Raw genomic sequence first — 56,726 nt, forward strand, 5'->3', positions numbered from 1 at the left:
GATCAAACTCTCCAAAAAAGGTCTGAACCCAACTAACAAAAAGGAATCCATCAACCGACAAACGTCGATCAACGGGGTTGTGCATCATGCACTGGCTTTTAACACACTGTTGAGTTCTCAAGAAACGGACGCGTGCTTCCTCGCCTTGATTCTCTCGAATCGAAACTCGGAGGCGTCTTTTTGCTTGCTTCACTTTATCAGGCGGCCTATTTCTCCGTCAAACCCGGAGGTTTGAAGAAAATCGGCCAACCTTCTTAGGATGGTGCACTCCGCTTCCGCGGAGACCCCCGCAACTTACCGTGCCATCCGAGGCGTGTCGAAACAACCGGTTTTTCGGCGATCGCGACGCACCCGCAGACGGCTCGGGCTTGAGCACGCCGAAGCGACTCCGCCGATTGGCTCGTCTCTATCAAGGGGCTTGCCCTGGGGCCCGTCCACCTGACCGGCGTCCGGCTCACACCCGGGGCGAACTGAAAGACTAGGTCGTGATCCGCAACACGTCAAATCGTCCCGCCCGACCGGCGTGGCGGCCGGTCACGATTCGGGCGTCACGCGGGCGATGGCCTCCACGCAGCGGGCCAGCAGGGCCCGCAACGCCGCGCGCTCCTCGGCGCTGAACTCGCCCGCGATCGCGCGTTCGATCAGCACCGCCCGCTCGTCCGCCGCCTCCAGCGCCGCGAGCCCGGCGGGCGTGAGCCGGGTCTCCAGGACGTTGCGGTGCCAGGGGTGCGGCGACCGTTCGACCAGTCCGCGTTCCTCCAGGTTCTTGAGCACCACGGTCATGGCCTGCGGAGTGACGAGACACGCTCTCGCCAGCGCCGCGCCCGAGATGCCGGGGTTGTCGGACAAGGCGAACAGCGCGGCGTACTGCGGGACGGTCAGCCCGGCCGGCCGAACGGCCGCCTGTTTCGCGGCGATCAGAGCCTGCTCGGCGCGCTTGATGTCCAGTCCGAGCCGTTCGTCAGCAGGCATGCCCATAGCGGGGAGCGTACAACCACATACGATCATTCCAGTCTTGATATACATCAAAGCTTTGATATTGTGCCCACGTCCGATGCCCTGAGAAGCGAGGAGAACGCGGATGATTCCCGCGAGCCACCTGGACCTGCTCAGCCGACCGCTGTTCGCCCACCTGGCGACACTCGGCCCCGACGGAGCCGTCAACGTCAACCCGGTATGGACGGTCTGGGACGGTGAGGTCCTGCGCTTCACCACCACGACGGACCGCAGGAAGTGCAGAAACGTCATGGAGAACCCGCAGGTGGCGGTCTCCGTCAACGACCCCGACGCGCCGTACCGTTATCTGGAGATCCGTGGGGTGGTCGAGCGGGTGGAGCCCGACCCGTCGGGCGACTTCTTCGACACTCTGGCCGAGCGCTACGGCCTGGAGTACGAGCGGCCGGTCGCCGATGCCGAGCGGCGGGTCGTGATCGTGATGAGGCCGACGCACACCACCCGGCAGTGAGGCGCTCAGGGGAGGATCGTGATCGTCTCGGCGAGGGCCCGCACCTGCCGCGGCGACTCGTACAGCTCCGCCGCCATGCCCGCCTCGCGCGCCGCGACGACGTTCACCAGGTTGTCGTCGAAGAACAGGATGTCCCGCGGCGTCGCCCCGATCCGCTCCGCACAGATCTCGTACGCCCGACGCTCCGGCTTGGCCGCCCCGATCCGGCACGAGAACGTCAGCGAGGCGAACCGTCCCAGCCAGTCACCATGACGCGATTCCCAGAAGGGCACCAGGTCCTCGATGATGTTCGACAGCAGGCCCAGCCGGTGCCCCTGGTCCGCGAGTTCGTGCACGACCTCCACCATCGACTCGTCCACGTCGCTCCAGCTGGCCAGGTCGGCTCCGATGAGCGCGGGCACGTCCGGGAAGCGGGTCCCCAGCCGGTCCGCCACCGCGTCCCAGTACGCGACACCGCTCTGGCCCTCGTCATAGAGCGGCCGGCAGGCCCAGTACGCCTCCCAGAACCGCTCCTCCGGTACACCCGCCAGCTCGACGAGCCGCCGCCGGCTCTCCGGACTCTGGGTCCGGGCAATCACGCCATAAAGGTCGAACACCATCACATTGGCCATACGCCCGACCCTACGGCGCGTATCCTGCCCCGGTGACCACTGCCGCCACGCTTGCTCCCCCTGCTCGTCCCGCCGCGCGTGTCCGCACGTCAGCGCCCTGGTGGATGGCGTCCCTCGCCGGAATCGCGGCGTTGTCCGGCACGGGCTCCGCCACCCTGAACGGCGACGAGCTGGCCACCGTCAGCGCCGCCTCCCGGTCGTTGTCCGGCCTGTGGGAGCTGGGCCAGCACATCGACGGCCATTTCCTGCCCTACTACCTGTTCATGCACTTCTGGGTGAAGGCGGGCACGGCGGAGCTGTGGCTGCGGTTCCCGTCGGCAGTGGCGATCGCCGTGGCGGCCTGGTTCCTGGCGGACCTGGGCCGGCGCCTGCACAGCGTCCGGGCCGGCGTGGCCGGTGCGGCCGTTTTCGCGATCCTGCCGACGGTCTCCTACTACGGGGCCTTCGCCAGGTCGTACGCCTTCGCCGCCGCCGCGGTGGTGCTCTCGTTCTGGGCGCTGCACCGGGCGCTCCGGCGGCCGGCCGCCCGGCGGTGGGTGCTCTACGGCGTGGCGGTCGCGCTCGTGTGCTCCACGCACCTGTTCGCGGTGCTGGTGCTGCCCGCTCAGCTGTGCCTGGCCCGCCGCGACGTGCCGGCGCGGATGGCCGCGGCGCTGGCCGCCGGGTGTGTTCCCGCCGTGGTGCTGGGGCTCATCGGGTACGGCGAGCGGCACGCCATCAGCTGGATCCCGCAGCGGGGGCCGGAGGTATGGCTGAAGTTCCCGAAGATGGCGGCGGGGACGACCGGGCTCGGCGTGATGTTGTTCGTGCTGGCCGTGGCCGGGGCGGTGCTGCTGTGGGCGGCGGCGCGCAGGCGGGTCCCGGGCGTGGCCGCAGGCCCGTGGGCGTTCGCGCTGGCGGGGTGGCTCGTGCTGCCGCCCGTGCTGCTGCTCGCGGTGTCCCACCTGGTGACGCCGGTCTACGTCGACCGCTACCTGTTCGTGACCGCTCCCGCACTGGCGCTGCTGGCCGGGATGGCCGTGGCCGCTCTCCCCCGGTTCCACGTGGTGGCCGCCGTGGCGGTCGTGCTCCTCGGGTGCGTGCTGTCGGTCCAGCAGCATGTGGACGTACGCGAAGAGAACGGGCGCTTCGAGAACATCCCGTGGGCGCTGCGCGTGATCAAGGCCGAGCCCGACGACGCCATCGTGTACGGGCAGAGCCAGTTGCGCGCGGGCTTCGACTACTACGCCGACTCCTTGATGCCGGTCGACGTGCTCAGGACGGGCGACGCCCCCGATCCCGGCGGGTTCGGCCATCCGGAGCGCTCCGATGTCTCGGCGGCCCTGGAGCGGCACGACCGGGTGTGGGTCGTCTGGCGCGGGACGAAGAAGTCAGGGCTGGAGGGCGACGGCATCGACCGGGTCGGGGAGGTGCGGGAGGCGGGCTTCGAGCTCGGCCTCGCCAAGCACTCCGGCGATCTGCCCGGGCTTACGGTGACGCTCTTCACCCGCCCGTGAACGCCGTACAAGGAGAAGGCGGGCCTGCCCGAACGGGAAGGGCCCGCCTCGCGCCCGGTCAGCCGACCTCGACGCCGCCGATCGACTTCTTGCCGCGACGCAGGACCAGGTAGCGCCCCGCCAGCAGGTCATCGGAGGTCGGCACGTAGGACTCGTCGGTGATCTTCACGTTGTTGAGGTACGCCCCGCCCTCCTTGACCGCCCGCCTGGCCGCCGACTTCGACTCCACCAGGCCGCTGTCGGACAGCAGGTCGACGAACGCCGCTCCGAGCGAGCCGACCTTGGCCTTCGGCACCTCGGCGAGCGCGGCCCCGAGCGTGGCGGCGGGCAGCTCCTCCAGCGTGCCCTGGCCGAACAGCGCCTTGGAGGCGGCCACGACCGCGTCGAGTTCGTGCTTGCCGTGGAGGAGCTCCGTGAGGTCCTCGGCCAGGGCGCGCTGGGCCTGGCGGGCGAAGGGGCGCTCGGCGACGGCCTTCTCCAGTTCCTCGATCTCCTCGCGGCTCTTGAAGGTGAACACCTTGAGGTAGTGGACGACGTCACGGTCGTCGGAGTTGAGGAAGTACTGGTAGAAGGCGTAGGGCGAGGTCATCTCGGGGTCGAGCCAGAGGGCGCCGCCCGCCGTCTTGCCGAACTTCGTGCCGTCGGCCTTGGTGATGAGCGGCAGGGTGAGCGCGTGCACGTGGGCGCCCTCGATGCGGCGGACCAGGTCGGCGCCGGCGGTGATGTTGCCCCACTGGTCGCTGCCGCCGATCTGCAGCGTGCAACCGTAGCGGCGGAACAGTTCCAGGTAGTCGTTGGACTGCAGGATCTGGTAGCTGAACTCGGTGTAGCTCAGGCCCTCACCCGACAGCCGCGCGGACACGGCCTCCCTGGCCAGCATGCGGTTGACCGGGAAGTGCTTGCCGATGTCGCGCAGGAAGTCGATCGCGGTCAGCTCGCCGGTCCAGTCGAGGTTGCTCACCATGAGCGCCGCGTTCGGCTGCGCGTCGAAGTCGAGGAACCGGCCGACCTGGCCGCGCAGACGTTCCACCCATTCGGCGACGATGTCGCTGGAATTGAGCGCGCGCTCGGTGTTGCGCCCGCTGGGGTCGCCGATGAGGCCGGTCGCGCCGCCGACCAGGCCGATCGGGCGGTGCCCCGCGAGCTGGAAGCGGCGCAACGTCAGCAGCGGCACGAAGTGGCCGACGTGCAGCGAAGGAGCGGTGGGGTCAAAACCGGAATAGACCGTGATCGGTCCCTTGGCCATGGACGCGCGCAGGGCGTCGAGGTCGGTGGACTGCGCGATCAGGCCTCGCCACGCGAGGTCATCGAGAATGTCGGTCACGGTGCCGGCTTTCCAGTAGACGGGTTGAGGTTGATTCGATACAAGCGTGCCTGATCGCTCGGGCAGGCCGCCACTTGGATACGCTTCGTGTCCATGTGGAGGGTCCGTCGCGAGCTGGCCGTTTTGAAGATCTTAGGGGCTCTGGCATGCGCCGGACTCGCCCTTTACTGGTGGGCGGGAGCCGACGTGGGCGGCGTGATCCTGGCCGTTCCCGCGGCCGTGCTGATCGGCGCGATGGGCCTGCGTGACCTGCTCGTTCCCGTACGGCTGGCGGCCGACGAGAGCGGGATCACCGTGGTGCACGGGTTCGCGGGCAGGCGGCACGTGCCGTGGGAGGCGATCAGCGACATCAAGGTCGACGTCCGCAGGCGGTGGGGTGTGCGCAGCGAGATGCTGGAGATCGACACCGGCGACTTCCTGCACATCTTCAGCCCTCACGAGCTGGGCGCCTCGCCCACGGAGGTGGCCGCGGCGTTGCGGCGCCGGGGCACGTGAGCGCGGTACGGCGAGACGGCCGGGTCGCCGTCGATCCAGAACCGCCACGGCGTCTCCTTGGCCGTCGAGACGCCCGTGCGAGGGCCCGACCTGATCGCGGACGGGTCCGCGGGGCGGCCCTCCAGCATGACCACCGCGCCGTGCGGGACACCGGTGAGCCGGTGATCCCGCGTTAACAGCGTCTCCGTCTCGCCGGGCGCGCCCGGCCAGATCGCGTCGATCCCGTTGTGCTCGCGGAGCAGGCCGAGGGCGACCGCCAGCCTGGCCGGCCCGCGGGCGAGATCACGATCGGCGACCCGCCGGCCGCCGCCACCGGAGGCCGCGCTGCCCGAACGGCGGGCGCGGGCGACGTCCGCGCCCGCCACCACCTCGCCCGCCCGCAGCAGCACGGCCGAGCCCGAGCCCTCCGGCAGGCACACGAGGTTCGCGCAGAAGTGCATGCCGTAGGTGAAGTACACGTAGACGTGGCCGGGCGGGCCGAACATCACGGCGTTGCGCGGTGTTCTGCCGCGATAGGTGTGGGCCGCCGGATCCTCTCCCGGGCCGCCGTACGCCTCGACCTCGGTCAGGCGCACGGCGACGGGACCGTGCACGAGGACGCGCCCGAGCAGGTCGGGCGCCACCTCGGGCGACGGCCGGTCGAAGAAGCTCCGCGGCAGCGGGGCGGAGCTCAGCTGCCCGCCGCCCATGCCGCCTGCGCGTCGACGGACTCGCGCAGGGCGACGAGCTGGTCGCGTACGCGGTCGGGTGCGGTGCCGCCGTGTGCCTTGCGCGCGGCCAGCGCGCCGGGCACGCTGAGCACGTCGCGGACGTCCGGAGTCAGGTGCGGCGACACCTTGACCAGCTCGTCGTCGGTCAGCTCGCCGAGGTCCTTGTCGTTGACCTGGCACCACACCACGAGATGGCCGACCGCCTCGTGCGCCTCGCGGAAGGCCACCCCGCGGCGCACGAGCAGCTCGGCCAGGTCGGTGGCCAGCGCGAAACCGTCGGGGGCCGAAGCCTCCATGCGGGCGGTGTTGACGCGCATCGTCGCCACCAGGCCGGCCATCGCGGGCAGGACCAGCAGCAGCGTGTCGACCGCGTCGAACACCGGCTCCTTGTCCTCCTGCAGGTCACGGTTGTAGGTCAGCGGCAGGCCCTTGAGGGTGGTCAGCAGCGCCGTCAGGTCGCCGATGAGCCGCCCCGACTTGCCGCGGGCCAGCTCGGCCACGTCGGGGTTCTTCTTCTGCGGCATGATCGACGAGCCGGTGGAGTAGGCGTCGTCCATCTCGATCCAGCGGAACTCCTGCGAGGCCCACAGGACGATCTCCTCGCCGAGCCGCGACAGGTGAATGCCGATCATGGCCGCGTCGAACAGGAACTCCGCCGCGAAGTCGCGGTCGGCGACGGCGTCCATCGAGTTGGGCGCGGCGGAGGAGAAGCCCAGCTCCTCGGCCACGGCCTGCGGGTCGAGCGGCAACGACGAGCCCGCCAGCGCGCCGGCCCCGAGCGGGGAGACCGCGGCGCGTTTGTCCCAGTCGGCGATGCGGTCGATGTCGCGCGCGAAGGCGTGCACGTGGGCCAGGAGCTGGTGGCCGAACGAGACCGGCTGCGCGTGCTGCAGGTGCGTCATGCCGGGCGCGGCCGTGTCGGCGTGCTGCTCGGCCTGCGCCATCAGCGCCGTCTCCAGCTCGACCAGGCGGGAGACGATCGTGCGGGCGTGATCGCGAAGGTAGAGGCGCAGGTCGGTGGCGATCTGATCGTTGCGCGAGCGCCCGGCGCGCAGCTTGCCGCCGAGCGAGCCGAGCCGCTCGAGCAGGCCGCGCTCCAGCGCGGTGTGCACGTCCTCGTCGGCGACCGTCGGCCGGAACTCGCCCGCCTTGCAGGCGCGCTCCAGGTCGTCGAGCGCGCCGATCATGCGCTCGAGCTCCTCCTCGCTGAGCAGCCCCGCCCTGTGCAACACACGGGCGTGCGCCCTGGACGCCGCCAGGTCGTACGGGACGAGCCGCCAGTCGAAGTGCACGCTCACCGACAGCCGGGTCAGCGCGTCGGACGGACCTCCTTCGAAGCGTCCGCCCCACAGCCGCATCGGCTTGCCATCACTCACCGTCATCTCCTCCGTGCCGTGTTCAATGATCGCGCCCGCTTCGTGGTCGTCGGCATCGTGTCTCGCGCTCCCCCGAGCTCCTGCGCTCCGGCCGCGACCTTAGTGCAACTCAACGCCTTTTCGCGTCGCGCGCGGCCGCGATCTTAGCCGGGAGGGAGAAGAGCTGGACGAAGCCCTTGGCCAGCGACTGGTCGAACGAGTCGCCGGTGTCGTAGGTGGCGAGCGAGAAATCGTACAGGGAGTCGTCGGAGCGGCGGCCGGTGACGGTGGCGTTGCCGCCGTGCAGGGTCATCCTGATCTCCCCGTTGACGTGCTTCTGGACGTCGGCGATGAGGGCGTCGAGCGCGTTCTTGAGCGGCGAGAACCACAGGCCGTCGTAGACGAGCTCGCTCCACCTCTGGTCGACGCCCCGCTTGAAGCGGGCCAGGTCCCGCTCGACGGTGACGCTCTCCAGCTCCTTGTGGGCGGCGATGAGCGCGATCGCGCCGGGCGCTTCGTACACCTCGCGCGACTTGATGCCGACCAGCCGGTCCTCGACCATGTCGATGCGGCCGACGCCCTGCGCGCCGGCACGCTTGTTGAGCTCGTCGACCACCTGGAAGGGCGTGAGCGCCCGGCCGTCGACCTTGACCGGGACACCCTGCTCGAACGTGACGACGACCTCGTCGGCCGGGCGCGGCTGCCTGGGGTCGGCGGTGTAGGAGTAGACCTCCTCGGTCGGGCCGTTCCAGATGTCCTCGAGGAAGCCGGTCTCGACGGCGCGGCCCCAGAGGTTCTGGTCGATGGAGAACGGGTTCTTCTTCGACGTCTCGATGGGCAGGCCCTTGGCCTCGGCGTACTCGATGGCCTTGTCGCGGGTCCAGGCGAAGTCTCTCGCGGGTGCGATGATCTCGAGGTCGGGGGCCAGCGCGGCCAGGCCGGCCTCGAAGCGGACCTGGTCGTTGCCCTTGCCGGTGCAACCGTGGGAGACGATGGTGCCGCAGAAGCGCTTGGCCGCCGACACCAGGTGCTTGACGATGAGCGGTCGCGACAGCGACGACACCAGCGGGTAGCGGTCCATGTAGAGGGCGTTGGCCTGGAGCGCGGGCACGCAGAAGTCGGCGGCGAACTCCTCCTTCGCGTCGACGACGACCGACTCGACCGCGCCGCAGTCCATGGCCCGCTTCTGGATGAGCTCCATGTCCTCGCCGCCCTGGCCGAGGTCCACGGCGACGCAGACGACCTCGGCGTTCATCTTCTCGGCGAGGTAGGGGATGGCGACCGAGGTGTCGAGACCGCCGGAATATGCGAGAACCACTCTGTCGGGCATTGTGCTTCGTCTCCAGTGCTGAATGTCAGGATGTCCCGTACGGCGGAGCCCACTCACGCGGAGTGGGCTAACTACGTCGGTCGGCCACCTTCAGCAGCGCGTCGGCGACCGCCTCGCCGCCCATCGGGTCGCGGCTGATGACGAGGATCGTGTCGTCGCCCGCCACGGTCCCGAGAATGGACTCCCAGTCGGCGTGGTCGATGGCGGAGGCCAGGAACTGGGCCGCGCCCGGGGGAGTGCGCACGATGACCAGGTTGGCCGAGGCCTCGGCCGCGACCAGCAGCTCCTCCGCGATGCGGTGCAGCCGCGCCGCCGGGGTCTCGCCGGTGCCGAGCCTGGCCAGCGGGATGCGGCCGCCGCCCTCGCCGGGCAGCGCGTACACCAGCGAGCCGTCCTCGGCGCGCAGCTTGAGCGCGCCGAGCTCGTCGAGGTCGCGCGAGAGCGTGGCCTGGGTGACCTCGACGCCGCTCTCGGCGAGCAGCTTGGCCAGCTCGGGCTGGGAGCGCACGGCCTGCCGCTGCAGCAGGTCGGTGATCTTCGCCTGCCGCGCCGCCTTGGTCATCGGGATGATCACGCGCCCTCCGGCACCCTGGTCGGGTCGGCGTGCGTGGCCAGCCAGTGCAGCAGCGCCTTCTGGGCGTGCAGGCGGTTCTCCGCCTGGTCCCACACGACGCTCTGCGGGCCTTCGAGGACCTCCTCGGTGATCTCGTTGCCGCGGTAGGCGGGCAGGCAGTGCAGCACGATCGCGTCGTCCGCGGCGTGGCGGAGCAGCTCGGCGTTCACCTGGTACGGCATGAGCGCGGCGACCCGCTCCTCCTTCCCCTCCTGCCCCATGGACACCCACGTGTCGGTGGCGACCACGTGCGCGCCGTGGACGGCGGCCTCCGGATCGGTCAGCGCGACGACGGAGCCGCCGGTCTTGGCCGCGATGGCGGCGGCCTGATCGAGGATGACCGGGTCGGGCTGGTAGCCGGCCGGGGCGGCGATCCGTACGTGCAGTCCGGCCGTGGCGCCGCCGAGCAGGTAGGAGTGGGCCATGTTGTTGGCGCCGTCGCCCAGGTAGGTCAGCGTGCACCCGGCCGTGCGGCCCAGCCGCTCGTGGACGGTCTGCAGGTCGGCGAGGATCTGGCAGGGGTGGAACTCGTCGGTGAGCGCGTTGACCACCGGCACCCGGGAGTGGGCGGCCATCTCGTCGATGAGCTCCTGCCCGGAGGTGCGCCAGACGATGGCGGCGACCTGCCGGTCCAGCACCCTGGCCAGGTCGGCGGTGGGCTCGCCGCGGCCCATCAGCACCGAGACGTTGTCGACGACCAGCGGCAGGCCGCCGAGCTCGCCGATGCCGGTGTGGAAGGAGATGCGGGTCCTGGCGGACGGCTTGTCGAACAGCACCGCGACGGTGCGCGGCCCCTCGAACGGCCGGTAGCCGAACCGGTCCTTCTTCATCGCGGCGGCGAGCTCCAGCACCTCCGCCTGCTCGCCGGGCGACAGGTCGTCGTCTCTGAGGAAGTGACGGATGGTCATGCAGCCGCCTCCGTGAGGATCCGCGGGAACGACGCCACCAGGGCGTCCACCTCGTCCGCCGTCACGACGAGCGGCGGCGCCAGGCGCACCGCGTCCGGCTGGAGCGCGTTGACCAGGAAGCCGGCCGCCGCGGCGGCCTCCTGCACCTGGGCCGAGCGCGGCTCGCGCAGCACCGTGGCCAGCCACAGGCCGCGGCCGCGCACGCCCTCCAGCAGCGGATGGTCGATGGCCTCCAGCCCTTCGCGCAGCCGTGCGGCCACCGACCTGACGTGGCCGAGGTCGAGGTTGTCGAGGACGGCCAGCGCCGCGGCGCAGGAGACCGGGTTGCCGCCGAACGTCGAGCCGTGGTCGCCCTTCTCGAACAACCTGCCCACGTCGCCGAAGCCTACGCAGGCGCCGATCGGCAGGCCGCCGCCCAGGCCCTTGGCCAGGGTCAGGATGTCGGGGGTGACGCCGTCGGCCTGGTGGGCGAACCAGTGGCCGGTGCGGCCGATGGCGGACTGGATCTCGTCGGCGACCAGCAGCGCGCCGGTCGAGTCGCAGATCTCGCGGGCCGCCTCGAGGTAACCGCCGGGCGGCGGCACCACGCCCGCCTCGCCCTGGGTGGGCTCCAGGAAGAGCGCGATGCAGTCGCCGGTCATGGTCTCCTTGAGCGCGTCGGCGTCGCCGTACGGGACGAAACGCACCTCCACCGGGAACGGGCCGAACTGGTCGCGGATCGCCTTCTTGCCGGTCAGGGAGAGCGCGCCGATCGTGCGGCCGTGGAAACCGTTCTCGGCGGCGACGAAGTAGGAGCGGCCCTCGCGCCGGCCGTGTTTGAGCGCGAGCTTGTAGGCGGCCTCGTTCGCCTCGGTGCCGGAGTTGGCGAAGAAGACCCTGGCCGGGGCGTCGAGCATGCCGAGGAGTTTCTCGGCGAGCAGGACCTCGGGCTCGTGCAGGAACAGGTTGCTGGTGTGGGCGAGCGTGGCGACCTGCCGGGAGACGGCCTCGACCAGGGCGGGATGGGCGTGGCCGAGCGAGCTGACCGCGATGCCGCCGATGAAGTCGAGATATTCCCTGCCGTCGACGTCCCATACGCGGGTGCCCTCGCCTCGGGCCAATGCCACAGGGGGGACCCCGTAGTTGCCCATGAAGGCTTTCTCGAACCGTTGGAACAGGTTCATCAGGGCATCACCATCGTTCCGATCCCTTCGTTGGTGAAGATCTCCAGCAGCATCGAGTGGGGGACGCGGCCGTCGAGCACATGGGCCCGGGGCACGCCCCCCTGCACGGCCGTCAGGCAGGCCTCCATCTTGGGTACCATGCCGCTGGACAGCGTGGGCATCATGGTCGCGAGCTCGTCGGCGCTCAGCTCGTCGATCACGTCGGTGTCGTCGGGCCAGTTGGCGTACAGGCCCTCCACGTCGGTGAGCACGATCAGTTTGCGGGCCTGCAGGGCCACGGCGAGCGCGGCGGCCGCGGTGTCGGCGTTGACGTTGTAGATCTCTCCGTCGTCTCCCCGCGCCACGCTGGAGACGATCGGGATGCGGCCGTCGTCGAGCAGGGCGGCGACCGCGCCGGGCTCGACCTTGATGATCTCGCCGACCTGGCCGATGTCGACCGGCTGGCCGTCGACGACCGCGTGTTTGCGCACTGCGGTGAACAGGTGGGCGTCCTCGCCGGACATGCCGACGGCGAACGGGCCGTGCCGGTTGACCAGGCCCACGATGTCGCGGTTGACCTGGCCGACCAGCACCATCCTGACGACCTGCATGGCCTCGGGCGTGGTGACCCGCAGCCCGGCGGTGAACGTGGACTCGATGCCCAGCCGGTCGAGCGCGCTGCTGATCTGCGGGCCGCCGCCGTGCACGACGACCGGGCGCAGGCCGGCGTGGCGCAGGAAGACGACGTCCTCGGCGAAGCCGGACTTGAGCGCCTCGTCGGTCATCGCGTTGCCGCCGTACTTGATGACGACGGTCGCGCCGTGGAAGCGGGTCAGCCACGGCAGGGCCTCGATCAGCGCCCCGGCCTTGGTGTGCGCGGTGGTCAGCCTCATGAGGAGTACGCCGAGTTCTCGTGGACGTAGGCGGCCGTCAGGTCGGTGGTGTGGACGGTCGCGGTGTGCGGGCCGGCCGACAGGTCGATGGTGATCGTCACGTCCCTGGCACTCATGTCCACCTTGTCGCGGTCGTCGCCCACCGCGCCGCCCCGGCAGATCCAGATGCCGTTGATGGCGACGTTGAGGCGGTCGGGCTCGAACTCGGCGTCGGTGGTGCCGACGGCGGCCAGCACGCGGCCCCAGTTGGGGTCCTCGCCGTGGATGGCGCACTTGAGCAGGCTGGACCGGGCGACCGCGCGGCCCACTTTCACGGCGTCGTCCTCGTCCGCCGCGCCGACCACCTCGATGGCGATGGCCTTGGAGGCTCCCTCGGCGTCGACGAGCAGCTGCCTGGCCAGGTCGGCGCAGACCTCGGTGACCTTCTGCTCGAACTCGTCGAGGTCGGGCCTGACCCCGGACGCGCCGCTGGACAGCAGGAGCACGGTGTCGTTGGTCGACATGCAGCCGTCGGTGTCGAGCCGGTCGAACGTGACGGCCGTGGCCCTGCGCAGCACGGTGTCGAGCTCGTCGCCGGTCAGGTCGGCGTCGGTGGTGATCACGCAGAGCATGGTGGCCAGGGCGGGGGCGAGCATGCCGGCTCCTTTGGCCATCCCGCCGACCATGTATCCCCGGGCCCCCGAGGACCCCCCGGACTGCAGGGAAGAGGCTTCCTCCCCCGCAGCGGCTTCGCCGCCGCGCTTGAACGAGATCTTGGAGACGGTGTCGGTGGTGCGGATGGCGTCGGCCGCGGCCAGGCCGCCGTCGCGGGCGAGCTGGGCGGCGGCGGTCTCGACGCCCGCCAGCAACTCGTCCATCGGCAGCCGCTCGCCGATGAGGCCGGTCGAGCAGACCGCGACCTCACCCGCGGAGTCCTCCAGGAGCGCGGCCACCTTCTCGGCGGTGGCGTGCGTGTCCTGGAAGCCCTCTGGGCCGGTGCAGGCGTTGGCCCCGCCGGAGTTGAGGACGACCGCGCGCAGCCGCCCGCCCGCCAGGACCTGCTGCGACCAGAGCACGGGGGCGGCCTTGACGCGGTTGGCGGTGAAGACGCCCGCGGCGGCGCGGCTGGGGCCGTCGTTGACGACGAGAGCGAGATCGCGGGCGCCGCCGGGCTTGATCCCTGCGGCGACTCCCGCGGCCCTGAAACCCAGGGGTGCCGTGACGCTCATGACACCGCCTTCCACGGGGACGGGAGCGATGAGCTCCCGTGCTCGTCGGTTGATGCGCTGCGCTTGCTCAAGGTGCAACTCCTGTCAGGGGAAGGCCGAGCTCTTCCGGCAGGCCGAGGGCGATGTTGACGCTCTGGACGGCGCCCCCGGCCGTGCCCTTGGTGAGGTTGTCGATGGCGATGACGGCGACCAGGCGGCCCGCGCGCTCGTCGAGCGTCACCTGCAGGGCCGCGGTGTTGGCGCCGTAGGTCATGGCGGTGGCCGGCCAGACGCCCTCCGGCAGCAGCCTGACGAACGGCTCGCTCTTGAGCGCGACCTCGTACGCCGTGCGCAGCGACTCTTTGGTGACGCCTGGCGCGGCCGGGGCGGAGCAGGTGGCGAGGATGCCGCGGCTCATGGGGGCCAGCGTCGGGGTGAACGAGACACGCACGGGAGCGCCGGCGACCGCCGACAGCCCCTGCTCCATCTCGGGCGTGTGCCGGTGGACGCCGCCCACGGCGTAAGCGCCGGCCGAGCCCATGACCTCGCTGCCGAGCAGGTGGGGCTTGGGCGACCTGCCCGCCCCGCTGGTGCCGGAGGCGGCGACGACGACCACGTCGGGCCCGGCCAGCCCGGCGGCGAGCGCGGGCGACAGGGCGAGCAGGACGGAGGTCGGGTAGCACCCGGGGACGGCGATCCTGGTCGCCTGCCTGAGCACCTCGCGCTGTCCCGGCAGCTCGGGCAGGCCGTAGGGCCAGGTGCCGGCGTGCTCGCCGCCGTAGAACTCCTGCCAGGCGGCGGGGTCGGCGAGCCGGTGGTCGGCGCCGCAGTCGACGACCAGCGTCTCCTCGCCGAGCGCGGCGGCGACGGCGGCGGAGTGGCCGTGCGGCAGCGCGAGGAAGACCACGTCGTGCCCGGCGAGCGTGCCGGCGGTGGTGTCGTCGAGGACGCGGTCGGCCAGCTGGGGCAGGTGTGGCTGGTGGGCGCCGAGACGGCTGCCCGCGCTCGAGGCCGCGGTGAGCGCCCCGATTTCGAACTCCGGATGGCCCAGCAGGAGGCGGAGCAGCTCACCGCCCGCGTAACCGCTGGCTCCCGCGATCGCCGCTCTCATCCTGCCGCCTCCTGCATATTCATGCATCCTAGCTCATGACCTTGCTGGTGAAAATGATGCACTGGTGAGGATGAATATGCAAGCCGCGATGAGCCCGGGCGACCACATCGTGAGACCCGGCGGTCTCCGGGCACGGCGTCCAGCGCTACCGCCCCGCAGCGGTCATGACGTGGCCGGACGCGTGGACGCCGGGGAGGACGGCCGGAGCGCGCCGCCCGGCTTTCCCGCGGGCGGGCCCGGCGGCGGGGGCATGGGACGGCCCGGGCGGGGCGGACCCGGCACGTGGCTGCCGGCATGAGGGGCGCCGGGCGGCTCGTTGCATGCCTTCACCTATGACCCGGCGACCGCGATGTTAATCCTGGGTGTCGCAGATTCCCAGCAGGGGACGTACCGGGCGGGCCCGTTCCGGGGCCCGCCGGGTCCGTGTCAGCGGAGGAAGGCGGCCGCCACGCCCGCGTCCACCGGGACGTGCAGTCCCGTGGTGTGGGTCAGGTCGCCGCCGGTGAGCGCGAAGACCGCGGCGGCCACGTGCTCGGGCAGGACCTCCCGCTTGAGCAGGGTGCGCTGGGCGTAGAACTCGCCCAGCTTCTCCTCCTCCACCCCGTAGACGGCCGCGCGGTTGGCGCCCCAGCCGGAGGCGAAGATGCCGGAGCCGCGCACCACGCCGTCGGGGTTGACGCCGTTGACGCGGATGCCGTGCCCGCCCAGCTCGGCGGCCAGCAGCCGCACCTGGTGCGCCTGGTCGGCCTTGGCGGCGCCGTAGGCGACGTTGTTCGGGCCGGCGAAGACGGCGTTCTTGGAGGAGATGTAGACGATGTCGCCGCCCATGGCCTGGTCGATCATGACCCTGGCGGTCTCGCGGGAGACCAGGAACGAGCCGCGCGCCATGACGTCGTGCTGCAGGTCCCAGTCGGCCAGGGTGGTCTCCAGCAGCGCGCGCGACAACGACAGGCCGGCGTTGTTGACCACCAGGTCCACGCCGCCGAAGGCAAGCACGCCCGCGCGGACGGCCGCCACGACCTGCTCCTCCGAGGTGACGTCGACCGCGACCGCCACCGCCACGTCCGCCTCGCGGTACGCGCCCGCGCCCAGCTCGGCGGCCACCTTCTCGGCGGCGGCCACGTCGCGGTCGGCGACGATCACGCACGCGCCCTCGGCGGCGAGCCTGCGCGCGGTGGCCGCGCCGATGCCCGAGCCGCCGCCGGTGACCAGCGCGACGCGCGTGGCCAGCGGCTTGGGCCTGGGCATGCGGCGGAGTTTGGCCTCCTCCAGCTCCCAGTACTCGATGCGGAACTTCTCCGACTCGGGGATGGGCGCGTACGTGGAGACGGACTCCGCGCCGCGCATGACGTTGATGGCGTTGACGTAGAACTCGCCGGCCACGCGGGCGGTCTGCTTGTCCTTGCCGAACGAGAACATGCCGACGCCCGGCACGAGCACGATCGCCGGGTCGGCGCCGCGCATGGAGGGCGAGGCGGGGGTGGCGTGCCGCTCGTAGTAGGCGGTGTAGTCGGCGCGGTAGGCGGCGTGCACCTCGCGCAGCCGCTCGGCCGCCTGCTCCAGCGGCGCGTCCGGGGGCAGGTCGAGCACGAGCGGCGCGACCTTCGTACGCAGGAAGTGGTCGGGGCAGGACGTGCCCAGCGCGGCCAGCCTCGGATGCTCGGCCCGGGAGACGAAGTCGAGCACCTCGGGCGTGTCGGTGTAGTGGCCGACGACGCGCATGTCGGTCGAGGCCAGGCCGCGGATCAGCGGGAACAGCGCGGCGGCGCGGGCGTGCCTCTCCTCCTCCCGCAGCGTCCGGTGGATCACCGCGCCGAACGGGTCCGCGCGGCCGTGCTCGGCGAGGTACGCCTCGGCGGTCCTGATGATCTCCAGCGAGCGGGCCTCGCACTCCTCGGACGTCGAGCCCCACGCGGTGATGCCGTGTCCGCCGAGGACGCACCCGATGGCCCGCGGGTTCGCCTCCTTGACGGCGGCGATGTCCAGGCCCAGCCGGAAGCCCGGCCGCCGCCACGGCACCCACACGACCCGGTCGCCGAACACGCGCCGGGTCAGCTCCTCGCCGTCGGCGGCGGTGGCCAGCGCGATGCCCGCGTCGGGGTGGAGGTGGTCGACGTGCGCGGCCTCCACGAGCCCGTGCATGGCGGTGTCGATCGACGGCGCGGCCCCGCCCTTGCCGTGCAGGCAGTAGCCGAAGGCCGCCACCATCTCGTCCTCGCGCTCCACGCCCGGGTAGACGTCCTTGAGGGCGCGCAGCCGGTCGAGGCGGAGCACGGCCAGGCCGGGCTCCTTGAGCGTGCCCAGATCGCCGCCGGAGCCCTTGACCCAGAGCAGATCGACGTCCTCGCCGGTGACCGGGTCGGGCGCGGCGCCCTTGGCCGAGGTGTTGCCGCCCGCGAAGTTGGTGTTGCGGGGGTCGGCGCCCAGGCGGTGGGAGCGTCCGAGCAGTTCGTTCACGACGTCCATGGTGGTTCAGGCCCCCCAGCCGGCCTGCTCGCCGCCGACGCGCTCGGCGGCGATCTTCTCGAAGTATCCGGACTTGGCGTACGCGCTCATCGGGTCGGGCGCGAGTCCCATCTCCTCGCGCAGCTCGGCCAGCAGCGGGCGCACGTCGGTGTTGTAGGCGTCCATGAAGACGGCGTTGGCGCCCAGCACGTCGCCCTCGGCCTGGGCGGCCGACAGCGCCTCGCGGTCGACCAGCAGCGCCTTGGCGGTGGCCTCCTGGACGTTCATGACCGAGCGGATCTGGCCGGGGATCTTGGGCTCGATGTTGTGGCACTGGTCCAGCATGAACGCCACCCTGCGGAGGGCTGCGCCCCCCGCATCCTCCCCTGCCGGCTCGGTGCTTCGCTCGTCCCTTCCGTCGTCCAGGGCTCCGCCCCGGACGACCTCGTACATGATCCGGAAGAGCTGGAACGGGTCCGCCGCGCCCACCATGAGGTCGTCGTCGGCGTAGAAGCGGGAGTTGAAGTCGAAGCCGCCGAGCTTCCCCTCGCGCAGCAGGAACGCCACGATGAACTCGATGTTGGTGCCCGGCGCGTGGTGCCCGGTGTCGACCACCACCTGCGCCTTGGGGCCGAGCTTGGCGCAGTGCGCGTACGCGGTGCCCCAGTCGGGCACGTCGGTGGCGTAGAAGGCGGGCTCGAACAGTTTGTACTCCAGCAGGAAACGCTGGCCCTCGCCGAGCCGCTCGTAGACCTCGGCCAGCGCCGCGGCCAGGCGGTCCTGGCGGGCCCTGATGTCGTCCTGGCCCGGGTAGTTGATGCCGTCGGAGAACCACAGCTTGAGGGTGTCGGAGCCGGTGGCGTCCATGATGTCGACGCACTCGAGCAGGTGGTCGGTCGCCTTCCGGCGCACCCTGGCGGAGGGGTGGGTGACGCTGCCGAGCATGTAGTCGTCGTCCTGGAAGACGTTGGAGTTGATCGCCCCGATGCCGACGCCCGCCTCGCGGGCGTGCCGGGCCAGGTCGGCGTAGTCGTCCACCTTGTCCCACGGGATGTGCAGCGCGACCGTGGGGGCGATGCCGGTGTGCGCGTGCACCTGGGCGGCGTCGGCGAGCTTCTCGTACGGGTCGCGCGGCACCCCCTTCTGGGCGAACACCTTGAACCGGGTGCCGCTGTTGCCGTAGGCCCAGGAGGGCGTCTCGATGTGCTGCGCCCGCAGCACGGCCTTGATGTCAGTCATGACTCCCCGATCAATCCAGGTGGAAGACTTCGGTCAGCGGTCTCATGCCCTCGTCGGGCCGGCCGTCGAGGTTCTCGAAGAACGGCGCCATCTCCGCCTGCCAGCGGGCGTTGACCTCGGTCTCGGCCATGGCCTTCTGGGCGGCCTCGAAGTCCTCGGTCTCCAGGTAGCCCACGAGCAGGCCGTCGTCCCTGAGGAAGAGCGAGTAGTTGTGCCAGCCGGTGCGCGACAGCGCCTCTCGCATCTCCGGCCAGACCTCGCGGTGGCGTTCGCGGTATTCCGCCAGCCGCTCCGGGCGGACTTTCAGCAGGAAGCAGACGCGTTGCACCGGCACTCTCCTCAAAACGTTTTAATGCTTCGCCAGGAAACTATGATTCCAGCTGCCCGCTGTCAATGCGCATCAGGGTCCTCCGCGGCCCCGGCGCAGGTTGGGGGCGCCGGGACCGTCAGGTCAGCCGCTGATCACGCGGACGTCGCCCGCGGCCACGGTGACGGATTCGCCCGAGGCCGTGGTCACGACGGCGTCCCCGGCCGTGTGATTGATCGCGAACAGGTGGGAGCGGCCGTCGGGGTGGGACCGCCGCACGACCTCGACCCCCGGCGGGCTCGTCGCGGGCGGCCTCGCCTCGGCCTCGGCGCAGACCGTGGCGATCACCTCGGCCAGCGCGTCGTCGTCGAGCCTGGTGGTCAGGTAGTGGGCCGCGCCGTCGCCCCACACGTTGCGGGTCCAGGCGGGCTCTCCGGTGGCGTAGGTGTCGAGGACCTTCGCGCTGGTCGCGTGCGCGACCTCGCTCCACACGCTCCCCGACCCGCCTGAGGCCAGCCGGATCGGGCCGTCCAGCGGGAAGAACTCCTCCACGGTGACGCCCAGCAGGTCGCGCCACGCCCCGGGATAGCCGCCGAGACGCACCCGGTCGTGCTCGTCGACGATCCCGCTGTACGGGCCGACGAGCGTCACGCCGCCCGCCCGTACGAACCTTTCCAGGTTGGCCGCCCCCGAGTCGCTCACCAGGTAGAGCGCCGGCACCAGGACCAGGCGGTAGCCGGTCAGGTCGCCTTCGGGGTGCGCCAGGTCGCAGGTGATGCCGGCCCGCCACAGCGCGGCGTGCCAGCGCTTGGCCTCCTCCACCGGGTCGAGCTCGGAGGAGGGCTGGGCGGGGTGGTCCTGCGCCCACACGCTGGAGTGGTCGACGAGGATGGCGACGTCGGCGTTGACCCTGCTGCCCGCCACCTCGGCGAGCCCGGCCAGCTCGGCCCCGAGCGCGCTCACCTCGCGCCAGACCTTGGTGCCGACGCCGGCGTGCGGGAGCATCGCCGAGTGCCACTTCTCTGCGCCGGCCCGCGCGGCCCGCCACTGGAAGAACATGATCGCGTCGGCGCCCCTGGCCAGATGGGCCAGCGAGTTGCGGCGCAGCTCGCCGGGCGCCTTGGCGCGGTTGCGCGGCTGCCAGTTGACCGCGCTGGTCGAGTGCTCCATCAGCAGCCACGGGCGGCCGCCGTTGAGCGAGCGCGCGTAGTCGGCGGCGAAGGCCAGGTCGATGTGCGGCTCCGCGCGGGCGCCGATCAGGTAGTGGTCGGTGGAGACCACGTCGAGCTCGGCGGCGAAGGCCCAGCAGTCCATGTCCCAGTGGGCGCCCGCCATGAGGTTGGTGGTCGCGGGCACCCCGGGGGTGAGCTCGCGCAGCAGGTCCCGCTCGGCGATGTAGAGCTCGACGAGCGCGTCGGAGCTGAACCTGCGGAAGTCGAGCTGCTGGCCGGGGTTGGTGAAGCTGGGGGTGTCACGCGGCGGCAGGATCTGCGCCCACTCGCCGTAGTGCTGTGACCAGAACGCGGTGCCCCAGGCGTCGTTGAGCGCCTCCAGGGAGGCGTAGTGGGAGCGCAGCCAGGCCCGGAACGCGGCGGCCGAGGTGTCGCAGTAGCAGTGGGCGTTGTGGCAGCCGTACTCGTTGTGCACGTGCCACAGGGCCAGGGCCGGGTGGTCGCGGTAGCGGGTGGCCACCTGCTCCGTGACGCGCAGCGCCTTCTCGCGGTAGATCGGCGAGCTGGGGCAGAAGCCCTGCCTGCTGCCGTGGTGCAGCCGCCGGCCGGCGGAGTCGAGCGGCAGCGCCTCGGGGTAGGCGTCGCCGAACCAGGGTGGCGGGGAGGCGGTCGGCGTGGCCAGGTTGGCCGCGATCCCGTTGGCGGCCAGCAGGTCCATGACGCGGTCGAACCAGCCGAAGTCGAACACGCCCTCGGCGGGCTCCAGCAGCGACCACGAGAAGACGCCCACGCTGACCCGGTTGACGCCGGCCTCGCGCATCAGCGCGACGTCCTGCTCCCACGTCTCCTCGGGCCACTGCTCGGGATTCCAGTCGCCGCCGTAGGCGATGACGTCCGGCATGAAGCCTGCCTTTCGAGATACTGTTAGCGCTCACAGCTGGTGACGCCAGGGTTCACGGAGGGATTAAAACGTTCTGCGCCGTATGGCACAAGCCCCGGTCCCCCGTCCCGCCACCTTGGGGCCCATCCGGCCTGCCGTGCCGCGCCCGCAGCGCGGCACGGACGGTGCGCGGCGACGCCGCCGGCCCCGGCGAGGGCTCCCGGAGCACGGAGCTCAACCGCAGTAGAACGTTTTACTTCCCGCGCGGGAGGCTAGAGTCCGTCGCACGGCGGTGTCAACGCGGACCGGCGTCACGACCGGTGCCGCGACTGGCGCGCGCATCTTTAGTACGTTTTAATGAGGGCTCATGGCCATGGTCAGCATCAAGGACGTCGCCGCGCACGCCGGCGTCTCGCCCGGCACGGTCTCCAACGTACTGAACCGGCCAGGGAAAGTCGCGCCCGCCACCAGGGAGCGGGTGGAGGCGGCCATCAACGAGCTGGGGTTCGTGCGCCACGGCTCGGCGTCGACGCTGCGCGCCGGGCACAGCAGGACGATCGGCCTGAGCGTGATCGACATCGGCAACCCCTTCTTCACCGAGGTCGCCGCCGGCGTCGAGGACGTCGCCAGCGAGCTGGGCTACGCCGTGATCCTCGGCAACTCGGCCGGCTCGCAGGACAAGGAGGACCGGAACCTGCGGGTGCTGGCCGAGCATCGCGTACGCGGGGTGCTGATCACCCCGTCGGGTGAGGACCCCGCGCGGCTCGAACGGCTGCGCGAGCACGGCATCAGCGTCGTGCTCGTCGACCATCCCGCGCACCGGCCCGACCAGTGCGCGGTGGCCGTGGACGACGTCGGCGGCGGCCGGGCCGCGGTCGCCCACCTGCTGGCCAAGGGGGCCCGCAGCGTCGCCTACGTGACCGGCCCGCTGACCATCCGGCAGTGCGTGGAGCGGCGGGAGGGCGCGCGAGCCGCGATGCGGGCAGCCGGCCTCGACCCCGCGGACCTGCGGGTGACCGAGGCGATGACGATGACCGCCCGCGCGGGCGAGAAGGCCGCCGCCGACCTGGTCGCGAGCGGCCTGCCCGAGGCCGTCTTCTGCGCCAACGACCTGCTGGCCCTCGGCGTGCTGCGGGCGCTGCTGCGGGCGGGGGTGCGGGTGCCCGAGGACGTCGCGCTCATGGGCTACGACGACATCGACTTCGCCGCCGCCTCCACCGTGTCGCTCAGCTCGATGCGCCAGCCCACCTACCAGCTCGGCCGCATCGCCACCGAGCTGCTGCTCGACGAGTGCGACAACCCCGAGACGCACGCGCACCAGCACATCATGTTCCAGCCCGAGCTCGTCGCCAGGGAGTCCACGCAGTGAGTCACCGTTTCGCCGCCGTAGACCTGGGCGCCTCCAGCGGCCGGGTGATGCTGGCCGACCTGTCCGGCGGGCTGCGGCTCACCGAGGCGCACCGGTTTCCCAACGGCCCGGTGCGCGTGGCGGACCGCCTCCACTGGGACATCCTCGGCCTCTACCGGGAGATCCTGGCGGGGCTGCGCGCCGCCGGGCCCGTCTCCTCCGTCGGCGTCGACTCGTGGGCGGTCGACTACGGGCTGCTCGACGAGTCGGGCGGGCTGATCGGCAACCCGGTGCACTATCGCGACGACCGTACCCGAGGCGTGCCCGAGCGGGTGGCCGCCCTGGTCGGGGCCGACGCGCTGTACGACGTGTCGGGCCTGCAGGTGCTGCCGTTCAACACCGTCTACCAGCTGCTGGCCGACCGGCTCGACGGCGCCGCCACGATGGTGCTGATCCCCGACCTGATCGGCTACTGGCTCACCGGCGAGCTGGGCGCGGAGGTCACCAACGCCTCGACGACGGGGCTGCTCGACGTGCGCACCAGGTCGTGGGCGCGGCCCCTGATCGAGCGGCTCGGGCTGCCGGCCGGCCTCTTCCCGCCGCTGCGCCTGCCCGGCGAGCCGATCGGCGGGTTGCGCCGCGACGTGGCCGCCGAGATCGGCTGGTCCGCACCCGTCATGGCGGTGGGCTCGCACGACACCGCCTCGGCGGTGGCCGCGGTGCCCGCGTCGGGCCCGGCCTTCGCCTACATCTCGTGCGGCACGTGGTCCCTGGCCGGCGTCGAGCTGCCCGGCCCCGTGCTGACCCCGGAGAGCCGGGCCGCGAACTTCACCAACGAGGCCGGCATCGACGGCACCGTCCGCTATCTGCGCAACGTCATGGGCCTGTGGCTGCTCCAGGAGTGCATGCGCGCCTGGCCCGGCTCCGACCTGGGCGACCTGCTGACCGCCGCGGCGGCCGAGCGGCCGTTCGCCGCCGTGGTCAACCCCGACGAGCCGGTGTTCCTGCCGCCGGGCGACATGCCGGCCAGGATCGCGGCCGAGTGCCGACGCACGGGCCAGCGTCCGCCCGGCTCACCCGCCGCCTACACGCGCTGCGTGCTGGAGAGCCTGGCGCTCGGGCACCGGCGGGCCGTGCGCCAGGCGATGGAGCTGTCCGGGCGCGACGTCGAGGTCGTCCACCTGGTGGGCGGCGGGTCGTACAACGAGCTGCTGTGCCGGCTCACCGCCGACGCCTGCGGGCTGCCGGTGGTGGCGGGCCCGGCGGAGGCGACCACGCTCGGCAACGTGCTGGTGCAGGCGCGCGCGGCCGGGCTCGTCTCCGATCTGGAGGAGATGCGCTCGCTGGTCGCCGCCTCCCAGCCGCTGCGCCGCTACGAGCCGTCCGGCGACGACCGGCTCTGGGACGAGGCCGCCGCCCGCGTGTTCTGATCCCCTCTGACCTGCGCTTTCCGGTTTTCTCCCTCGTCGAGTAGGGCACAAGTCGGACCGGGGAGCATCGGGGGGCTTCATGGATCTCACGTGGCCGCTGCTGCGGCAGCTGACCGGCAAGGACCGCACGGGCCGCGGGCAGGCGGTGAAGTCGACCGCGACGGAGGCGTTGCGGGCCCGCACGGACGGGGCTGACCGCGTCGTCAAGTCGATCTGCCCGTACTGCGCGGTGGGCTGCGGCCAGAACGTGTACGTACGCGACGAGCGGGTCGTCCAGATCGAGGGCGACCCCGACTCCCCCGTCAGCCGCGGCCGGCTGTGCCCGAAGGGCGCGGCCACCCTGCAGCTCACCACCGATTCCGGCCGGCAGCGCCAGGCGCTCTACCGGCCGCCGGGCGCGGCCGACTGGCAGGCGATCGACCTGGCCACCGCCATGGACATGGTGGCCGACCGGATCATCGCCACCAGGCATGAGACCTGGGAGCAGGAGCGCGACGGCAGGCGCACCGCCCGCACCATGGGCATCGCCAGCCTGGGCGGCGCCACGCTGGACAACGAGGAGAACTACCTCATCAAGAAGCTGCTGACCTCGCTCGGCGTGGTGCAGATCGAGAACCAGGCCCGCGTCTGCCACAGCTCCAGCGTGGTCGGGCTCGGCACGTCGTTCGGCCGGGGCGGCGCCACCACGTTCATGCAGGACCTGCAGCACTCCGACTGCGTGGTCATCCAGGGCTCGAACTTCGCCGAGGCGCACCCGGTGGGCTTCCAGTGGGTGATGGAGGCCAAGGCGCGCGGCGCGGTGGTCATCCACGTCGATCCGCGCTTCACCCGCACCAGCGCGCTGGCCGACCTGCACGTGCCCATCCGCGCCGGCTCGGACGTGGCCTTCCTCGGCGCGATCATCAACCACGTGCTGGAGAACGACCTGTACTTCCACGAGTACGTGGTCAACTACACCAACGCGGCCACCATCCTCAACGAGGACTACCGCGACGCCGAGGACGGAGACGGCGTCTTCTCCGGTTTCGACGCCGCCGGCCACGCCTACGACGACGAGAGCTGGCAGTACGACGGCATGCAGGCCGCGCCCGCGTCGGGTGACCGCGACAGCGACTACCGGCGGCGCTCCGGCCGGGTGCCGCCGGGCCGTACGGAGATCACCGGCAGCGCCGGCATTCCCATGGACGGCACGCCCCGGCGCGACGAGACGCTGCGCGACCCCCGCTGCGTCATGCAGGTCCTGCGCCGCCACTTCGCCCGCTACACGCCGGAGATGGTCGAGCAGGTGTGCGGGGTGCCGCGTCGCCTGTTCGAGGAGGTGTGCCGCCACCTGACGGAGAACTCCGGGCCGGACAGGACCTCCGAGTTCGTCTACGCGGTGGGCTGGACGCAGCACAGCGACGGCTCGCAGTTCGTCAGGGCGGCGAGCATCCTGCAGCTGCTGCTCGGCAACATCGGCAGGCCCGGCGGCGGCATCCAGGCGCTGCGCGGGCACGCCAGCATCCAGGGCTCCAGTGACATCCCCACGCTGTTCAACCTGCTGCCGGGCTACATCCCGATGCCGCACGCGCACGAGCACGAGCGGCTGCGCGACTTCCTGCAGGCCGACGCGCCGCACGGTGGGTTCTGGGCGAACATGCCCGCCTACCTGGTGAGCCTGCTCAAGGCCTGGTGGGGTGACTCGGCGCAGCCGGGCAACGACTTCCGCTTCGATCATCTGCCCAGGCTGACCGGCTCGCACAGCACGTACGACACCGTGATGTCGCAGCTGGCCGGCGAGTGCAAGGGCTACATCCTGCTCGGCGAGAACCCGGCGGTCGGCTCGGCGAACGCCAGGATGCAGCGGCTGGGCATGGCCAGGCTCGACTGGCTGGTGGTGCGCGACCTCAACCTGATCGAGAGCGCCACCTGGTGGAAGGACGGCCCGGAGATCGAGACGGGCGAGCTGGCCACGGCGGACATCGGCACGGAGGTGTTCTTCCTGCCGGCGGCGGCGCACACCGAGAAGAGCGGCAGCTTCACCAACACCAACCGGTGGCTGCAGTGGCACCACCAGGCGGTCGAGCCGGCCGGCGACGCGCGCAGCGACCTGTGGTTCATGTACCACCTGGGGCGGATCATCAGGGAGAAGCTGGCCGGCTCGGGGGATCAGAAGGACGCGCCGGTGCTGGAGCTCACCTGGGACTATCCGGTCGAGGGCGCGACGGCCGAGCCCTCGGCGGAGGCGGTGCTGGCCGAGATCAACGGCTGGGACGCGCGGGGACGGCCCCTTTCCGGGTACGCCGAGCTCGCCGACGACGGCTCCACCGCGTGCGGCTGCTGGATCTACTGCGGCGTGTACGCGGGCGGCGTCAACCAGGCGGCCCGCCGCAAGCCCTGGACCGAGCAGAGCTGGATCGCCGCGGAGTGGGCGTGGGCGTGGCCGGCCAACCGGCGCATCCTGTACAACCGGGCCTCGGCCAGGCCCGACGGCAGCCCGTGGAGCGAGCGCAAGCAGCTGGTCTGGTGGGACGAGCAGGCGCAGCGCTGGACCGGCCACGACGTGCCCGACATCGAGGTGGGCAAGAGCCCGGCGTACCGGCCGCCGCCGGACGCCCGCGGGGTGGCGGCGCTGTCGGGGATCGACCCGTTCATCATGCAGGCCGACGGCAAGGGCTGGTTGTTCGCGCCCGCGGGGGTGGTGGACGGGCCGCTGCCCACGCACTACGAGCCGCAGGACTCCCCGGTGGCCAACCCGCTCTACGGGCGGCAGCGCAACCCGGCACGCAAGCTCTACCCGCACGAGGACAACCGTTACCACCCGAGCGGGGACGATCCGGGCGCGTCGGTCTTCCCGTACGTGGTGACGACGTACCGGCTGACCGAGCACTTCACCGCGGGCGGCATGAGCCGCTTCACGCCCTACCTGTCGGAGCTGCAGCCGGAGATGTTCTGCGAGGTCTCGCCCGGCCTGGCCGCCGAGCGCGGGCTCGTGCACGGCGACTGGGCCACGATCATCACCGCGCGCAACGCGATCGAGGCGCGCGTGCTGGTCACCGACCGCATGCCGTCGCTCCATCTCGACGGGCGGGTGCTGCACCAGATCGGGCTGCCGTTCCACTTCGGGCCCAACGGGCTGGCCAAGGGCGACGCGGCCAACGAGCTGGCGTCGATCTCGCTGGATCCGAACTCCCACATCCAGGAGGTCAAGGCCCTGTCGGCGGACATCCTCCCGGGACGGCGGCCGCGCGGCCCGGCGCTGCGCGAGCTGGTCCGCTCCTACCAGCGGCGGGCCGGCATCGGCGAGCACACCGGAACGGAGGCGTGAGCCATGGCCTTCGACCTGGACGAGAAGCTCGCGGACGGCCGTGTCGGCTTCTTCACCGACACCAGCATCTGCATCGGCTGCAAGGCGTGCGAGGTGGCGTGCAAGGAGTGGAACGCCGTCCCCGACGACGGCATGACCTTCACCGGCATGTCGTACGACAACACCGTGGGGCTGGGCGCCGACACGTGGCGGCACGTGGCCTTCGTCGAGCAGCGGCGGCCGCTCGGCCACCAGGAGCCGGGCGTCGGCGACATGGACTTCCGCTGGCTGATGGCCTCCGACGTGTGCAAGCACTGCACCCACGCGGCCTGCCTGGACGTGTGCCCGACGGGGTCGCTGTTCCGCACCGAGTACGGCACCGTCGTGGTGCAGGAGGACGTCTGCAACGGCTGCGGCTACTGCGTGCCCGCCTGCCCGTTCGGGGTGATCGGCAAGCGGGAGACCACGGGTGTGGCGGCCAAGTGCACGATGTGCTACGACCGGCTGGGCGCGGGCGAGGAGCCCGCCTGCGCCAAGACGTGCCCGACCGACTCCATCCAGTTCGGCGACCTGGATGAGCTGCGCGCACGGGCCGAGCGCCGCCTGGAGCAACTGCACGCGGCCGGGACCGGCTCGGCCCGCCTGTACGGCCACGACCCCGGGGACGGCGTGGGCGGCACGGGCGCGTTCTTCCTGCTGCTGGACGAGCCCGAGGTGTACGGCCTGCCGCCCGACCCGGTGGTGACCACCCGTGACCTGCCGTCGATGTGGCGGCACGTGGGGGTCGCCGCCCTGGCCCTGCTCGCCGGCGTGGCCGCGAGCGCGTGGAGGAGACAGTCATGAGCCAGACCGACGTGCGCCTGGACGGCGCGGCCGGGCTGCGCGGCGAGCGCGAGGCCACGCCGGGCTCGGCGGGCCGCAGGCGTGAGCGCCTGCCGGTGCCGAGGGCGGACTTCGAGTCCTACTACGGCCGGCCGGTGTTGAACGAGCCGACCTGGCAGGCGCCCGACATCGCCGGCTACCTGTTCCTCGGCGGTCTGGCCGGCGCCTCGTCGACGCTGGCGGCCGCCGCCGAGCTCACCGGCAGGCCTCACCTGGCCAGGGCGTGCAAGGCCGGCGCCGTGTGCGCGCTGGGCGGGTCGCTCTACGCGCTGATCCACGACCTGGGCCGTCCCGAGCGGTTCGTGAACATGTTGCGGGTGTTCAAGGTGACCTCGCCCATGAGCGTCGGCACCTGGATCCTCACCGGCTACGGCCCGCAGGCCGGGGTGGCGGCGGCCACCGGGCTGACGGGGATGTTCCCCGGGCTGGGCCGGGCCGCCACCATCGGGGCGGGGCTGGCCGGGCCGGCACTGGCGACCTACACCGCCGCGCTGATCTGCGACACCGCGGTGCCCGTCTGGCACGAGGGCCATCGCGAGATGCCGTTCCTGTTCGCCGGTTCGGCGGCGGCAGCGGCCGGCGGGCTGGGCATGCTGGCCGCGCCGGTGTCGGAGGCGGGCCCGGCCCGCCGGGCGGCGCTGCTGGGCGCGGCCGTCGAGTGCGTGGCCGCCGTGCGGATGGAGCGCCGGCTCGGGCCGCTGGCCGAGCCGCTCAAGCGCAGCAGGCTGCTGCGCGCGGGCGAGGCGCTGTCGCTGGCGGGCGCGGTGGCCGGGCTGGTCGCCGGGCGCCTGGGCGGACGGGGCCGGCTCATGGCGATGGCGGCGGGCGCGGCCCTGCTGGCGGGGTCGGCGTGCACCCGGTTCGGGATCTTCCGGGCCGGGATGGAATCGGCGAACGATCCCAAGTACACGGTGCAGCCGCAGCGGAGGCGGCTGGCGAAGGCGAAAGCGGAGGGTGATCTGCGATGAAGCGGAAGGTCGTCGAATATCTGCCGTTCATGGGCATCGTGCTGATGGTCTGCACGGCGTCCTGGCTGGCGGGCAGGTCGTATCCGGCCCGCCCGGCCGCGCTCGGGAGGGTCAGGGGCAGGCACGCGTCGCCGTGAAGCCGCGCGGGGGCCGCCCGCTCCGCCGCTCCACGTCTTGGGCGGGGTCAGGCCGCCTGAGGCCGGCCGGCGACGTACGATCAGCAGATGACCGAAAAGACCGAAACCACGCCTGGATGGCTCGCTCCTGACGAACTGGAGTCGGTGCGCGGCCAGCTGCCCGTCCTCTACGTCGACGCCGTGCCGGTGCGCGTCGACGACACCGGCGTGGTCACCCGCGTCGGCCTGCTGCTGCGCATCGCCGCGGACGGGACCGTCAGCAGGGCGCTGGTTTCGGGGCGGGTGCTGCTCCACGAGCGCATCCGTGACGCGCTCATGCGCCACCTGGAGAAGGACCTCGGCCCCGTGGCGCTGCCGCGCATCCCTGCCTCGCCGCAGCCGTTCACGGTCGCGGAGTATTTCCCCACGCCCGGCATCACCCCCTACCACGATCCGCGCCAGCACGCGGTGTCGCTGGCCTACATCGTGCCCGTCGCCGGCGACTGCCGGCCCCGGCAGGACGCCCTCGACCTGGTGTGGTTCACCCCGGAGGAGGCGGCCTCGCCGATGGTGCAGCAGGAGATGGCGGGCGGGCAGGGCGTGCTGCTGAAGCAGGCGCTGGCCCACGTCGGCTGCCTGCCCTGAGCGGAGGTCAGGGCCGCTCGGCGCCCCGGCGCACCCAGTCGTAGAGCGGGTCGCCGGGGCACGAGGTGGCGTAGCCGTCCCGGTGTCCCTTGACCTCGTCCCCCGCGTCGCCGTGCTCGCGCAGGTATTCGACGGCGTCGACGAGGGCGTGCAGCAGGTCGTCGTTGGGCTTGGTGAGCCCCGAGCTGCCGACCAGGGCGAGCACCGCGTAGTGGCCGGCGTTGAGGCCGGCGCCGTTGGCCGCGGGCAGCGCGTGGGGGCCGCGGCCCATGAACGTGTGGCGGTGGGGGCAGCACACCATGGTGTAGCCGAGGTCGATGTAGGTCTCGCCGCGGCCGCCCGACATGTGCATGCTCTGGATGTCTCGCACCAGCTCGCCGCACTTGTCGTGGTTGGCGGGCTCGGCGAGGTCGGCCGGCACCTTGCCGCCGGTGTAGTGGATCTTCACGCCCTTGGTCGATTCCAGGCGGGTGTAGTCACTGGTCGGCTTCTTCGCGTGCCACTCGGCACGGGTGATCAGATTCATGAGATCCTCTCCTGAACGGCACACTCTAGCCATCACCCTGCCAACTTTGCGTAGCGAGCAAATCACGCATCGTCACCACAGTGGCCTGCCGCGGGGGTGAGGGTTACCTGCCGTTTCGCTGGTAACACGAGGGAAACACCCCGATCGTCAGACTCGGATCATGTGCCCCCGGTTGCTGCGATTTATCGTGATTCTTTCCGGCGTGGCGCTGCTCATCGCCGCGCTCGTCCTGGCTCTGGACCGCCCCCAGGAGGAGCACTCGCCCTCCACCCTGGCATCCCCCCGGCCGGACACCCTGGTCATCGAGATCACGCCGCCCGCCACGCCGTTCGTTCCCGGCAAGGAGAGGTGCCGCGAGGTGCGGGCCCTCCTATCGAAAGCCACGCTCCGCCCGGTCGTGCCGGAAGGCGTCCAGCCGGTCGAAGTCGAGATCGTACGCCGACACTTCGGCGGGCGGAGGGCCGGAGAAGAAACCCTCGTGCGTCCGCGGGCAGGGGTCGGCGAACCCGGTGACTCCGGCGCACGGATGCCCGAGGTAGGTGGCCTCGTGATGCCAGTCGCTGACGGCCACGTACGTCATGAACTCGTACGCCCGGGCCACGCTCATGTGCCGCCACAACTCGCGCGCCGGGGCGGGGCCGTCCCAGCGGGTGAGGGAGAAGGCGGGCACCAGGACCGCGTCGAGCCCGTCGTGCCCGGCCAGGCTCCCCGAATACCACAGGTCGGCGCAGAGCAGGACGCGCAGGCGCCGGCCGTGCAGGTCGAAGCCGGCGCCGGGCCGGCCGGGCAGCACTCCGGAGCGCAGTTCGACCCCGTAGGGGTGGACCTTGTCGTACTCGGCCAGCAGCGTGCCGTCCGCGCCGAACACGGCGCCCCTGTTGATCGGGCCACCGTTGACGGCGTCGTAGTGCGAGCCGCCGACGACGGCCATCCCGGACCGCAGGGCCAGCGTGCGGACCCGGTCGAGGTAGCCGGCGCGGGGCAGGCTCGACCCGGCCAGTTCGGGCAGCAGCATCACGTCACCGGCGTGGGAGGCGACGAGCTCCTCGATCGCGTCGAAGTTGGCGTGGCCGTCGGGGGACCAGCGGGGAGGTTGAACCAGGAGGATCTTCACATTCCTACTGTGGCTCAGGCGAGGTTGCCCGGGATTGCGGCGAGCAACTCGCGGGTGTAGTCGTCCGACGGATGGTCGAAGATCTCCTCGGCGGTGCCGCTCTCCACGATCCGCCCCTCGCGCATGACGTGCACGGCGTGCGAGATCATCCGTACCACGGCCAGGTCGTGGCTGATGAACAGGTAGCTCAGCCCCAGCTCCCGCTGCAGATCGGCGAGCAGCTCCAGGATCTGCGCCTGCACCAGCACGTCGAGCGCCGAGACCGCCTCGTCGAGCACCACCAGCTCCGGCGAGAGGGCGAGGGCCCTGGCGATGGCCACCCGCTGGCGCTGGCCCCCGGACAGCTCGTGGGGCAGCCGCTCGGCCGCCGACGCCGGCAGCGACACCTTCTCCAGCAGCTCGGCCGCCGCCCTTCTGCGGTCGGCCGCCGTACCGACGCGGTGCACGCGCAGCGGCTCGGCGATCGACTTGCCGACCGTGTAGCGGGGATCGAGCGAGGCGTACGGGTTCTGGAAGACCGGCTGGACGCGCCTGCGGAACGCGAACAGGTCACGCCGGCCCAGCGCCGTCATGTCCGTGCCGTCGAAGCGGATGCGCCCCGAGGTGAGGTCTTCGAGGCCGAGCAGCAGGTTGGCGGTGGTCGACTTGCCCGAGCCCGACTCGCCCACGATGGAGACGGTGCTGCCGCGCGGAATGGTGAAGGAGACCGCGTCCACCGCGGTGATCTCCTCACCGGTGCCCCTGAGCGGGTAGACCTTGCGCAGGTCCTCGACGACGGCCAGGTCGCCGGCCGGGTCGCCGGCCGGGTCGCCGGCCGGGCGCGGCGGTTCGAGCAGGCGCACCGACGACAGGCTCGGCACGGCCTTCAGCAGCCGCCTGGTGTACTCGTGCCCGGGCTCGGCCAGGATGGCGGCGGCGGGCCCCGTCTCGACGATCTCGCCCTGGTACATGACGGCCACCACGTCGGCCCGCTCGGCGGCCAGCGCCAGGTCGTGCGTGATGAGGAAGACTGCCGTGCCCATCTCGGCGGTCAGCTGCCCGAGCTGGTCGAGGATGCGCCGCTGCACGGTGACGTCGAGCGCGGAGGTCGGCTCGTCGGCGATGAGCAGCCTGGGCCTGCAGGCCAGCCCCATGGCGATCAGGGCCCGCTGCCGCATGCCGCCGGAGAACTCGTGCGGGTACTGCCCGATCCGCCGCTCGGGGTCGGGGATGCCCGCCATGTTTAGCAGCTCGACCACGCGGCCGCGGGCGGCCTTTCCCGCGGCGACGCCGTGCACCTCCAGGGCCTCGGCGATCTGGTCGCCGATGCGCATGAGCGGGTTGAGGTTCGACATCGGGTCCTGCGGCACCAGGCCGATGCCCGCCCCGCGGATCGCCGTCATCTCGCGCTGGCTCGCCGTGGCCAGGTCGCGGCCGTCGAAGAGCACCTGGCCGCCGGTGATGCGGCCGTTGCCGGGCAGCAACCGGTTGACCGCGGCCGCCGTGGTGGACTTGCCCGACCCCGACTCGCCGACGACCGCCACGGTCTGGCCGGGCAGGATCTCCATCGAGACGTTCCTGACGACGGTGACGTCCTGCCGCCGGGTGCGGAAGGCGACCGAGAGGTCGCGGATCTCCAGGAGCGGGCTCATACGGTCCTCGATCGTTCGGTGGTGGCCTGCAGCAGGTCGGCCCAGAGCTCCTCGGTCGGCACCGGGACGCCCTCGACGAGCAGGCGGTTGCTCGCGAGCACGAGGGCGATGTCGCGGCCGGGCACGAAGCCGACGGCGCAGCCCACGTAGCCGGGGTGGCCGAGCACGGTGACCGTCTCGCCGGCGAGCGCCAGGTCGTACCTGCGGAAGCCGAGCGCCTGCGCGGGGTCGGGGCCGGGGGCGAAGAACTCCCGTGCCACCTCGGGCCGCCACAGCCGGTCGTGCTCCTCGTAGCGGGACATCGCGGTGCAGTACTTGAGGAGGTCGGGCACGGTCGAGAAGAGCCCCGCGTGCCCGGAGACCCCGCCGAAGGCGTGGTGGGCGTTGCCGTCGGCGACCTGCCCGAGCACGGGCGCGCGGCGCCAGCCGGCGAAGTCGCCGCTGCGGTAGGGCACGGGGTACGGCTCCCCCGTGTCCAGCATGCGCATCTCGACCCGGTCGTCCAGGGCGCTCATGGCCACCTCGGAGCCGGCCGGGCGGGCGTAGGTGGTCGAGGTGAGCCCGAGCGGCCGGGTGACCAGCTCGGCCACGGCCCGCTCCAGGCGCATCCCGGTGACGGCCGAGACGATCCGGCCCAGCAGGACGAAGCCGAGGTCGGAGTAGTGCCGTGCGCGGCCGGGACGGTAGCGCGGCGGCGGCAGCCGCGGCTGGATGTAGAGCGGCCACCACTCCCACAGGCCGCCCCGGTGCAGCAGCAGGTCCCGCACGGTGATCGCCTCGTACGACCGCGGCAGGTACGCGCTGAGCGGCGCGTCGAGGTCCACGAGCCGGTCGGACACCAGGCGGATGAGCGCCGTCGTGGTGGCCAGGATCTTGGTGACCGAGGCGAGGTCGTGGTGGGTGCCGAGGGTCATCGCGGCGACGCCCTCGCGCTCGCCGTCGACCCAGCGCACGGTGCGGTGGCCGGTGCACTCGGTGAGGTCGAACCAGGGCGTGCGCGCGGCCATGACGACGCCGGGTGGCGCCTTCACCGCGCCAGCACCAGGGCGCGGGGCGAGCCGGCGAGCGGCGCGGGCAGCACGAGCGGACCCGCGCCCGGGGTCAGGGTGCCGAGCACGCGGGCGGCCCGCGCGCCCGTACCGCCGGGCACGGTGCCCGGCAGGCCGTGCGCGCTCAGCCAGCCGATGAGGGCGAACGCGATGGCCTCCTTGTCGTCGGCGGGCGCGCCCAGGTCGTCGGACGGCCGCACGTTCACGGCGGGCAGCGCCGAGCTCAGTCCGTCCATGATCACCGGGTTGCGGCAGCCGCCGCCGGAGACGACCAGCGTGCTCACCTCCGCGGCCCGCACGTCGTGGGCGACCGTGCGCACGGTCAGCTCCGTGAGCGTGGCCACCAGGTCGGCGTCGCCCACCTCGCCGCCCGCCGCACCTCCCGCCCGGGCCAGCGCCTCCTCGACGTAGCCGGGGTGGAACAGCTCCTTGCCGGTGCTCTTGGGCGGGGCCAGCCGGTAGTAGGGCTCGTCGAGCAGCGCCTCCAGCAGCCGCGGCCGCACCCGCCCCGACGCCGCGATCCGACCGTCCTCGTCGAAGCCGCTGGCGTTCAGCCCTCTGCCCGTCACCACGGCGTCGATGAGCGCGTTGGCCGGGCCGATGTCGTAGGCGTACAGCTCGGCGCCGCGCACCACGGTCATGTTGGCGATGCCGCCCAGGTTGAGCGCGCCCGCGCCGCCGTCGTACGCGCCGAGCAGCAGCCCGTCCAGCACCGACACCAGCGGGGCGCCGTGCCCACCCGCCGTGATGTCCCTGATGCGCACGTCGGACAGCACGGGCGTCCCCGTGCGCTCGGCGATCCAGGCCGGCTGGCCGATCTGCAGCGTGCCGCGCGCGTGCGCCCCCTCGACCCAGTGGAAGACGGTCTGCCCGTGGGAGACGATCAGGTCGGCGGGGCCGCCCTCGGCGATCGCCGCGGCGGCGGCCTCGGCGAAACACCGGCCGATGAGCGTGTCGAGCACGCACACCTCGGCCAGCGTCGCGGGCGCGGGCGGCAGCGCCGCGATCAGCCGGGCGCGCAGGTCCTCCGGGTACGGTGTGCTCGCCGTGTGGCCGACCCGCCCGTGGAGCACGCCGCCCGTCAGCTCGAAGTCCACCATCGCCACGTCAATCCCGTCGTGCGACGTGCCGGAGATCATCCCGAGAACCCTCATGCCCGCTCCTCCAGTGCAGCGCGCAGCCTGCCGCCGGCCGCGGCCAGCCGCGCCGCCGCGTCCCGCGGGGCCAGGCCGAAGCGGGCGGCGACGACCGCCTGTCTCACGTTGAAACCGTTGGCGTCCAGCACGGCCAGCGCCTCCTCGCGCCCCGCGCCCGTGATCGTGCGCACGATGCGCACGGCCCGCTCGCGCAACTTGCCGTTGGTCGCCTTCACGTCGACCATCAGGTTCCCGTACGTCTTGCCGAGCTGCACCATGACGATCGTCGAGAACATGTTGAGCACGAGCTTCTGCGCCGTGCCCGCCTTGAGCCTGGTCGAGCCGCTGACCACCTCGGGCCCGACGAGCACCTCGACGGCGTGCGCGGCGGCCGCGCTCAGCGGCGTGCCCGCGTTGCAGGACAGCCCCACGGTCAGCGCGCCCAGCTCCCCGGCCCGCCGCACCGCGGCCACCACGTACGGGGTGCGCCCGCTGGACGCGATGCCCACGACGGTGTCGAGCGGTCCCACACCGGCCGCGTCGACGGCCGCCGCCCCGGCCTCCTCGTCGTCCTCGGCGCCCTCGCAGGGCGACACGATCGCGCTCTCACCGCCGGCGATGATGGCGAAGACCTGCTCGGGCGGCGTGCCGAACGTGGGCGGGCATTCGGAGGCGTCCAGCACGCCGAGCCGGCCGGGGGTGCCAGCGCCGACGTAGACGAGCCGGCCGCCGGCCCGCACGCGTTCGGCGGTGGCCTCGATCGCCTCGGTGATCCGCGGCAGCGCCTGGGCGACCGCGGCGGGCACCGTGGCGTCGGCCGCGTTCATGGTCGCGGCCAGCTCGCCCACGCTCATCGTGTCGATCCCGGCGAACCGGGGGTCGGCCGTTTCCGTCGTCAGGTGTGAGAGGTTCACCGCTTGCCTCGGTTTCGCGGGTCGAGAGTGTCACGCAGGCCGTCACCGAGCAGGTTCAGGCCCACCACGAGCAGGACGACGACGGCGCCAGGCGCGATCAGCGTCCAGGGGGCGACGAAGACCAGGCTGCGCGCCTCGAAGATCATCGATCCGAGCGAGGGCGCCGGCGGCGGCGTGCCCAGGCCGAGGAAGCTCAGCGACGCCTCGGTGAGCACCGCCCACGACAGCGAGAGCGCGACCTGGACGACGATGATCGAGGTGATGTTGGGCAGCACGTGGCGCAGCATGATCTGCCAGCGGCTCAGGCCGGTCGAGACGGCCGCCTTGACGTACTCGATCTCCCTGAGCGACAGCACGGGCCCGCGGGTGACGCGGATGAAGATGGGCACGTACACGATCGCGATGGCCACGGCGATGGTGAACCGGTTGCGGTCCAGCACCGAGGCCAGCGACAGCGCCAGCAGCAGCGGCGGGAACGCGAACAACACGTTCGTGACGCCGCCGATCGCGCCGTCGGCGACGCCGCGGTAGAAGCCGGACACGAGCCCGCCCAGCGTGCCCACCACGGTCGCGAACGCCACCGCCACGACCGCGACGAACGCGGAGTTGCCCACGCCGGCCGCCACGCGGGAGAACACGTCCCTGCCGAACTGGTCGGTGCCGAACAGGTGCTCGCCCGACGGCGCGCGGAACCTCGACGGCGGATGCTGGGCGATCGGGTCGTACGGCAGCAGCCCCGCGTACGACAGCGCCGCCACGGCGGCCAGCAGCACGAGGATGACGACGCCCGCGACCCCGGCGGGGCTGCGCCGCGGCAGCGCGGTCACGACGCCCTCACCCGCGGGTCGATGATCCGGTAGAGCGCGTCGGTCAGGAGGTTGACGACGACGAACGCCAGCGCGATCACCAGCACGGTGCTCTGCACGACCGCGTACTCCTTCTGCTGGATGCCCAGCAGCACCTGCCGGCCGATGCCCGGCACGGAGAAGATCTGCTCGACCACCACCGCGCCGCCGAGCAGGTAGCCGAACTGCAGGCCCGTCATGGTGACGATGGGCACGAGCGCGTTGCCGAGCACGTGCCTGACCTGCAGCCGCCGCTCCGGAACGCCCTTCGCCCGGGCGGTGCGCACGAAGTCGTGCGAGCGCACCTCGAGCACCGCCGTGCGGGTGGTGCGCAGGATCGGCGCCGCGATGCCGAAGCCGAGGACGAGCGCGGGCAGGAACATCTGCTGCAGGTTGAGCAGCGGGTCCTCGATGAGCGTGGCGAAGCCCTGCCCGTTGGGGTTGAACCCGAACGACGCCGCGAAGATCGACAGCAGCGTGGTGGCCAGCAGGAAGGCCGGGATCGACAGCCCGGCCAGGCTCACGACCTGGCCGAAGGCGTCCCTGGGTGCGTTGGCCTTCGACGCCGAGAGCATGCCGAGCGGCACCCCGATCAGCAGGGCCAGCACGATGGAGAAGACCGCCAGCTCGAACGTCACCGGCAGCGCGTGCAGGGTCAGGTCGAGCACGCTCTGCTGGGAACGCGCCGAGTAGCCGAAGTTCCCGGTGAACATGTTGCCGAGCCAGGCGAAGAACTGCGTGACCAGCGGCTGGTCGAGGCCGTAGTACTGCTCGAGCGCCTGCTTCTGCGCCGGGGTGAGCGCCGCGGCCTCGGTGCCGAGCCCCGCCGTGATCTGGTTGCCGGGGATCGCCCGGAGCATGACGAACACGAACACGGCCACCCCGAACAGGGTGCCCACCGTGCTCGCCACGCGCCGTACGGCGCGGTTGCCTGCGATCCGGCGCATCAGCTGACGGACGTGGTGCGCAGGTACTGCAGCGAGCCGCTGGCCATGGGGACGAAGCCCTGCACGTTCGAGGTGGTCGCGGTGTAGGTGTAGCCGGCGAACAACCAGATCCAGGCGGCGTTGTCCTCCAGGTGGGCGGCGACCTGGTCGTAGATCGGCTTGCGGGCGGCCTGGTCGGTGGTCGCCTTGCCCTCGGCGAACAGCTTGTCCAGTTCGGGCGAGCTGTAGCCGGCGACCTTGTTGAGGTTGCCGTCGCTGGTGAAGTAGCGGCCGTAGGAGCCGTCGGGGTCGGGCCGGCCGCCGTTGAGCGCGACGGCGGCGTCGAAGTCGGCCGCCACCCAGCGGTCCACGAACGCGCCCGACTCCAGCACCTCCAGCTCCAGGTTGATCTTGGCCTCGGCGAGCTGCGCCTTGAGGTTCTGGGCCTCGTTGACGGAGGTGGCGTACTCGCCCTGCGAGACGATGGTCTTGACGGTCACCCCGCCGGACTTGCCGGCCTTGGCGAGATAGCCGGCCGCCTTGGACAGGTCGCGGGTGGGGCAGGGGCGCTTGGCCGGGTCCGACTTGTAGGCCGGGGCGGTGATCGGGCCGGTCACCTCGCCCTCGCCGAGCGCGGCCGTGTCGAGCACCTGCTTGCGATCGATGGCGCACTGGATCGCCAGCCGCACGTTGACGTCCTTGAGGTCGCCGTGGCTCGCGTTGAGCTGGAGGACGTGGTAGCTGAGCTGCGGCGTCTTGGCGACGGTGATGGTGCCGCCGCCCTCGGCGGTCTGGGCGACGAGCGGGTCGTCGAAGACCGCGAGCTGCACGTTGCCCGACTGCATCGCCGACACGATGGACGACTCGTCGGGGATCACCCGGAACTCGACCGTCGGGACCTTCGGCTTCTCGGGGCCCCAGTACTTGTCGTTCCTGGCCAGCGTGATCGACTGGCTGGCCACGCGCTTGCTCAGCGTGAACGGCCCCGTGCCGTTGGGCGTGGTGGCGAGCTCCTGCTCGGTGTCGTCGGAGGAGAGGATGGCCATGTTGACGGTGGCGAGGTTGGCGGGCAGCGCCGCGTCGGGGCCGGTCAGCTCCAGCACCACCGTGCTCGCGTCGGGCGCCTCGACGGACTTCACCGACGACAGCGACGCCCTGGCCACCGCCGCCGTCTTCTCGTCCATGATCTTCTCGAGGGACGCCTTGACGTCCTCGGAATCGAGCACGCTGCCGTCGGCGAAGGTCACGCCCTGGCGGAGCTTGAGGGTGAGCTTCTCGCCGTCCTTCGAGGTCTCCCACGACTCGGCCAGCCCCGGCACCACGTTGAGGTCCTTGTCGAACTCCGTGAGCGTGCCGTAGAGGTTCTGCAGCACGTTGACGGCCTGGAACTGGGTGGCCTTCCAGGGGAACAGCGTGTCGGGGTCGGAGGTCACGCCGACCACCAGGCCCTTGGCGGGGGTGTCGCCGCCGGCTGCGGGGCCGGAGGACGACGAGCAGCTGGTGAGGGCGATGGACAGCGCCGCGGCGATGCCGACCGCGGAGAGCGCGCCACGGGGCATGTGGTCTCCTCGGAGGAGTAGGTCATAAAATTACGCAGACCCTACCATCAAGGTACTTATTTTCCTTCTGCGGGGGATGACGATGGGCGAGGAAGCCGAGACGGTACTGATCCGCATCCGTGCGGCCATGCCCGCGCTGCGGCCGTCGGAGCGGCGCATCGCGGAGGAGTTCACCGGCGACCCCGCCGCCACCGCCAACCTGTCCATCGCCGAGCTGGCCGCCCGCTGCGAGACCTCCACGACCTCGGTGGTGCGCTTCTACCAGCGCATGGGGTACGCGCACTACAAGGACTTCAGGATCGACCTGACCAGGGCGGTGGCCAGGGAGGAGCTGGCCACCTCGAGCCTGCCGGAGGTGTCCGGCGACATCGACCGCCACGACAGCCTGGAGGGCATCGTCTCCAAGGTGGCGATGAACGAGACGCTGTCCATCGCCGACACGGCCCGCGCGCTGGACATGGAGGCGCTCGGCGAGGCGGTGGCGCTGCTGCTGGGGGCCCGCAGGATCGACACGTTCGGCGTCGGCGCGAGCGCCCTGGTGGGGCTCGACCTGCAGACGAAGCTGTCGCGCATCGGCCGTACCGCGATCAACTGGCACGACGCCCACTCGGCCTGGACCTCGGCGGCCACGCTCGACGGCGCCTGCGTGGCGGTGGCCGTCTCGCACACCGGCGCCACCACCGACACGGTCGAGTTCCTCGCGATCGCCCGCGCGTCGGGCGCCTCGACGGTGGCCATCACGAACTTCCGCGAGTCGCCGCTGGCCCGCGCGGCCGACGTGACGCTCACGACGGCCGCGCGGGAGACCAGGTTCCGCTCGGGGGCGCTGGGCAGCCGCATCGCCCAGCTCATGGTCGTCGACTGCCTGTTCACCGGCGTCGCCCAGGCCTCCTACGACGCGTCGATGGAGGCGCTGCGCAACACGTACGCGGTGGTGCACGACCGAGCCGCGCACAAACGCGGCTAGGTCACGTACGGCTCGAAGAAGCGGGTCAGCAGGCCGGTCAGGCGGTCGAGATACTCCTCGCCCGCCCGTGCGGTCGCCGGCCGGGGGTCGCCCAGCACGCCGATCTCCGACAGCGCCCTGGTGCCGTGCTCGAACAACCTGCGCGCGGTCGGCTCGTCGAACCGGCCGCCGAAGCCGGCCTCGGCCCGGTCCATGTCGACCAGGTCGGGCCGGAGCGCGAGCACGATCGACGTCTCGGCCTCCCCCGCGTGCGAGCCGCTGACCTCGGGCGGGAACCCGCGCTCCCGCCCGGCCTCCGCCAGCGCCCCCACGAACTCCTGCAGGTCGGTGTACGGGACGAGCCGGGCGCCGCCCACCCGGCCTTCCGTCTCCGCGAACAGCTCGGCCAAGGGGGCGAAGTTGCCGCCGTGGCTCGGCAGCACCAGCACGGTCTCGAACCCGTGGGCGGCCAGGCTCTCGCAGCAGCGCAGGATCACCGCCTTGAACGTCGCCTCGTCGAGGGTGACGGTGCCGGGGAAGGCCATGTGGTGGGTGGAGACCCCGAACGGGACGGTGGGGGCGAGGAGGACGCCGGGCAGCCGTGCGGCCACCCTGTCCGCGAGGGCGTCCCCGAGCATGGTGTCGGTGACCAGCGGCAGGTGAGGGCCGTGCTGCTCGGTGGAGCCCGCCGCGAACAGGACGGTCCGCGCGCCCGCGGCCATCCGCTCCTCGACCTGCGGCCAGCTCATCTCGGCCAGGCGCGGGACCGGTGTGAGGCTCATCGGGTGCTCCTCAGGTGGTCGACGAGCAGCCGCGCGACCGCTCCGACAGCGGCGTCGGCCCGGCCGTCGCGCAGGTCGAAGTCGTGCTGGCGCAGGAAGATCGCGACCGCGTACTCCTCGCCGTCGCCGAAGTCCACGACGCCCACCTCGTTCCTGACGCCGCCGTAGAAGGTGCCGGTCTTGCCGGCGATCGCCGGGCCGTCGCGGTAGGCGGTGGAGAGCCGGTGCGGGGCGTACTGCTGGAGCATGACGCGCCGCACCTCCTCGCAGGCCGCCGGCGGCCCGGCCTCGTCGCGCCAGACGAGGCTCAGCAGGGTGGTCATGTCGCGCGCGGTGGTGGTGTTGCCGGTGGTCCCGGCCAGGGCGGGGCTGGCGGCGACCGCGGCCCTGAGCGCGTCGCGGTCCCTGTTCAGCGGATCGCCGTCGAGATCGTCGAAGATCTCCGCGATCAGCCCGGCGCAGTCGAGGCGCACGGTGGTGTCGCGGATGCCGAGGGCGTCGAGCCGGGCGGCGATGCGGGCGGTGCCGACGATCCTCTGCAGCACGTCGGTCGCGGTGTTGTCGCTGACCTGCATCATCAGCAGGGCCAGGTCACGGACCGACAGCTCGACCTCGTCGAGCATCGAGGAGATGCCGCTCGGGCCAGGGCTGCGGACGTCGCCGGGCACCCGGATCCGCCGGGTGAGCGGCAGCTCGCCGGCCGCGGCCTGGCAGGCGACCTCCAGCAGGACCGCGACCTTGTACGTGGACGCGGCGACCTGGACCGCGTCGGCGTCGAGGGCGAGCTCGGCGCCGCCGCCGACGTGGCGGGCGTGGAAGGCTCCGGTCGTGCCCGCCGCGGCCAGGGTCTCGCGCGCTCGCTCGATGGTGGCCGGCGCGCCGGCGGTGACGGTCATGTCGTGCTCCCTGTCTCGTGCCATACCCGGTCGAAGACGCGCAGCCAGTTGCCGCCGAGCACGGCACGGGTCTCGTCCTCGGTGTAGCCGCGCTCGAGCAGCCGCTGGGTCAGGTTGGGCAGGCCCGACGCGTCGTCGAGGCCGGCCGGGAAGTGCCACGGCGGTGGCGGGTAGGTGGCCGCCGACCAGATGCCGTCGCGTACGTACTGCTCGTAGAGCTCCATCGGCGGGTTGCGGATCGTGTAGTCGATCCCGATGCCGACGTGCTCGACTCCGACGAGGTCGGCGACGTAGGTGATGGCGTCGACGAAGCGGTCGAGCGTCGGCGGCGACTGCCCGGACAGGAACCCGGGAAAGCCGTTGATCCCGACCAGCCCGCCGGTCGCGGCCAGGTCCCTGATCAGGGCGTCGGAGATGTTGCGGGAGCTGGGATGCAGCCCGGCGGGGTTGGAGTGGGAGGCGACGACCGGCGCGGTGGACAGGGCGATCGCCTCGTGGCTGGTGCGCGCGCCGGTGTGCGAGACGTCGATGACGATGCCCAGCCGGTTGAGCTCGGCGACGACCGTGCGGCCGAGCGAGCTGAGGCCGGCGTCCGACGCCTCCTCGCAACCGTCGCCGACAGGGCTGCGCTGGTTGTAGGCGAGCTGCACGACCCGCACGCCGAGCCGCCAGAACAGCTCGACGAGGTCGGCTTCGTACTCGAGCGCGTGGGTGCCCTGGAAGTGCAGGACCACGGCCAGCTTCCCGTCGGCCTTCGCCCGGCGGATCTGCTCGGCCGAGGTCGCGAGCACCAGCTGGTCCGGCCGTTCGCGCAGGTAGCGGAAGGCCTCGGCGAGCAGGGAGACCGCCCGGCGGCAGTCCTCGAACGCCACGAAGCTGACCACGCAGCAGGTGGCGCCGCCGTCGATCCAGGTCTGCAGCCGTTCCCTCCAGTGGAAGCCCGGACAGGTGCCGTCCACGACGATCGCCGCGTCGTGGAGGGCGCGCGCGGACCGGGTGACGGGCGTGGTCGTCGACACGGAGATCTCCCCTTACCTGACGTCGGGCGCGACCGGCCCGTCGTCCTCTGGCCGCCCCGCCCACAGGCCGCGGGCGTGGTTGACGTGCGTGGTCATCAGTGCCTCGGCGCCCGGCCTGTCGCCCGCGGCGAGGAGGTCGAGCAGGCGTACGTGCTCGCGTGCGGACTCCACGAGCGGCGCGGCTCCGCGCAGCTTCGGCAGCGCCGACAGCCGGGTCTGGTAACGCAGCACCCGGACGAGCTCGACGTAGCGCGGGTTGCCGAGGAGCGCGGTCAGCGACAGGTGGAACTCGCTGTCCAGCACGACGAACGCCACCATGTCGCCGTTGGCGGCGTGCTCGACGAGCTCTTCGGCCATCGGGCGCAGCTTCTCCAGCTCGGGCTCCGGCCTCAGGTCCGCCAGCCTGCCCATCGCGGGCACCTCGAGGGTCAGCCGGATCTCGACGATGTCGTCGAGCTCCTTGCCGGTCGCCACGCGTACGCGGAAGCCGCGGTTCTGCACCATCTCGACGAGCTCTTCCTTGGCGAGTTCGAGCACGGCCTCGCGGACGGGCGTCGCGGAGACGCCCAGCTGCGCCGCGATGGCGGACATCGAGTAGATCACGCCGGGGGTGAGGGATCCGGCGATGATCTGGCCCCGCAGCTGCGCCGCGGCCTCGTCGCGCAGGTTGCGGCGGGGCAGCGACTCGAACAGGGGCTCTGACCTCGTCATGTGGCGCTCCTTGTGCATCCAGCCCATTGACATGTCGTATGTAAGGTATTACCCATTAAGCCTTACAGGCAACGGGGGGTTAAGGAGAACTCAATGGTCGACCAAGCACCCCCCGGAACCCGGGTCTCCGTGACGAGACGCCAGCTGCTCGCCGGGGCCGCGACGCTCGCGGTCGGCGCGTGCGGGGGCGGCCGCCCCGCGACGCCCCGGAGCACCGGCGGACCTGCCGGCCCGCCGCGCAGGGGCGGAACGCTGCGGCTGCCGCTGACGGCGGAGCCGATCGCGCCGGCGTTCGACATGGGCACGAGGGCGGCGGGCTCGGTCGGCACCGCGGCCATCGCCACCCTCGCCTACAACGGGCTGGTCGAGGTGACCGACGGCGAGGTCGTCCCGCAACTCGCCGAGGCATGGGAGCGGGCCTCCCCCACGCGGTACGTCTTCGACCTGCGGCGCGACGTCGTCTTCCACGACGGCACACCGTTCGACGCCGCGGCCGTGAAGGCCAACCTCGACCGGCTGCTCGACCCGGAGGGCGGCGGGGTCAACCTGCCGCCGTTCCTCGAATCGGTGAAGGTCCTCGGCAGGCACCAGGTGGAGATGCGGCTGTCCCGCCCGGCCGCGTCGTTCCTGCCCTCGCTGCGCAGGGGGCGGGTGATGATGATGTCACCCGCCGCCGTGGCGAAGTTCGCGAAGTCCGATCCGTTCCGCGCCTCGATCGGCACCGGGCCCTACGTCTTCAAGGAATATCGCGCGGGCAACGTGATCCGCCTGGAGCGCAACGACGACTACTGGGGCGACGACAACTACCTCGACGCCATCACCTTCTCCATCATCCCGGACACCAACACCCAGATCATGGCGTTCCTGAACGACGAGTTCGACATGATCGGCGTGCTGCCCGGGCAGGCGACCCAGGTGAAGCGGCGCAGGGACGCCGTGCTGCGCGAGGACATCGGCAACACGTTCAACTACCTCACCTTCAACCAGGCGGTGAAGCCGTTCGACGACGTCGACGTGCGCCGCGGCTTCTCGGCCGCGCTCGACAGGGAGGGGATCGCCGCGGGGGTCCACGCCGGGCACGCCAAGGCCGCCCACGGGCCGTTCTCCCCCGCCATCGGCGCCGCCTTCGAGGACCTGTCGGGCGGCGCCGCCCAGGCGTACTCCGTCGACGAGGCGAAGAAGTTCCTCGCCAGGGCCGGGTACGACTTCGGCGCCGAGATCGCCTTCAACGCCTTCACCCAGTCGCCGTGGGCGCAGGAGGCCGACGCGATGGCGGCGCAACTGGAGCAGATCGGCGTCAAGGTGAAGCTGAACAAGGAGGACTTCGGCTCGTGGGCCGACCGCATCTACACCAGCCGCGACTTCGCGCTGACCAACAGCGGCCAGACGACCCGCACCGTCGATCCCGATGAGGTCATCTACCCGCTGGCGCACAGCAAGGGCGACCTCAACGTCTCCGGGGTCGACGACCCCGAGCTCGACGCCCTGCTGGAGAAAGCGCGCGCCGAGGGCGACTCCGGCCTGCGGGCGGAGATGTACCACGACGTCGCCCGCCTGGTGGCGGACAACGCCTACGCCGCCTTCACCGTGTGGCCCTCGACGCTGACCGCGATGAGCTCCAAGGTGGGCGGCTACACGTTCTCGCCCGGCGGCACCCACGGAGCGGCGCAATGCTGGCTGTCCGGATGAGCCGCGGCCGCCGGCTCGCGTCCGGCACGGTGGTGTCGCTGGCGGGCAGCGTTCTGCAGGCCACGGTGGTGGCCGCCGCCGCCACGTTCGTGGTGTTCCTGCTGATGCGGATGATTCCCGGCGATCCGGCCAGGATCCTCGCGGGGCCGGGCGGATCGGTCACTCCAGAACAGGTCGAGCGGACCCGCCGCGAGCTCGGGCTCGACGACCCGATCCCGCTCCAGTACTGGAACTGGATCACGGACGCCGTGCGGGGCGACTTCGGCAACTCCCTGGTCCTCAACGACACCGTCGCCGGCCTGCTCGCCGACCGGCTGATGATCACGGTGCAACTGTCGCTGTACGCGTTCGCGCTGGCGGTCGTGCTGGCGATCCCGCTGAGCCTGGTCGCCGCCCGCTGGCAGGGCGCCATCGCCGACAAGCTCTCCCGCCTGGCCGGCGCCACCGGCGTCGCGGTGCCGAGCTTCTGGCTCGCGCTGCTGCTGATCATCGTCGCCCAGGGCGTGTTGCCGACGTTCGGCTACGCGCCGCTGTCCGAAGGGCTCGGCACGCACCTCGCCCACATGCTGCTGCCGGCGCTGGCCCTCGGCGCCGGGTTCGCGACCCTGGTCTTCGAGACGACCAGGGCGGGCCTGATCGACACCCTGACCTCCGACTACGTCCGCACCGCCCGCGCGTTCCAGATCCCGGAGCGCCGGATCTACGGCCGGTACGCCCTGCGCAACGCCTTCCTGCCCACGCTCACGATCTTCGGCCTGGAGGCCGGCGCCCTGATGGCCGGCGCGCTGCTGGTGGAGAACGCGTTCGCGCTCCCCGGCATGGGCCGGCTGATCGTGCAGGGCGTGTTGTCGCGGGACTATCCCGTGGTGCAGGCGTGCATCCTCGTGATCGTAGTGATCTTCGTGGCCGTCAACCTGCTGATGGACCTGCTCTACGCCGTGGTCGACCCGAGAGTGAGGCGATCGCGTGGCTGAACGGACGATCGCGGCGCCCGCGCTGCTGCGGCCGCTGACCCAGAAGATCACCTGGTTCCTGCTGGCGGTGTTCGTGCTCGTGGCCGCCACCGCTCCCCTGCTCGCGCCGTACGACCCGCACGCCCAGGATTTGCGCAACACGCTCATGCCGCCGGGCCCCGGGCACCTGCTGGGCACCGACGACTTCGGCCGCGACCAGCTCAGCCGGCTGTGCTACGCGCTGCGTTCGTCGCTGCTCATCAGCCTGGCGACGACCGCGGCGGTGGCGGCGGCGGGGATCCCGCTCGGCCTGCTCGCCGGATACGCCCGGGGGCTCGCGAACGTGCTCATCGCCCGCGCCATCGACGTGGGGCTGGCGCTGCCGTCGCTGGTGCTCGCCCTCGGCCTGATCGCCGCGCTCGGCGCCGGGGTGCGCAGCACCGTCATCGCCCTCGCGGTCGGCTACACCCCCTACCTCGCGCGGGTCGTGCGCGGCGTCGTGCTGCGGGTCCGGCAGGAGGAGTACGTCGAGAGCGCCCGGGTCAGCAACGTGCCGCCGTGGCGGATCGCCGTGCGGCACGTCGTCCCGAACACGCTCGGCGTGACATCCGTCCAGCTCACGCTGATCTTCGCGTTCGCCGTCATCGGGGAGGCGGGCCTGAGCTTCGTCGGGCTGGGCGTGCAACCGCCGACGGCCTCGCTGGGCAACCTGCTGGCCGACGGCTCCGCCCACAGCCTCGACCTGCCGATCCTCACCGTGGCGCCCGGCCTGGTGATCGCCGTCCTCGTCATCGCCCTGCTCTTCGCCGGGGACGGCATCCGCGACGCGCTCGACCCCCGGAGACGCCGATGACCGAGACCCTGCTGGCCCTCGACGGCGTCGCGATCGGCCTGGCCGCCGATCCGCGGGTCCGTGCCGTCGACGGGATCGACCTGCACGTCGCCCCGGGCGAGGCCGTCGCCCTGGTCGGGGAGAGCGGTTCGGGCAAGTCCGTCACCGCCTACGCCGCCCTGGGCCTGCTGGCGCCCGCCCTGCGCGCGTCCGGCACGCTCCGGCTCGGCGCCGGCTCCTACGACCTCGGCGACCCGGGCGGGCTCAGGCCGCTGCGCGGCGGCGAGATCAGCATGGTCTTCCAGGACCCCGGCACCTCGCTGAACCCGGTGATGACCGTAGGGCGCCAGCTGGAGGACGTGCTGCGGCGGCACGGCCGCACGCCCCGCCGCGAGCGGTGGCGGCGCGTGGTCGAGCTGCTCGCCGAGGTCGGCGTCGCCGCGCCCGACCGGGTGGCGCGGGCCTTTCCCTTCGAGCTCTCCGGCGGCATGCGCCAGCGGGTCCTCATCGCCATGGCCCTGTCCTGCGAGCCCCGGCTGCTCATCGCCGACGAGCCCACCACCGCCCTGGACACGACCGTCCAGGCCCAGATCATGGACCTGCTCATGACCCTGGTGCGCGACAGGGGGATGGCCATGCTGTTCATCTCCCACGACCTGGGCCTCGTCGCCGAGTCCTGCCGGCGGATGTACGTGATGTACGCCGGCCGCGTCGTGGAGAGCGGGCCGGTGGCCGACGTCCTGCGCCGCCCCCGGCATCCCTACACCCGGGCGCTGATCGGCTGCCGCCCCGCCGCGGGCCGGCGGCTCGCGCGGCTGCCCAGCATCCCCGGCACCGTGCCGCCGATCGGGTCCATGCCGGACGGCTGCCGGTTCGCGCCGCGGTGCCCGATCGCCGTCGAGGAGTGCCGTACCACCGATCCGGAGTTGCGCGCCGTCGGCGGGGGCGTCAGCGTGGCGTGCCCGCGGGCCAGTGAGGAGGAGTCGTGAGCGCCACGTCACCGGTCCTGCGTGCCGCGAACCTGTCCCGGTCGTTCCGGGTGCGGGGCACCGGGCACGAGGTACGGGCCCTGCGCGGGGTGGATCTGAGCGTCCCTGCGGGATCGGCCGTCGGGCTGGTCGGGGAGAGCGGCAGCGGCAAGTCGACGTTCGCCCGGATCGTCGCCGGCCTGTTGCGGCCGAGCTCCGGAGAGCTGGAGCTGATGGGCACCGGTGTCGCCGGCCTGTCGGAAAGGCGCAGGCGCAGGCTCGCCGTCCCGATCCAGATGATCTTCCAGAACCCGCGGGCCTCGCTGAACCCGCGGCTGCCCGTGCGCCGGTGCGTCGCGGAGCCGCTCCTGGCGCAGGGCCTGCGCCCGGGCAGGCAGGAGATCCTCGGCCTGCTCGACCGGGTGGGGCTGCCCGCCAGGGTCGCGGACCTGCACGCGCACGAGCTGTCCGGCGGGCAGTGCCAGCGGGTGGCCATCGCGCGGGCCGTCGCGGCCAGGCCCGCGCTCATCGTCGCCGACGAACCCGTCTCGGCGCTCGACGTCTCCGTCCAGGCCCAGGTGCTCAACCTGCTCAAGGACATCCAGGAGGAGTCCGGCACGTCGTTCCTGTTCATCAGCCACGACCTCGGCGTCGTCCGCTTCTTCTGCGACCAGGTCAACGTGCTGTACCTGGGCCAGATCGTCGAGCGCGGCGACGCGGAGAGCGTCTTCGCGGGCCCCCGGCACCCGTACACCGAGGCCCTGGCCTCGGCGGTCCCCGCCGTCTCGCCGTCGGACCGGCCGCGGCGCATCGTCCTGGACGGGGAGCCACCGCGGCCCGAGCAGCCTCCGCGCGGCTGCGCCTTCCACACCCGCTGCCATCGCAGGATCGGCCCGATCTGCGACGAGAGCGCGCCGCGGCCCGTGCCCACCGCCACCGGCGTCACCCGCTGCCACCTGGAGGCCTGACTCCGCGCCGTGCTTCCCGGTACCGGTTCACAGCCCTGATTCACCTGGGGTTCACTGCGCCGGCCTAGCTTGTAGCCCCATGAGCTGGAGGTACCGTGCCAACGCCACACTCGAAGGACTGACGGGATACACGTTGACGCGCCGCCTGCGCAGGGAGGCGCCGAGACCGGCCGCCAAGCCGCCGCCTGAGCTGCGGCGGCTGCCGGGCGACGCGGTACGGCCGCCCGTCGACGGCGCGCACGACCGGTTGTTGCGCGAACCGGTGTTCCTGCTGTCGTCCGTGCGGTCGGGCTCGACGCTGCTGCGCGTCATGCTCGACAGCCACTCGCGGATCCACTCGCCGATCGAGACGCACTTCCGCCGGGTGACCGTCGGCCTCGGCACCGATCCCGTACGGCAGGCCATGGACCTGCTCGGCCACACCCACAGCGACATCGAGCACATCGTCTGGGACCGGCTGCTGCACCGGGAGCTGAGCCGCAGCGGCAAGCCGATCCTGGCGGAGAAGACGCCGAGCAACGTGTTCGCCTGGCGGCGGATCTCGACCTGCTGGCCGGACGCGCGTTTCGTGTTCCTGCTGCGCCACCCCATGTCGATCGTGCAGTCCTGGCACGAGGCCGACCCGCCCAAGCGGCCCATGGAGGAGGCCGTGCCGCGCACGCTGAGTTACATGACCTACCTCCAGGAGGCCCGCACGCACCTGGAGGGCCTGACGCTGCGCTACGAGGACCTGGTCGCCGACCCCGAGGCGGAGCTGCGCCGGCTCTGCGCGTTCCTGGATCTCGCGTACGAGCCCGCCATGCTCGCCTACGGCGACCAGGACCACGGCGCCTTCGTCAAGGGCATCGGCGACTGGCGTGACAAGATCCGCGCCGGCACCGTCGTCGCGGCCCGCCCGCTGCCCGCGGCCGAGGAGATCCCGGAGGCGCTCCACCAGATCTGCCGCCAGTGGGGCTATCTCCGGTGAGTGACTTTTCTCACCGCCGTGGATGCCATGCTGTGACAGAGTTCGCCGGTGATTTGCCCGCTGTTCCCCGCAACCTCCGATATGTTGCCCTTCGTGATCAACGGGCTCTCCCGCCGCACCTTGTTCGCCGGAACTCTCGCCGGCCTCGCGGCGCCCTCAGCGGCCTCCCTGGCCCCCTCGGCGGCAGACGCGGCAGCCGTCCGCGGCCGCCTTCCCTCACGGCCGAACATCCTGCTCGTCCTGGCCGACGACCTCGGATGGGGTGAGATCGGCAGCCAGGGACAGCGCAAGATCCACACGCCCAACCTGGACCGGATGGCCGCCGAGGGCGTGCGGTTCGCGACGGCGTACTCGGGTGCGCCGCTGTGCGCGCCGGCACGCTGCGCGTTGCTCACCGGGCTGCACGCCGGCCACGGCACCGTGCGTGACAACCCCGAAGGCGGGCCGCAACGCTCGTTGACCGACGCCGACCTCACCTTCGCCGAGCTGCTGCGGCTGTCCGGCTACCGGACGGCCTGCATCGGCAAGTGGGGCTTCGGCCCCGAGCAGCCCCACCAGGCCTCCCACCCGAACGTGCGCGGCTTCGACGAGTTCTTCGGCTACATCACCCACCGGCACGCCCACCACTACTTCCCGTCGTACCTGTGGCACAACGACAGGAGGGTGTCCGTCCCCGGCCGGTCGTACGCGCCGCACCTGTTCCGCGAGAAGGCGGCCGAGTTCATCGCCAAGGGCGACGACGACCCGTTCCTGCTCTACTACGCCAGCAACCTGCCGCACGCGCCCAGCGCCGTCCCCGGCGACGCGGGCGTCTACGAGAAGGAGCCGTGGAGCGAGGCGAACCGCCGCCACGCCGCACAGGTGACACGGCTCGACACCGACGTCGCCGCCCTGCTGCGGGCGCTGCGGGACGCCGGCGTCGCCGAGCGCACGCTCGTGCTGTTCACCAGCGACAACGGCCCCCACCGTGAGAAGGGCGTGACGCCCCGGCTGTTCAACTCCAACGGCCCGTACCGCGCCGACAAGCGCGACGTGTACGAAGGCGGCATCCGCGTGCCGCTGATCGCCTGGTCGCCAGGGTTACGCCATCGCGTCGAGCGGCAGCCGGTCGCGTTCTGGGACGTGCTGCCGACGCTGGCGGACCTGGCGGAGGTGCCGGTGCCCGCCCACCTCGACGGGCGGTCGTTCCGCGGCCTGCTCACCGGCGGGAACGCGCCCAGGCACGATCACCTGGTGTGGAACCGGCCGCGCAAGGCCCAGGCCATCCGGCGCGGCCGGTGGAAGGTCGTCCGGTTCTCCCCGAACATCGCCGGCGCCGGGCCCGAGGGCCGGGTCGAGCTCTACGACCTGTCCGCCGACCCCGGCGAGAAGCTCGACCTGGCGGCGGACCGCCCCGAGCTGACCGCCGAACTGCTGGCCACCCTCGACGCGTCCATCGGGTCCGATCCGCGCCTCCCGTACGGGCTGCGCACGAGGCTCACGGACGACCAGGTCATCGTGACCCTGCACAACGGGTCGTCCCGTCCGTGGCGCGGGGTCGAGCTGGGACTCGACGGGCCGCGCAAGCGGCGGGCGCACCGGGTGGCGCGGCTGGAGCCGGGCACGGCGGTCACGGTCGGCTTCCCGCTCCCCGCCAAGCGCCGCGGGCGCATCGTCGCGCGCGCCGCCTTCACCGCGGGCGGCCGGAGGCAGGTCTTCCGCGCACGGCACGTCAAGCGCACGGACGCGCCGCCCACGCTCCAGCCCGTCACGTGAGCGCGTCGCCGGCCGCCCGGCGAACGGGCTCCGGGCGGCAGGCGACGTGAGCCCCGGCGACGCGTGAGGGGGGAGGCCCGAGCACGGCCCTCCCCCCCCTCATTCCGGCGCGCGAGCACCCTCGCGCGGGCGCTCAGCGCGTGGCGTAGGCGCGGATCACCTCCTGCGCCAGGGTGTTGCCGTTGACGTCGGAGGCGTTGAGCCGCAGCGAGACGAACCCGGACGGCGACCGGCCGATGGTCGTCTCGTACCTACGGTCGCCCTTGTCCCGCAGGCGGACAGGCTTCCACGTGGCGCCGTCGTCGTACGACACCTCCAGCGCGACGTCCCTGATCGCGCTCTGCTCCGCGCCCTCCTGGTGGTAGAGGGACAGGCCCAGCTTCCGCGACCTGGCCCGGTTCTTCAGGTCGACCGGCGCGTCGAACGTGGCCAGCAGCAGCGGGATCACCGCCGTTTCCGCGGCGCGCTCGGAGGCGAAGGTCCACACCCCCTTGGTACGCGTGGACAACTTCGCCCAACCGGCCTCGTTGGCCAGGTCGTACTCGATCCGGTAGTCCGCCTTCTCCGGGGAGAGCGTGCCCGACCCCGACGGCAGGTAGTTCGTCTGCCACAGGAGCGTGTCGCCCTGGTAGAGCCGGAAGTCGGTCTTCATGCCGTGCTCGAACTTGCTGGTGTGGGTGTCGCCGTAGTTGCGGGCGGCGTCCACGAAGCCCTGCATGGACACGCGCAGCTTGTCGCCCTCCCTGCGCATGGGGTTGCGCGGGTTGATGCCCGGCAGCAGCGGCTGCTTGAACACCGAGCGCCCGACCCGCTCGCCCGCCTCGTACGGGCGGAAGTCCGGCGAGGACAGCGCGATGCGCGGCGTGTCCGGGTGCGGCCACATGGTGTTGTAGTGCCGCTCGGGAACGCCGGCCGACGTGGCCCAGCGCAGGTCGGGCCCGGGGGTGACGTAATCGGTCCGGGTGCGCGGCGCCTTGGCCATCGGATGGTTCGTGGAGACCGACGTGGTGTCCCAGGGCTGGAAGACGAACCTGGCCTCGTTCACCGTCACGTCGCCGGCGAGCTGGGTGTGGAAGTCCGTCTCGATCCTCGCCAGCGACCTCGACCTGACCACGTAGCGCGGCCTGTCGCGCACCTGGCCCTTCTCCTGGAGGAACAGGTCGTAGACGTACGGGCTGGCGACGACGCCCTTGGCCACGATCGGCACCGGCAGCCGGCGCAGCCGCTGGACGAGCTTCAGCCCTTCCTCATGCGTCAGCCGCACGGTCGGGACGGCGAGCTTGACACCGTTGCCGCCGGTGGTGACGTCGTGGCCCGGCTGGTCGCTGTAGACGGCAACCATCCTCGCCCCGGCCGCCGCGGCCGCGTTGGACTGCGTGGAGACCGGAACTCCGGGCGTGCGGCGGATGACGGCGAGCTTGCCGCGCAGGTCGCGCGCCTTGATCTCGCCGGGGCTGCCTCGTCCCGCGTCGGCCGCCATGAGCAGCCGGGTGCCGTCCAGGCGCGGGTACTCGGTGGCGAAGTCGCTGAACTGGACCGGGTCCGCGTACTGGGGTTCCAGTTCGAGCCCGGGGGTGGTGAGGGTGATCTCGGGAGCCGTCAGCCGCCACCGGGTGGAGACGGTGAACGTGCCCTTGGTGACCTTCTCGGTGGGCTGGACGAACAGCCGCTCCTCCACCTGGCCGCCGGGCGCGATGTGGGTCCCGCCGCGCAGCGCGGTGCCCTGCTCCCCCGCCCGGTACCACCGCAGCGCGGCGGCCGAGCCGGTGTTCCGCTTGGTCCTGTGGTCGGGCGTCTCGACCTCGACCTCGACGGCCTTGCGGGCGTCCAGCACCACCTCGGTGTCCTCGGTGATCGTCATCTCGGGGTCGCCGAGCAGGCTCTCGTTGAGCGGCTTGCCCTTCGCGGTGCTGTCCTGGGTGGCCGGCATGGTGAAGATGTGGCCGAGCACCGAGTACGTGCCGGGCTTGACGAGCAGGCACGTGCCCTTGCCGTACTTCTGCTCGGTGCACGGCTGCGCGGGCTCGCCGGGAAGCACGCGGCCGACCAGGGTGCCCTCGTCCAGGTCGAGCACGGTGAAGCCGCCGCGGCCCGGTCGGCCGTCCCTGGCGATGCCGCGGACGCGCAGCTCGACGCGCTTCTCCTCGACGTCGGCGGTCAGCAGCGTGCGCACGGGTACGCCGCCCGCGACGGCGGCCGTCAGCTCCTGGCGCACGAGGCCGGTCTTGTCCGCCTTGAGCGTGACCGTGGCCTCGGCCGTGCCCGACGCGGGCACGGTGAGCCCGGCCGGCTCGACGGCGAACGCGCCGCCGCTCGACAGGTCCAGGTCCGCGGGCTGCTGCCCCAGGTTGTGGTAGGTGACGGTGAGGCTCTTCCCCTCGCCGGGGGCGAGCCTGCCGAAGTTGACCGAGCCCGCCGAGGCCGCGACCGGGTTCTTCAGCGCGGCGGCCACGTCGATCCTGCCCGCGCCCTGCGCGTCGACGGGGATGTCCTTGCCGGGCCTGGCGGTGGCCATGAGCAGCGACTTCAGCTCGCCGCCCGTGACGCCGGGGCGGGCCTGGCGCACCAGGGCCGCGGCGCCCGCGACGTGCGGGGTGGCCATGGAGGTGCCGGACATCGCGGCGTGGCCGCCGCCGGGCTTCGCGGCGGAGATGTCCACGCCCGGCGCGGTCACGTCGGGCTTGACGGCCTGGTCGGCGACGATCGGGCCCTTGCTGGAGAAGTCGGCCAGCCGGTCCTCGCGGTCGACCGCCCCGACGGTCAGCGCCTCGGGGGCGTCGCCGGGGGTGCCCACGCACGAGTCGCAGCCGTCGTTGCCCGCGGCCACCACGAACAGCGTCCCGTACTGCTCGCTCAGCCGGGAGACCGCGGCGGTCAGCGGGCCGCCCGGCTCCTGGCTGCCCAGGCTCATGTTGACGATCTCGGCGCGCTGCTCGCCGGCCGCCCACTCCATGCCGTCGATGATCCACGACAGCTGGCCGAAGCCGTCGCCGGCGAGGACCCGGCCGTTGAGCAGCCTGGCGCCGGGCGCCACGCCCTTGCCGCCGCCGTCCGTGCCGGCTCCCGCTATCGTGCTCGCGACGTGGGTGCCGTGGCCGTGCGGGTCGCCCGTGACGTTCTCCCCGGTGAAGTCGCGCTGACCGGCGACCTTGCCCGCGAGGTCCGGGTGCGCGGCGTCCACGCCGGTGTCGAGCACGGCGACGGTGGTGCCGGCGCCGTCGTACCCGGCGGCCCAGGCCTCGGGCGCGCCGATCTGCGGCACGCTGTGCTCCAGGACCGGCTTCACCTTGCGGTCGAGCCAGATCTTCGACACGCCCGCCAACGGCCCGGCGGCGCGGGCGTCCGGGCCGTCCAGCTTGGCCAGCTCCGCCCCGAACGCAGCCGCGTCCCGCTCGGCCACCGACACGCCCGTCCCGCCGATGCTCTCCAGCGTGCGGACCTGCTTCACGGACGGCGGCGCGGCCTTGGGGGCGTTCCCCTCGTGGGTGAAGATCAGCGGGATGGCGTCGTCGTACCCCTGCTCGGCCAGCGCCGTCACGTTGAACAGCGCGCTGTCGAGCCGCTCGGGCACCAGGGCGGCGACGTCGTCGGGGATGACGCTCAGCTCCCCGTCCGACTCCAGCACCTGGAACGTCGGCACGGAGCCGTCCGCCCTGGGCGCGGGGGTGACGGCCACGGTCCTGTGCTCACCGTCCACGGCGCGCACGCGTACGCGATCACCGGTGACCAGCGTGATCTCGTCGCCCGCCGCGTCGCTCGTGAACTCCACGGGCGGCGCGGCGAGCGCGTGCGCGCCAGGAGCCGGCAGCAGCGCGGCGGTCATGACGGCCGTGACGGCCGTGACCGTTCCGCGCCGCCACCCCTGCCGCCACCCCCGCCGCCGTCGTCTCGCGCGCCCTAACCCATGCAGCATGAACGACCTCCAGAAATCGGTAAGCACGAATATCCGACTTCCTAGCGGCCCTGAGCTGGCGCTGTCTATGAAGTTGGCGTGGCCAGATCCCGACTTGTCGTGGATCCGCCACCCCCGGGCCGCATCCTCACGCTGTCCGCGGATGCGACCCGGGGGTCAGGTGACCCAAGCTTCGAACTCATGGACGCGGGCGGAGGGTCGGAGTTCCGCATGGGGCGGGTGACGACCAGCCGGACGTGCTGTGCTGTGACGGTGAGGGGATGGGTGCTGGTGGCGGTGTTGCCGGTAACCGTCGTCCACGGGTCCGATGCGGCGGAGCGTGGGGTGATTCGTCTTAGGGGCCTGGCTGGTCGCAAGGCGCAGGCACCGAAGGATCTGGCATGCCGGGAGCGCCCCTCGCGCGTCGCCGCAGTCTTGTTGGTTTCTCGATGGCTTCATGGCAACCGCCGAATGGCCACAGCATGAAGTTGACCATGCACTCGGAGTGAAATCATCATGAGGTCATGGCGAGGTTCCGCATGTACCCGACGCGACAGCAGGCGAACATCATGCTCGAGCACTGCGCGCACGCCCGCTACGTGTGGAACCTGGCCGTCGAACAGAACGCCCACTGGCGGCAAGGCCGTAGGCCCGCGCCCGGCTTCGCCGAACAGTGTCGTCAGCTCACCGAGGCCCGGCGCGAGAACGCATGTCGTACTGCCAGTGGCCGAAGGCGTAGTAGCTCTCGTCCAGCGAGCCCTGCGACGGGTTGTCCGAGGTGGGGGCGAACGACACGAGCGAGACGACGCGGCCCTCGCCCGCGCGGGCGTTCGGGTTGGCCTTCAGCGCCGGGTCCTGGGCACGTGGCCGCAGCGGCACGCGGGAGCGGTTGAACCGGGCGTCGGGGTCGGTGGCGGGATCCCAGTCGAGGATCGTGCCGGGGTACCAGTAGGAGGCGTAGGGCTGGTCGCCCGTCGCGGCCAGGGCCGGCCTGGCGGGCGCGGTGAGCAGGGCCGCCACGACCGTGGCCGCGCAGAGCGTGGGTAACAGCCTGCGTCGCATCTGATCTCCTCTCATTGCCGGTCGAGCACGGTGTCGATCCCCCTGGCCGCGAGGTGCGCGGCGTCGCCGGCGCGGGCGGCGGTGACGATGGCCAGCGGCCCGTCCTGGCGCAGCCGCACCCACGCGGCGTGGAAGGCGCTGCCCGGCGCGATCTCCGCGCGGCGCTCGGGCTCGGCTCTGAGGTCCACGTCGCAGGCGAGCGCCCGGCGGCGGCCGGCCCTGTCGCGC

51 protein-coding genes (1 of these 51 running past the window's edge) are annotated in these 56,726 nt (G+C 72.0%); 19 read left to right on the top strand and 32 right to left on the bottom strand.

Annotated elements, in window-relative coordinates:
* Positions 1-235, top strand: a 235-nt coding sequence (locus tag ABGB14_RS38700) for a hypothetical protein (protein WP_347648831.1), incomplete at its 5' end; no start/stop codon positions are given.
* Between the two features lie 299 nt (positions 236-534).
* Here the strand turns inward: ABGB14_RS38700 and ABGB14_RS38705 are convergent.
* Positions 535-978 carry a MarR family transcriptional regulator gene (locus ABGB14_RS38705; protein WP_347648832.1) on the bottom strand — a complete coding sequence of 148 codons (444 nt, stop codon included), beginning with the start codon at positions 976-978 and terminating at the stop codon, positions 535-537.
* A 103-nt stretch (positions 979-1,081) separates the two neighbouring features.
* Between ABGB14_RS38705 and ABGB14_RS38710 the strand changes: the two genes are divergently transcribed.
* Positions 1,082-1,465, top strand: a complete 384-nt coding sequence (locus ABGB14_RS38710) for a PPOX class F420-dependent oxidoreductase (protein ID WP_347648833.1) — start codon at positions 1,082-1,084, stop codon at positions 1,463-1,465.
* A gap of 5 nt (positions 1,466-1,470) precedes the next feature.
* Here the strand turns inward: ABGB14_RS38710 and ABGB14_RS38715 are convergent, their stop codons facing one another.
* Entirely contained in the window at positions 1,471-2,076 is a 606-nt protein-coding gene (locus ABGB14_RS38715; protein ID WP_347648834.1) for an HAD family phosphatase, read from the bottom strand.
* A gap of 32 nt (positions 2,077-2,108) precedes the next feature.
* Between ABGB14_RS38715 and ABGB14_RS38720 the strand changes: the two genes are divergently transcribed.
* Positions 2,109-3,572: a glycosyltransferase family 39 protein gene (locus ABGB14_RS38720; protein ID WP_347648835.1), complete on the top strand. Its 1,464-nt coding sequence runs from the start codon at positions 2,109-2,111 to the stop codon at positions 3,570-3,572.
* Positions 3,573-3,630: 58 nt separating this feature from the next.
* Here the strand turns inward: ABGB14_RS38720 and tyrS are convergent, their stop codons facing one another.
* Positions 3,631-4,896: a tyrosine--tRNA ligase gene (gene tyrS / locus ABGB14_RS38725; RefSeq protein WP_347648836.1), complete on the bottom strand. Its 1,266-nt coding sequence runs from the start codon at positions 4,894-4,896 to the stop codon at positions 3,631-3,633.
* A gap of 93 nt (positions 4,897-4,989) precedes the next feature.
* Between tyrS and ABGB14_RS38730 the strand changes: the two genes are divergently transcribed.
* Entirely contained in the window at positions 4,990-5,391 is a 402-nt protein-coding gene (locus ABGB14_RS38730) for a PH domain-containing protein (RefSeq protein WP_347648837.1), read from the top strand.
* Here ABGB14_RS38730 and ABGB14_RS38735 read toward each other — a convergent pair.
* The 13 genes from ABGB14_RS38735 to ABGB14_RS38795 form a co-directional block, all read right to left on the bottom strand.
* Positions 5,331-6,080: a DNA-3-methyladenine glycosylase gene (locus ABGB14_RS38735; protein WP_347648838.1), complete on the bottom strand. Its 750-nt coding sequence runs from the start codon at positions 6,078-6,080 to the stop codon at positions 5,331-5,333. The genes ABGB14_RS38730 and ABGB14_RS38735 overlap by 61 nt on opposite strands.
* The gene (argH, locus tag ABGB14_RS38740; RefSeq protein ID WP_347648839.1) at positions 6,062-7,483 is read right to left on the bottom strand and encodes an argininosuccinate lyase; all 1,422 of its coding nucleotides are present in this window, start codon (positions 7,481-7,483) and stop codon (positions 6,062-6,064) included. The genes ABGB14_RS38735 and argH overlap by 19 nt, the downstream gene beginning before the upstream one ends.
* Positions 7,484-7,586: 103 nt before the next feature.
* Positions 7,587-8,786: an argininosuccinate synthase gene (locus ABGB14_RS38745; RefSeq protein WP_347648840.1), complete on the bottom strand. Its 1,200-nt coding sequence runs from the start codon at positions 8,784-8,786 to the stop codon at positions 7,587-7,589.
* A 67-nt stretch (positions 8,787-8,853) separates the two neighbouring features.
* Positions 8,854-9,348, bottom strand: a complete 495-nt coding sequence (locus ABGB14_RS38750; RefSeq protein ID WP_347648980.1) for an arginine repressor — start codon at positions 9,346-9,348, stop codon at positions 8,854-8,856.
* Between the two features lie 8 nt (positions 9,349-9,356).
* A complete protein-coding gene (argF, locus tag ABGB14_RS38755; protein WP_347648841.1) occupies positions 9,357-10,307 on the bottom strand; it encodes an ornithine carbamoyltransferase in 951 nt (316 codons plus the stop codon).
* A complete protein-coding gene (locus tag ABGB14_RS38760; protein WP_347648842.1) occupies positions 10,304-11,470 on the bottom strand; it encodes an acetylornithine transaminase in 1,167 nt (388 codons plus the stop codon). The genes argF and ABGB14_RS38760 overlap by 4 nt, the downstream gene beginning before the upstream one ends.
* Positions 11,470-12,342, bottom strand: coding sequence for an acetylglutamate kinase (argB, locus tag ABGB14_RS38765; protein ID WP_347648843.1), 873 nt, complete (start codon positions 12,340-12,342; stop codon positions 11,470-11,472). The genes ABGB14_RS38760 and argB overlap by 1 nt, the downstream gene beginning before the upstream one ends.
* Positions 12,339-13,550 (bottom strand): bifunctional glutamate N-acetyltransferase/amino-acid acetyltransferase ArgJ, encoded by a 1,212-nt coding sequence (gene argJ / locus ABGB14_RS38770; protein WP_347648844.1) that lies wholly within the window; start codon positions 13,548-13,550, stop codon positions 12,339-12,341. The genes argB and argJ overlap by 4 nt, the downstream gene beginning before the upstream one ends.
* Positions 13,551-13,617: 67 nt before the next feature.
* Positions 13,618-14,640: an N-acetyl-gamma-glutamyl-phosphate reductase gene (argC, locus tag ABGB14_RS38775; RefSeq protein WP_347648845.1), complete on the bottom strand. Its 1,023-nt coding sequence runs from the start codon at positions 14,638-14,640 to the stop codon at positions 13,618-13,620.
* A gap of 426 nt (positions 14,641-15,066) precedes the next feature.
* Complete coding sequence (locus tag ABGB14_RS38780) at positions 15,067-17,106, bottom strand: bifunctional aldolase/short-chain dehydrogenase (RefSeq protein ID WP_347648846.1); 2,040 nt, start codon at positions 17,104-17,106, stop codon at positions 15,067-15,069.
* A gap of 6 nt (positions 17,107-17,112) precedes the next feature.
* Positions 17,113-18,324 (bottom strand): L-rhamnose isomerase, encoded by a 1,212-nt coding sequence (gene rhaI, locus ABGB14_RS38785; protein WP_347648847.1) that lies wholly within the window; start codon positions 18,322-18,324, stop codon positions 17,113-17,115.
* Between the two features lie 10 nt (positions 18,325-18,334).
* Positions 18,335-18,652: an L-rhamnose mutarotase gene (locus tag ABGB14_RS38790; protein ID WP_347648848.1), complete on the bottom strand. Its 318-nt coding sequence runs from the start codon at positions 18,650-18,652 to the stop codon at positions 18,335-18,337.
* A 123-nt stretch (positions 18,653-18,775) separates the two neighbouring features.
* The gene (locus ABGB14_RS38795; protein WP_347648849.1) at positions 18,776-20,704 is read right to left on the bottom strand and encodes a beta-galactosidase; all 1,929 of its coding nucleotides are present in this window, start codon (positions 20,702-20,704) and stop codon (positions 18,776-18,778) included.
* A 346-nt stretch (positions 20,705-21,050) separates the two neighbouring features.
* Here ABGB14_RS38795 and ABGB14_RS38800 point away from each other — a divergent pair, with 346 nt between their 5' ends.
* The 7 genes from ABGB14_RS38800 to ABGB14_RS38830 all read left to right on the top strand — a co-directional run bounded on the left by ABGB14_RS38800 (position 21,051) and on the right by ABGB14_RS38830 (position 29,358).
* The gene (locus tag ABGB14_RS38800) at positions 21,051-22,052 is read left to right on the top strand and encodes a substrate-binding domain-containing protein (protein ID WP_347648850.1); all 1,002 of its coding nucleotides are present in this window, start codon (positions 21,051-21,053) and stop codon (positions 22,050-22,052) included.
* 47 nt (positions 22,053-22,099) lie between these two features.
* The gene (locus tag ABGB14_RS38805) at positions 22,100-23,461 is read left to right on the top strand and encodes a rhamnulokinase family protein (protein WP_347648981.1); all 1,362 of its coding nucleotides are present in this window, start codon (positions 22,100-22,102) and stop codon (positions 23,459-23,461) included.
* Between the two features lie 79 nt (positions 23,462-23,540).
* On the top strand, positions 23,541-26,768 hold the full coding sequence (fdh, locus tag ABGB14_RS38810; RefSeq protein ID WP_347648851.1) for a formate dehydrogenase: 3,228 nt from the start codon (positions 23,541-23,543) through the stop codon (positions 26,766-26,768).
* Positions 26,769-26,771: 3 nt separating this feature from the next.
* Positions 26,772-27,590: a 4Fe-4S dicluster domain-containing protein gene (locus ABGB14_RS38815; protein WP_347648852.1), complete on the top strand. Its 819-nt coding sequence runs from the start codon at positions 26,772-26,774 to the stop codon at positions 27,588-27,590.
* Positions 27,587-28,597, top strand: a complete 1,011-nt coding sequence (nrfD, locus tag ABGB14_RS38820) for an NrfD/PsrC family molybdoenzyme membrane anchor subunit (RefSeq protein WP_347648853.1) — start codon at positions 27,587-27,589, stop codon at positions 28,595-28,597. The genes ABGB14_RS38815 and nrfD overlap by 4 nt, the downstream gene beginning before the upstream one ends.
* A complete protein-coding gene (locus tag ABGB14_RS38825) occupies positions 28,594-28,734 on the top strand; it encodes a hypothetical protein (protein ID WP_347648854.1) in 141 nt (46 codons plus the stop codon). The genes nrfD and ABGB14_RS38825 overlap by 4 nt, the downstream gene beginning before the upstream one ends.
* Before the next feature lie 87 nt (positions 28,735-28,821).
* Positions 28,822-29,358 (top strand): NUDIX hydrolase family protein, encoded by a 537-nt coding sequence (locus ABGB14_RS38830; RefSeq protein WP_347648855.1) that lies wholly within the window; start codon positions 28,822-28,824, stop codon positions 29,356-29,358.
* Between the two features lie 7 nt (positions 29,359-29,365).
* Here ABGB14_RS38830 and ABGB14_RS38835 read toward each other — a convergent pair whose 3' ends face one another.
* From ABGB14_RS38835 to ABGB14_RS38875, 9 genes are all read right to left on the bottom strand, one after another.
* Complete coding sequence (locus tag ABGB14_RS38835; RefSeq protein ID WP_347648856.1) at positions 29,366-29,884, bottom strand: peptidoglycan recognition family protein; 519 nt, start codon at positions 29,882-29,884, stop codon at positions 29,366-29,368.
* Positions 29,885-30,254: 370 nt separating this feature from the next.
* Positions 30,255-30,998, bottom strand: a complete 744-nt coding sequence (locus ABGB14_RS38840) for a carbon-nitrogen hydrolase family protein (protein ID WP_347648857.1) — start codon at positions 30,996-30,998, stop codon at positions 30,255-30,257.
* Positions 30,999-31,012: 14 nt separating this feature from the next.
* Complete coding sequence (locus ABGB14_RS38845) at positions 31,013-32,629, bottom strand: ABC transporter ATP-binding protein (protein ID WP_347648858.1); 1,617 nt, start codon at positions 32,627-32,629, stop codon at positions 31,013-31,015.
* Positions 32,626-33,660, bottom strand: coding sequence for a serine hydrolase domain-containing protein (locus tag ABGB14_RS38850; protein WP_347648859.1), 1,035 nt, complete (start codon positions 33,658-33,660; stop codon positions 32,626-32,628). Before ABGB14_RS38850 ends, ABGB14_RS38845 begins: the two co-directional genes overlap by 4 nt.
* The gene (locus tag ABGB14_RS38855) at positions 33,657-34,832 is read right to left on the bottom strand and encodes an anhydro-N-acetylmuramic acid kinase (RefSeq protein ID WP_347648860.1); all 1,176 of its coding nucleotides are present in this window, start codon (positions 34,830-34,832) and stop codon (positions 33,657-33,659) included. Before ABGB14_RS38855 ends, ABGB14_RS38850 begins: the two co-directional genes overlap by 4 nt.
* A complete protein-coding gene (gene murQ / locus ABGB14_RS38860) occupies positions 34,829-35,728 on the bottom strand; it encodes an N-acetylmuramic acid 6-phosphate etherase (RefSeq protein WP_347648861.1) in 900 nt (299 codons plus the stop codon). The genes ABGB14_RS38855 and murQ overlap by 4 nt, the downstream gene beginning before the upstream one ends.
* Positions 35,725-36,555, bottom strand: a complete 831-nt coding sequence (locus ABGB14_RS38865) for an ABC transporter permease (RefSeq protein WP_347648862.1) — start codon at positions 36,553-36,555, stop codon at positions 35,725-35,727. Before ABGB14_RS38865 ends, murQ begins: the two co-directional genes overlap by 4 nt.
* Positions 36,552-37,520 (bottom strand): ABC transporter permease, encoded by a 969-nt coding sequence (locus ABGB14_RS38870; RefSeq protein ID WP_347648863.1) that lies wholly within the window; start codon positions 37,518-37,520, stop codon positions 36,552-36,554. The genes ABGB14_RS38865 and ABGB14_RS38870 overlap by 4 nt, the downstream gene beginning before the upstream one ends.
* Positions 37,520-39,058: an ABC transporter substrate-binding protein gene (locus ABGB14_RS38875; RefSeq protein ID WP_347648864.1), complete on the bottom strand. Its 1,539-nt coding sequence runs from the start codon at positions 39,056-39,058 to the stop codon at positions 37,520-37,522. Before ABGB14_RS38875 ends, ABGB14_RS38870 begins: the two co-directional genes overlap by 1 nt.
* 82 nt (positions 39,059-39,140) lie before the next feature.
* On the opposite strand from ABGB14_RS38875, the gene ABGB14_RS38880 reads away from it, so the two are divergent.
* Positions 39,141-40,025, top strand: coding sequence for a MurR/RpiR family transcriptional regulator (locus ABGB14_RS38880; RefSeq protein ID WP_347648865.1), 885 nt, complete (start codon positions 39,141-39,143; stop codon positions 40,023-40,025).
* Here ABGB14_RS38880 and ABGB14_RS38885 read toward each other — a convergent pair.
* Genes ABGB14_RS38885 through ABGB14_RS38900 form a run of 4 tightly spaced genes read right to left on the bottom strand, consistent with a single transcriptional unit; the run spans position 40,022 to position 43,412 of the window.
* A complete protein-coding gene (locus tag ABGB14_RS38885) occupies positions 40,022-40,786 on the bottom strand; it encodes a creatininase family protein (RefSeq protein ID WP_347648866.1) in 765 nt (254 codons plus the stop codon). The genes ABGB14_RS38880 and ABGB14_RS38885 overlap by 4 nt on opposite strands.
* On the bottom strand, positions 40,783-41,682 hold the full coding sequence (locus tag ABGB14_RS38890) for a serine hydrolase (RefSeq protein WP_347648867.1): 900 nt from the start codon (positions 41,680-41,682) through the stop codon (positions 40,783-40,785). The genes ABGB14_RS38885 and ABGB14_RS38890 overlap by 4 nt, the downstream gene beginning before the upstream one ends.
* The gene (locus tag ABGB14_RS38895; RefSeq protein ID WP_347648868.1) at positions 41,679-42,701 is read right to left on the bottom strand and encodes a dipeptidase; all 1,023 of its coding nucleotides are present in this window, start codon (positions 42,699-42,701) and stop codon (positions 41,679-41,681) included. Before ABGB14_RS38895 ends, ABGB14_RS38890 begins: the two co-directional genes overlap by 4 nt.
* 12 nt (positions 42,702-42,713) lie before the next feature.
* Positions 42,714-43,412, bottom strand: coding sequence for a GntR family transcriptional regulator (locus ABGB14_RS38900; protein WP_347648869.1), 699 nt, complete (start codon positions 43,410-43,412; stop codon positions 42,714-42,716).
* Positions 43,413-43,541: 129 nt separating this feature from the next.
* Between ABGB14_RS38900 and ABGB14_RS38905 the strand changes: the two genes are divergently transcribed.
* From ABGB14_RS38905 to ABGB14_RS38935, 7 genes are all read left to right on the top strand, one after another.
* Positions 43,542-45,101 (top strand): ABC transporter substrate-binding protein, encoded by a 1,560-nt coding sequence (locus ABGB14_RS38905; RefSeq protein ID WP_347648870.1) that lies wholly within the window; start codon positions 43,542-43,544, stop codon positions 45,099-45,101.
* Positions 45,083-46,075, top strand: a complete 993-nt coding sequence (locus ABGB14_RS38910; protein ID WP_347648871.1) for an ABC transporter permease — start codon at positions 45,083-45,085, stop codon at positions 46,073-46,075. Before ABGB14_RS38905 ends, ABGB14_RS38910 begins: the two co-directional genes overlap by 19 nt.
* Positions 46,068-46,907 carry an ABC transporter permease gene (locus ABGB14_RS38915; protein WP_347648872.1) on the top strand — a complete coding sequence of 280 codons (840 nt, stop codon included), beginning with the start codon at positions 46,068-46,070 and terminating at the stop codon, positions 46,905-46,907. The genes ABGB14_RS38910 and ABGB14_RS38915 overlap by 8 nt, the downstream gene beginning before the upstream one ends.
* Positions 46,904-47,875 (top strand): ABC transporter ATP-binding protein, encoded by a 972-nt coding sequence (locus tag ABGB14_RS38920; protein ID WP_347648873.1) that lies wholly within the window; start codon positions 46,904-46,906, stop codon positions 47,873-47,875. The genes ABGB14_RS38915 and ABGB14_RS38920 overlap by 4 nt, the downstream gene beginning before the upstream one ends.
* The gene (locus tag ABGB14_RS38925; protein ID WP_347648874.1) at positions 47,872-48,822 is read left to right on the top strand and encodes an oligopeptide/dipeptide ABC transporter ATP-binding protein; all 951 of its coding nucleotides are present in this window, start codon (positions 47,872-47,874) and stop codon (positions 48,820-48,822) included. The genes ABGB14_RS38920 and ABGB14_RS38925 overlap by 4 nt, the downstream gene beginning before the upstream one ends.
* Positions 48,823-48,901: 79 nt before the next feature.
* Complete coding sequence (locus ABGB14_RS38930; protein ID WP_347648875.1) at positions 48,902-49,789, top strand: sulfotransferase; 888 nt, start codon at positions 48,902-48,904, stop codon at positions 49,787-49,789.
* Positions 49,790-49,882: 93 nt separating this feature from the next.
* Complete coding sequence (locus ABGB14_RS38935; protein ID WP_347648876.1) at positions 49,883-51,544, top strand: arylsulfatase; 1,662 nt, start codon at positions 49,883-49,885, stop codon at positions 51,542-51,544.
* Between the two features lie 133 nt (positions 51,545-51,677).
* Here ABGB14_RS38935 and ABGB14_RS38940 read toward each other — a convergent pair whose 3' ends face one another.
* The 3 genes from ABGB14_RS38940 to ABGB14_RS38950 all read right to left on the bottom strand — a co-directional run.
* A complete protein-coding gene (locus tag ABGB14_RS38940) occupies positions 51,678-55,457 on the bottom strand; it encodes a S8 family serine peptidase (RefSeq protein ID WP_347648877.1) in 3,780 nt (1,259 codons plus the stop codon).
* 663 nt (positions 55,458-56,120) lie between these two features.
* Positions 56,121-56,498, bottom strand: a complete 378-nt coding sequence (locus ABGB14_RS38945) for a hypothetical protein (RefSeq protein WP_347648878.1) — start codon at positions 56,496-56,498, stop codon at positions 56,121-56,123.
* A gap of 11 nt (positions 56,499-56,509) precedes the next feature.
* Positions 56,510-56,726, bottom strand: the end of a protein-coding gene (locus ABGB14_RS38950; RefSeq protein WP_347648879.1) for a glycosyl hydrolase. It continues 1,013 nt past the right edge of the window; only the last 217 of its 1,230 coding nucleotides appear in the window; the start codon falls outside the window, past its right edge; the stop codon is at positions 56,510-56,512.

The sequence above is a fragment of the Nonomuraea sp. B10E15 genome (assembly GCF_039871615.1).
Lineage (GTDB): Bacteria > Actinomycetota > Actinomycetes > Streptosporangiales > Streptosporangiaceae > Nonomuraea.

Coding starts and splice junctions, on each gene's coding strand:
- ABGB14_RS38705 (WP_347648832.1), bottom strand. CDS start 978: ATGGGCATGCCTGCTGACGAACGGCTCGGACTGGACATCAAGCGCGCC.
- ABGB14_RS38710 (WP_347648833.1), top strand. CDS start 1,082: ATGATTCCCGCGAGCCACCTGGACCTGCTCAGCCGACCGCTGTTCGCC.
- ABGB14_RS38715 (WP_347648834.1), bottom strand. CDS start 2,076: ATGGCCAATGTGATGGTGTTCGACCTTTATGGCGTGATTGCCCGGACC.
- ABGB14_RS38730 (WP_347648837.1), top strand. CDS start 4,990: ATGTGGAGGGTCCGTCGCGAGCTGGCCGTTTTGAAGATCTTAGGGGCT.
- ABGB14_RS38735 (WP_347648838.1), bottom strand. CDS start 6,080: ATGGGCGGCGGGCAGCTGAGCTCCGCCCCGCTGCCGCGGAGCTTCTTC.
- argH (WP_347648839.1), bottom strand. CDS start 7,483: ATGACGGTGAGTGATGGCAAGCCGATGCGGCTGTGGGGCGGACGCTTC.
- ABGB14_RS38745 (WP_347648840.1), bottom strand. CDS start 8,786: ATGCCCGACAGAGTGGTTCTCGCATATTCCGGCGGTCTCGACACCTCG.
- ABGB14_RS38750 (WP_347648980.1), bottom strand. CDS start 9,348: ATGACCAAGGCGGCGCGGCAGGCGAAGATCACCGACCTGCTGCAGCGG.
- argF (WP_347648841.1), bottom strand. CDS start 10,307: ATGACCATCCGTCACTTCCTCAGAGACGACGACCTGTCGCCCGGCGAG.
- ABGB14_RS38760 (WP_347648842.1), bottom strand. CDS start 11,470: ATGAACCTGTTCCAACGGTTCGAGAAAGCCTTCATGGGCAACTACGGG.
- argB (WP_347648843.1), bottom strand. CDS start 12,342: ATGAGGCTGACCACCGCGCACACCAAGGCCGGGGCGCTGATCGAGGCC.
- argJ (WP_347648844.1), bottom strand. CDS start 13,550: ATGAGCGTCACGGCACCCCTGGGTTTCAGGGCCGCGGGAGTCGCCGCA.
- argC (WP_347648845.1), bottom strand. CDS start 14,640: ATGAGAGCGGCGATCGCGGGAGCCAGCGGTTACGCGGGCGGTGAGCTG.
- ABGB14_RS38780 (WP_347648846.1), bottom strand. CDS start 17,106: ATGGACGTCGTGAACGAACTGCTCGGACGCTCCCACCGCCTGGGCGCC.
- rhaI (WP_347648847.1), bottom strand. CDS start 18,324: ATGACTGACATCAAGGCCGTGCTGCGGGCGCAGCACATCGAGACGCCC.
- ABGB14_RS38795 (WP_347648849.1), bottom strand. CDS start 20,704: ATGCCGGACGTCATCGCCTACGGCGGCGACTGGAATCCCGAGCAGTGG.
- ABGB14_RS38800 (WP_347648850.1), top strand. CDS start 21,051: ATGGCCATGGTCAGCATCAAGGACGTCGCCGCGCACGCCGGCGTCTCG.
- ABGB14_RS38805 (WP_347648981.1), top strand. CDS start 22,100: ATGCTGGCCGACCTGTCCGGCGGGCTGCGGCTCACCGAGGCGCACCGG.
- fdh (WP_347648851.1), top strand. CDS start 23,541: ATGGATCTCACGTGGCCGCTGCTGCGGCAGCTGACCGGCAAGGACCGC.
- ABGB14_RS38815 (WP_347648852.1), top strand. CDS start 26,772: ATGGCCTTCGACCTGGACGAGAAGCTCGCGGACGGCCGTGTCGGCTTC.
- nrfD (WP_347648853.1), top strand. CDS start 27,587: ATGAGCCAGACCGACGTGCGCCTGGACGGCGCGGCCGGGCTGCGCGGC.
- ABGB14_RS38825 (WP_347648854.1), top strand. CDS start 28,594: ATGAAGCGGAAGGTCGTCGAATATCTGCCGTTCATGGGCATCGTGCTG.
- ABGB14_RS38830 (WP_347648855.1), top strand. CDS start 28,822: ATGACCGAAAAGACCGAAACCACGCCTGGATGGCTCGCTCCTGACGAA.
- ABGB14_RS38835 (WP_347648856.1), bottom strand. CDS start 29,884: ATGAATCTGATCACCCGTGCCGAGTGGCACGCGAAGAAGCCGACCAGT.
- ABGB14_RS38845 (WP_347648858.1), bottom strand. CDS start 32,629: ATGAGCCCGCTCCTGGAGATCCGCGACCTCTCGGTCGCCTTCCGCACC.
- ABGB14_RS38855 (WP_347648860.1), bottom strand. CDS start 34,832: ATGAGGGTTCTCGGGATGATCTCCGGCACGTCGCACGACGGGATTGAC.
- ABGB14_RS38870 (WP_347648863.1), bottom strand. CDS start 37,520: ATGCGCCGGATCGCAGGCAACCGCGCCGTACGGCGCGTGGCGAGCACG.
- ABGB14_RS38875 (WP_347648864.1), bottom strand. CDS start 39,058: ATGCCCCGTGGCGCGCTCTCCGCGGTCGGCATCGCCGCGGCGCTGTCC.
- ABGB14_RS38880 (WP_347648865.1), top strand. CDS start 39,141: ATGGGCGAGGAAGCCGAGACGGTACTGATCCGCATCCGTGCGGCCATG.
- ABGB14_RS38885 (WP_347648866.1), bottom strand. CDS start 40,786: ATGAGCCTCACACCGGTCCCGCGCCTGGCCGAGATGAGCTGGCCGCAG.
- ABGB14_RS38890 (WP_347648867.1), bottom strand. CDS start 41,682: ATGACCGTCACCGCCGGCGCGCCGGCCACCATCGAGCGAGCGCGCGAG.
- ABGB14_RS38900 (WP_347648869.1), bottom strand. CDS start 43,412: ATGACGAGGTCAGAGCCCCTGTTCGAGTCGCTGCCCCGCCGCAACCTG.
- ABGB14_RS38910 (WP_347648871.1), top strand. CDS start 45,083: ATGCTGGCTGTCCGGATGAGCCGCGGCCGCCGGCTCGCGTCCGGCACG.
- ABGB14_RS38920 (WP_347648873.1), top strand. CDS start 46,904: ATGACCGAGACCCTGCTGGCCCTCGACGGCGTCGCGATCGGCCTGGCC.
- ABGB14_RS38930 (WP_347648875.1), top strand. CDS start 48,902: ATGAGCTGGAGGTACCGTGCCAACGCCACACTCGAAGGACTGACGGGA.
- ABGB14_RS38940 (WP_347648877.1), bottom strand. CDS start 55,457: ATGCTGCATGGGTTAGGGCGCGCGAGACGACGGCGGCGGGGGTGGCGG.
- ABGB14_RS38945 (WP_347648878.1), bottom strand. CDS start 56,498: ATGCGACGCAGGCTGTTACCCACGCTCTGCGCGGCCACGGTCGTGGCG.